Here is a 57,671-nt window from a genome sequence, read left to right on the forward strand (position 1 = left end):
TGACGTGCCGCCACGCACAGTGGCTAATAGTGATAAAGAGAAAATCCGACTCTCGCAGGCCGCTAAGGCCGAAAGCAGCAACCCGGCATTGACCCCCGACCGCTACGGCCGAAAGCACCAACCCGGCATAGACCCCAACCGCTAACCCTGGAACCTAGCCCCCCGACGCCCAAACCCCCCCAACCTCCTACGCCGTAGCCGCTCCCCCAACCCCGCGCCCTGTGCGCACATACAACGCGATGGTGAGCGCCACCCCCGCCGCCGATGCAACCGCAGCAAACAGATACACGGAGCTGAACCCAAACTCCCCGGCGATATACCCGGCCAGCGGCCCCGTCACGCCCAGCGACAAATCCAAAAACACCGAATACGCCGACAATGCCGCGCCACGACTAGCCGGCGGCACGAGCCCGACCGCCTCAACCCCGAGCGCAGGAAAGATCAACGCAAAACCAAATCCGGTCAGCGCGGCACCCGCAAGCGCAAAGGCGGGATCGGCCGCAAGCCAGAGCATCAGCAAGCCGACACATTCGAACGCAAACGACACAATAGCCACGCGAAAGCCGCCAAAAACCTTGATGGTGTTGGCAAACAACAGCCGCGAGCCGACGAACATCGTGCCGAACACGGTCAGCGAAAGCGCTGCGTCCGGCCAGTTATGCGCGGCATAAAAGAGCGTAATGAACGTGGCGATCGACCCAAATCCCGCCGATCCCAGCGCGAGACCCATGCCGTGCGGCAGCACGCGAAAGAACACGCTGCGATACGACATGCGCTCGCCATGCACGATCGGAACAGCCGCCATGCGCGTGGCAAGCCAATAGCCGAGGCCGCCCAGCGCAATCACCAGCGCGCCCAGCGACGCAAATCCGATCGAGCGCTCCATCGCCACGCCAAGCGGGGCGCCAACGGCCAGCGCGCCATACGTGGCAATGCCGTTCCACGAGATCACGCGCCCGCTGCCGGCGGCGCCAACCCGTCCGATACCCCACGTGATCGCACCGGTTCCGACCCAGCTTTCGCCAAAGCCAAGCACAAGACGGCCGATAATTAACAGCCCCAGGCTCACCGAATGCCATTGCGACGCGAGCGCCGCGCTGAGCAGCAGCACGCCGCTGATCGCGCAGGCGGTCAGCCCGTACAGCACGGTCTGCTTCGGCCCGATGGTGTCCGCCGTGCGCCCGGCGAGCGGCCGCGAGGCGAGGGTTGCGAAGTACTGGACGCTGATTGCCACGCCTGCCATCACCGATCCATAGCCGAGATCCGTATGCACGAAACCAGGCAGCACCGCGAGCGGGATGCCAATGGTCAAATAACAAATGAACGTGAACGTGACGACCGAGACGATTCGCCCGGTAATGGCTAGATCGGCGCGTCGGGACAGCGGGGCTTCGGTGGACATTGGGGTAATTGCGGGGTTGATATCGCTGAAGAGGCGTGATTCTCCCATAGCTTAGGCGCAAACGTGGCCCGCCAGATGCTTTTTCAGGATACGCAGAATAGCGAAAAGCCTTGTCGGGGAAGAGTTTGCAGAATTTTCGTTGCGGACGAAGAATTTGCATCTGGCCCGTGACCGGCCGTGGAGTGGGAAGGTCTTACCGGTTTTCCAGGCCTGCGGACTGCCCGGTCAACTCCCTGGAGACATCGGCCATCAGCGCCTGCAACCAGGCCAGGTCGGTGGGGCGGCTGACCTCGGGCAAGGACATCAGATAACTTTCGATAGGCGGAAACTCGATCGGCGACTCCATGACCACCAGCGGCAACAGCGCGGCGTAATGCAGCGCGAAGCGTCGCGTAGCGGTGAAGATCAGGTCGGATTGCAGCAGCACTTGCGGCACGAGCCCGAAGTACGGAATGGTCGTGACAATGCGTCGACGGATGCCTGCGCCCGCCAGGCCTATATCGATAGGATGACGCTTCACACCGCTATACGTGGTCGGCGCGAGATGCGCCGCGAGCGCATAGCGAGCCGTTGTCAGCGGTTCGCGTGCGAGCGGATGGCCGCGGCGCATGAGGCACACGAAGCTGTCGGTGAAGAGATCGCGGCGGGCAAAACGCGGCTCGGGATTCTCCCAGTTACCGACGACCAGGTCGAGATCGCCGTCATCGAGCGCACGTTCGTGATCAAGCGTCGGCGTCAGCGATTCGATCTCCAGCCGCGCATTCGGCGCCGCCACGCGGAATGCGCGAATCATCGTCGGCATGAAAAAGTCGTTCAGGTAATCCGGCGCGGCGACCCGGAAGGTGCGCCGTGACGTGCTGGGATCGAAGGCGCCATGCGGCGTGGCGACAAACTCGACCTCGCGCAACGTGCGCTGCACAGCCGGCAGCAGCGACGCGCCGTACTCGGTCGGCACCATGCCCTGCTTGCCGCGCACGAGAATGGGGTCGCGCAGCAGTTCGCGCAGCCGCCGCAGCGCCGTGCTGATGGCGGGTTGCGTCTGCCCCAGGCGCAGCGCGGCCTGCGTGACGCTGCGCTCGGTCAGCAGTGTTTGCAGCACGCGGATCAGCCAGATGTCGAGGGAATCGGCGGCGGAGCTGGCGTAATCGGCGGGATCAATGGGATCAGTCATAGAGCGCGGTCTTCGGGCGGACCCTTGGGGCTGGGTGTTGCGTAGCAATTCATGGCGGGACAATCAGGCGTAATGCGCGCCCGATCGAGCGTGCACTACGTTAAGCCCGACCGAACGCGCACGCCATAGCGTGCATGCTATGGATGGAATAGGGGCCGACCGCTAACCCGCGCGGGCCGAACCTGCGGAACCCGCCGAACCTGACGATTCTCATCCCCCGCCGCTTCACACTTCCGAAAAGGGGCCGACCGTCAACCAGCGCGGGCCGAACGTGACGATCCTCATACCGCGCCGCGTCACACTTCCGGCGCCGTCCTCGGCAAATTGCTGATTCGCCGTACTTCCTTGCCATCGAGCCAGTTCGGTGAACGCGCGACGTAAAGCACCATCGGCAGCGTGTCTTCGCCCCAGAACAATTGCTGGTTCACCACGAACGTCGGCACACCGAACACGCCGAGTTCCACCGCGCGCTCGACATTCGCCCGCAATGTCGCCTTGACGTCCTCGAGCTCGATCATTTTCGCGCCGTCGGGCAGGCCCACGTGGCGGCACAGATCGTCGAATCCCTGCTCGCTCGACGGATCGCGGCCATCCTTCCAGATGAACCGGAAAATCTCGCGGATACATCCAATTTCCCCGCCCGATGCCACGGCAAGGCGCAGCGCCTTGCTGGAATCGAAGGGATGCGACGGCGGCATTTTGAACGGAATACCCAGTTGTTCGGCGCGAAAGAGCGCGTATCGATACATAAACACGCGCTTTGACGGGATGTTGCCCGGCATCGGCTGGCCCCAGTGCTTGAGGAGCTTCAAATAGTCGATGGGCAACACTTCGAACGGCATGTTCGGCCACTTTTCATGCTGTTCGAGCAGCAGATACGAAAAGGGAGAGTTGAAATCGAAAAAAAAGTACGGCTGATGCGGATCGATGGAAGCCGAGGCGCTCATATGAATCTCCCTGGTGCGTTGCTCGTCGCGGTAGCCGTCACGCCGGTTACCGTCGTTTCTTCTTTCGATATTACGTGGTGTGCTGAACGCTGTCTCCCTGCGCGTCAAGTGCGGCGGCCTGCGCCATGGTCAGCCGCTGCCGCACGAAGCCGATATGCTCGCGCAGCACGTAGAACTGGTCCGCGTAGGCGAGCGGCATTTTCATCTGGTTGACCGCGTTCTCGATGCCGTCCACCCGTTCGATCAGCGCCTCGCGCTGAGCTGGTTCGGGGTCGCTCATGGCCTCGCGTTCAATGCCGATCAGCGCGCCGTAGATCTTGTAGATCCGAGATTTGATCCGCCATCTGTACAGTCCCGGCACGAGCCGAAAACCCGGAATCAGCACCACGATAATCGGCACCAGCAGCACGATCACGCGATCGGCAAGACTCGCGATCCAGAACGGCAGCGTCCGGTACAGGAAGCTTTTACCCGACTTGTAGTAACGCTCGGCGTCGTCGCTGATCCGAAATTCGTGTTGCAGCGGCGCGGGGAATTCGTTGGCCGTCTGCAACAGGTTCGCGCGTCCGTGCACCTCTTTCGCGGCTTCGATCAGCAAATCGGACAGCGCCGGATGCAGTCCGTCGCGGGCGATCAGCTCGGCTGTCGGCGCAATCAGATGGAAAGGTTGCGGCGGCACGTTCTTCGCCAGATCGAAGGCGCCCATCGGCAGGACGATCACCTTCAGATACGGAAAGCGCCGCGCGTAGGCGTCGGCCTGGGTGAAGTCGAGGAAACGAACGCCGGGCGTGCGAAACAGCTTGCCCATGGTCGGCGGCTGCGCGGAGTCCCCGGTGAGAAACGCGGCGTCGATACTCCCGTCCGTCAGTGCGCTGGCCGCGGCGTCGCCGCTCAGCGGCAGCAATTCGGTGTTGCCGCCCGGCTCGATGCCATTCGCCTTCAGCACCGCCAGCGCGAGCGCACGCGTGCCGCTGCCTTCGGTGCTGATGGCGAGCCGCTTCCCCTTCAATTCTGAAAGCCGCGTCAGCAGCGGTCCCCGATAAAACACCGCCAGCGGCACATACGCCACGCTGCCGAGTGAGACCAGATTTTCATGCTTATCCGGCGTGCCGGGCGCCGACATGCCGCCCTGAACGAAACCGACATCGACGTTCACCTTCGGATCTTCGAGCTTTTGCAGGTTATCGAGCGAACCCTGCGACTCCAGTACGTTCAGCGTGACACCGTTGCGCGCGAGGATCCTTTTGTACTGCTGCGCGTCGTTCCAGAACGAACTGCCCTGTGGTCCCGCCGACATCGTCAGCGTATTGGGCGGCGCGGGCTGGATCAGGCGCACGGCGAGATAGATCGCGGCGGCGCTGATCAGCAGGATTGGTCCGAACGATATCGCGAGGTCGCGCCAGGAAATTGCGACGAAACGTGCCATTGTCGGCGCCATGCGCCGGGTGCGGGTTTTCTTCGGGGTTTCCTGAGCGGGAGGTTCTTGGCCGGGAGTTTGAGTCATTGTCGGGTTCGGTGGGGCGGGGACCTGCGTTGACGCAAAACCGCAAAGCCATTAAAGCAGCGAATTTTATAAACGGGATCGAAAGAAGAAAGGGAAAGGGAAAACCCTCGCACCTGCTTATTCAACAAACAAATCTGGGATGGTTAAAAATACCTCTCCTTGTCCGCATTAAGCCTTTTCATTCAATCCCGGCAGTAAAACATGCCTGTGCCAATATGTTGAAACGTCTGTTGTTACATTCATTGCCCATGCGCTGTCGCAATTTTCGCCGATGGTACATGAACGCCCGTGCTGTTGGATCACAGGCAGGCCCTAAGCCGGTATGACAATAACCACAACTACGGTCGAGTGCGCACTTCATCGTGTTAAATGCTTTGCGCTTCTCGCGAGGCTGGATTAAATTGACGTTCGCCGCCGTAGAACCAGCATCCGCGCCGCCTAACCGGCATTCGGAGAAATGCTCCGAGCAGAACCGGCAGCGTCGCATGATGTGCAGCAGCTTATGTCCTTGAGCCAACGGTCATGACGCCCTTACAAGAAAGGCCGGACATTTGTTTTTTCGCCAGTCTCTCGCAACACCGTGTCGCCAGCATCGCCGGTCTGTTTGTGTCGTATGCGCGTCGATCGTCGGGTCGCCGTTCGTACAGTCAGGCCGCAAGATGTCGTAGCCAAGCCGCTGGGTTGATGCGGTCCAAAGAAGTACAAGAGCAACACTTTGCGAAGTCCAAAGCGAAACAAAAGGAGAAGTCATGAAAGTAGTCGATATGTTGAAGGCGCTGAGCGTCGTGGTGTGCGTCGCAGTGGCGTCGAGCGCCTATGCTCAATCAAGTGATGCCACGGCCACGACGGCACCGTCGGCCAAGACCACCAAGAAGGTCAACCGCAAGCTCGGCCTCGATGTGCGGCGTGCATTGAGTAAGGCACAGGGCATCGACGTGTCGAACATCTTCGTGCGCGCACGCGGCGGTGCAGTCGTGCTGACGGGTACGGTGCCGGACGGCGCGCAAATCCCGAAGGCTGAAGAAGTGGCGAAGGGCGTGAGCGGTGTGACTTCCGTCTCGAACAAGCTCACGCTGGCTGAACCGAACGGTGGAGGCTGATGCTTTCCTGAGCCTTGGACTGCGGTGCGTCGTTGCAGCGTTTTTGCAGCGTGTGACGCGGTTTCGTCCAGTGGTTTGAATAACGGGTTCCGGTGCTTTGCGCCGGAACCCGTTATGCGTTATGGGACCAGGCTATGGGCGCACGCTTCCTGGTTGAAAGCAGGAGCCAGGTTCGCGACGCGCATCGAAAGAAGTACGCCGGATAAAAACAACATGGTGGAGAGCGACGATGAAGCGATTCCCGGGAGTCACGGCGCTTGCCCTGGCAATGGTGGCGTTCGGCCTCGCGGCCTGTCACGGCAACGATGACGGCAATGGCAGTGGCAATGGTTCGCAGAACAATGCGCTGCCGAACTTCATCGCCGGCAGCGTGCGCACGCAAACCTATGACGGCACGACCGATGACCTGCTGACAGCGGGGCCTGGGCAAGGACGGGCTGGCATCGGCAACGCCGCCGGCCATTGCCAACGCGGCCGCGCCGAGCGCCGCTGAATTGCGCCGTCTCGCGATCTACTCGAACTATCGCGCGCTCGTCGATATGTCCACCAATGGCGGCTACGGGCGCTTCTGGGGGCCGAACGTCGACCTGAACGGCAACGACACGCTCGGCGAGGGGATGATCGCCGGCAAGGAATATCTGGCTTTCGCCGACGACGGCAGCGGTACGCTCAACGTGAGTTTGCTCGTGCAGATCCCGGCGAGTTTCAACCCCGACCAGCCGTGCATTGTCACGGCCACTTCGTCCGGGTCGCGCGGCGTGTACGGGGCGATATCGGCGGCGGGGGAATGGGGTTTGAAACGCGGCTGCGCGGTCGCTTACACCGATAAAGGCAGCGGCAACGGCGCGCACGAACTGGCGTCGAACACGATTACGCTTATCGACGGCACGTTGTTGAACGCCGCGGCTGCCGGCAAGACCAGCGTGTTCACGGCGAACCTCGGGAGCACTAATCTTGCCACGTTCAACGGGCAATTCCCGAATCGCTACGCGTTCAAACACGCGCACTCGCAGCAGAATCCGGAGAAAAGCTGGGGCACGAATACGCTGCAGGCAATCCAGTTCGCGTACTGGGCGCTCAACGATACCTACGGCCCGCTCGACGGCACCACGCGCAAGACCCGCTATAACCGCGGGGATGTGACGACCATCGCGGCGTCGGTGAGCAATGGCGGCGGCGCGTCGCTCGCGGCCGCCGAGCAGGACACGCAGGGATGGATCACGGCGGTGGTCGTGGGTGAGCCGCAGATCAACCTGAACGTTCCGTCGCAGGTTTCGGTGAGGCAGGGCGGCGTGCCGGTGGCGTCGTTCGGCCGGCCGCTCGCCGACTACATGACGCTCGCGAACCTGCTGCAGCCGTGCGCGGCACTGGCGCCGGCCGCAGCGGGCGCGCCTTATCTCACGGCGTTGCCCGTGGCCACGACCGCGTCGATCCGGGCGGCGCGCTGCGCGTCGCTGGCAGTGAACGGCGTGATTACCGGCGGCGATGTGATCAGCCAAGCCACCAATGCCCTTGCCCAACTGCATCAGGCCGGTTATCAGACAGACTCCGACTTCCTGCAGGCGCCGATGTGGGATTCGCAGGCCGTGCCGGCGGTTGCCGTGACGTATGCCAACGCATACACGCAGTCGAGCGTCGCCGATAACCTGTGCAACTTCAGTTTCGGCACGACCAATGCCGTGACGGGGGCGGCTGGAGTCAGCCAGCTCGTATCGCCGATGTCTACCGTGTTCGGCAACGGCAATGGCGTGCCGCCGACCAACGGTATCAATCTCGTCTACAACGCGGGAAATTCGGGCGCGGCGGACCATCGATTCGCTAGCGCCGACGCAAGTTTCGCCGGCGCGTTTTGTCTGCGCGGCTTGTGGACGAACGGCGACGCGCGGATGACGGCGAATGTCAATGCGATCCGGGTGAATGCGAATCTGCACGGGAAGCCGGCGATCATCGTGCAGGGGCGCTCGGATACGCTTGTGCCGATCAACCACGCGTCGCGCCCGTACGCGGCGATGAACAAGCTGGCCGAGGGCAATTCAAGCAATTTGTCGTTTTACGAGGTGACGAACGGCCAGCATTTCGATGCGTTCCTGAGCGTCGCGGGCTTCGATACGCGCTTCGTGCCGCTGCAGTACTACAACCTTCAGGCGCTGAACCTGATGTGGGCGCATTTGAAGAACGGGGCGCCTTTGCCGCCGTCGCAGGTTGTGCATACGGTGCCGCGAGGCGGTACGGCGGGAGCGGCGCCGGCTTTATCGGTGAGCAATTTACCGGCGATTTCCGCCTCGCCCGGGTCGAACGCAATCACGTTCGGCGGTGGCGGGGTGAATGTGCCGAATTGAAGCTGGGGCTTCATCTCGCCGGTCAATGGCTGGCCGGCGACGGTATCTGATGGGGACGGGGCGCAATTTGCGATTTGTCGAAGCGCGGCCGCAGAAACTGGCGGCGGTTGGCGTGTTGCCGACAGCAAGTATTGGATAAGCCGCTATCTTCGATTGATTACGTGGCGACTATCGGTGCGTAAATTGGCTGCAGCGGGAAGGCCCTGGCGGCAACTGCGTTCGAGCGCTTAAGGCGTGGTCGCCGATGCGGAAACCGGCGCCGAAGCCGGGGCAGCTACCGTCACCGCCGTAGCGCTGGCGCTGGCGGCTGAAACCGCACTCGCCGTTGGCGCAGGGCTAGCCGCACTGGCGTTCAACTCCGCGCGAGCGGCCGCACTCGCGGCTGGCGTCTGCACGACGATGGGTGTTGGCGTGAGGTCCGGCGAATTCAGGATCAGCGATGGCGCAAGCGCCTGACTGCTGACATTCTCGCCAGGAATCGGCGAACTGCGTGGCACGGTCTTCAAATAGTGCTCGACCAGACTAAAAAAGCGATCGTAGAACTTGCCTGCCGGCACGGTTTCGCTGGAGATTTTCACCATCGAGTCGCTGTTCGAGCGGATCGGCAGCGAGAGCGAACCGAGCACGCTCAAACCCACACTGGCCGAGGTATCGCTTTTCTTCAGCGTATAACCGTCCTGCACGGCATTCACATACGCGATGCTCGTATTGCTCGCGTTCTCGCCCGCCGTGCAGACCACATGAAACGACACCACCACGTGCGTGTCCGCCGCGGGCTGGAAGTTCTTGGTGGCATCGACGGTATCAGGCTGCGGCATGGTCGTCACGTAACCCTGGCTCAACAACGCGCGGCGCGAGGCTTCGCAGGTTTCCTGACTGGTGGCGTCGTAGTTGCGGGTGAACGGACTCGCGCCCGTCAAGAACATTTCGGCCTGATAGCTGGGTGTGGGCGCGGCCTTGCCGCCACAAGCGGCGAGGGCGAGCAGGGGCAGGGCGAGCGAAAGTCGGGAAAGCGGGTTTTGCATGACGGCGGCTGGATGAAACGAAGGACTTCGGCGGCCTAGATTGTAGTGCGCCGCGCGGTTGGACGTAAAAAGCGAGAAATTTAGGGGGAGCTTCGATTCACGGTTCCGGCTTTTCGAGCGGCGTCTTTCGGTGCCTGCGCGTCTCCCGAAGCGCTCTAACACCTTCAGCGTCATGGGCTGAGCTCTCGATTTGACTTGCCCGACACGTTTCAGCATACGCATAGAATCCAACGCGTACTTCCCGTTTTTCCGGAGGCTTTTCATGCGTACCGTATTCATTTTCAAGGACGAGGCAAGCCAGGCCGTCGAGATTCCTAAGGACATGCAGTTCGAGGGAGTGGCTGAGTTAGAGATTCAGCGCGAAGGGGACACCATCCTGCTGCGCCCGGTGCGGCCAAACTGGATTTCGTTCGGGCACGAGCCGGCCGCCGGTGCAGATTTTCTCGCGGAGCGTCCTGGCGTTGTCCAGACGGGCTGCTTCGATCTTTCCGGCACCGACGAAAGCTCGGGAAAGCCAGGCCAATGACGCAACTCTATTTGCTCCACTCGAACATCTGCTCCTTCATCATGCGCGAGCGCCCAACTGAAGTCCTGGAGAAATTGCAGGCTTGCGTCGATGCCCAGCAGCGCATTGTCATTTCAGCCATCACCTACGCGGAAATGCGTTTCGGGTCGATCGACAAAAAGGCATCGCCCAAACATGCTGGACTTGTATCGACCTTTGTCGCGCGGCTGGACGGCATCCTGCCTTGGGACACTGCGGCCGTAGACGAGACGACACGCGTGCGAATCGCGCTGGCAAGCTATGGAACGCCCATCGGCGATAACGATGCCGCTATCGCCGGCCACGCTCTGGCCGCCGGCACAGTGCTGGTGACGAACAACGTTCGCGAGTTCAAACGAGTGCCCGGCTTGCGCATCGAAGACTGGGCTACGCCCGCGACCTGACAAAGAATTTGCCATCCCTTGGCAACCGGTGACTACATAAGTCGTAAGCTATTGTTTCATTGAGCTTTTTTCCACTTAAAACCAATTTGCTCGACACGAACGAACGGAAGCTGGAGAGACCCAACCTCTCATTCAGATCTGCTTCGACATCTATTTCTCGTCCCTTGCCGATATCCCTTCTTGAAATTACCGATCGGTGTGCCATATACTTGGCACTCACTGCACGAGAGTGCTAACAGTTTTCCGCCCGGTGGCTTTGTAGGTCGTCGGACGGGTTTCCCGCGTTTTTATAGTCTCAGTTAGAGAGGAGTGTGTATGAACCTTCGTCCTTTGCACGATCGCGTCATCGTCAAACGTCTGGATCAGGAAACCAAGACTGCCTCGGGCCTCATCATCCCCGACGCTGCAGCTGAAAAGCCGGATCAAGGCGAAATCCTGGCCGTCGGCCCGGGCAAGCGCGATGACAAGGGTACGCAAAACGCCCTCGACGTCAAAGTGGGCGACCGCGTGCTGTTCGGTAAATACGCTGGTCAGACCGTCAAGGTCGACGGCAATGAACTGCTCGTGATGCGCGAAGAAGACATCATGGCCGTTCTGGTCAAGTAATCACCTTCAAGCCCATTTGGCTTTCCGGCCGGACGATCGAACCGCTCAAGCGATTCTCGTCCGCCCTGATCGAAAGCCAGAAAACTGAAACGAATCAAGGAGTTTGAATATGGCAGCTAAAGAAGTCGTATTTGGCGATATCGCCCGTGCAAAGATGGTTGAAGGCGTGAACATCCTGGCCAACGCGGTCAAGGTCACGCTGGGCCCGAAGGGTCGTAACGTGGTTCTGGAACGCAGCTTCGGCGGCCCGACGGTCACGAAAGACGGTGTTTCGGTCGCTAAAGAAATCGAACTGAAAGACCGCCTGCAGAACATGGGCGCGCAAATGGTGAAGGAAGTTGCTTCCCGCACCAGCGACAACGCAGGCGACGGCACGACCACGGCTACGGTCCTGGCTCAGTCGATCGTTCGCGAAGGCATGAAGTACGTTGCATCGGGCATGAACCCGATGGACCTGAAGCGCGGTATCGACAAGGCAGTTTCGGCTGCTATCGAAGAACTGCGCAAGATCAGCAAGCCTTGCACGACGAACAAGGAAATCGCTCAGGTTGGCGCGATTTCGGCTAACAGCGACACGTCGATTGGTGACCGTATTGCTGAAGCAATGGACAAGGTCGGCAAGGAAGGCGTGATCACGGTTGAAGACGGCAAGTCGCTGGAAGACGAGCTGGACGTGGTTGAAGGTATGCAATTCGACCGCGGTTACCTGTCGCCGTATTTCATCAACACGCCGGAAAAGCAAGTCGCGATCCTCGAAAACCCGTTCGTGCTGCTGCACGACAAGAAGGTGTCGAACATTCGTGACCTGCTCCCGATCCTGGAACAAGTTGCGAAGGCTGGCCGTCCGCTGCTGATCATCGCTGAAGATGTCGAAGGCGAAGCGCTGGCTACGCTGGTTGTGAACAACATCCGCGGCATCTTGAAGACCGTTGCTGTGAAGGCTCCGGGCTTTGGCGATCGTCGTAAGGCCATGCTGGAAGACATCGCGATCCTGACCGGTGGTCAAGTGATTGCTGAAGAAACCGGCCTGACGCTGGAAAAGGCTACGCTGGCTGAGCTGGGTTCGGCAAAGCGCATCGAAGTGGCGAAGGAAAACACCACGATCATCGACGGCGCTGGCGAAGCTGCAAACATCGAAGCGCGCGTGAAGCAAGTTCGCACGCAAATCGAAGAAGCGACGTCGGACTACGACCGTGAAAAGCTGCAAGAACGTGTCGCCAAGCTGGCTGGCGGCGTTGCAGTGATCAAGGTTGGCGCTGCTACCGAAGTCGAAATGAAGGAAAAGAAGGCACGCGTTGAAGACGCACTGCACGCAACGCGCGCAGCTGTGGAAGAAGGCATCGTGGCTGGCGGCGGCGTTGCGCTGATCCGCGCTCGTCTGGCACTGAAGGACCTGAAGGGCGACAACGCTGATCAGGACGCCGGCATCAAGATCGTGCTGCGCGCGATGGAAGAGCCGCTTCGCCAGATCGTCACGAACGGTGGCGAAGAAGCCAGCGTCGTGGTGGCAGCAGTTGCAGCCGGTACGGGCAACTTCGGCTACAACGCGCAAACGGGCGAGTACGTCGACCTGGTGGAAGCCGGTGTTGTGGACCCGACCAAGGTGACGCGTACGGCATTGCAAAACGCGGCATCGGTGGCAGGTCTGCTGCTGACGACCGACTGCGCTGTGTCGGAACTGCCGAAGGAAGATGCTCCGATGGGCGGCGGTATGCCCGGCGGTATGGGCGGTATGGGCATGGACATGTAATTTCGGGCCTGGCCTGAATTACAGGGCAGCGCGGGTTTCTTCGGGAGCCCGGGTTGCCAAAGAAAAAACCCGCATCGGCAACGATGCGGGTTTTTTTATCGGCTCAAGAAACTGCCGGCTACTTGTTGTTCTCTGCTCGCATCTGTTCGGCGGCCGCCTTGTAGTCGTAGGTCGGATAGAACTCGGTCCGGTAACCACCCCACGCGGTATTTTCGATTGCGCGATTCACGTCACGCAATTTATCGGCGGGGACACGCAGCGTGACCACCTGACCGATGCCCATCATCACGTACCACGAAACCACCTGAACGCCCGGCGGCGGAAACGCCTTGAAAAAGCCTTGCTCCTTCAATTGTTCGTTGATCTTCGGCAGCGTCTTCGACTCATCATGCTTCAGGAAAATGGTCAGCAGAAAGGTGCCATCGCCGACGGGCGTAGCGTTCGAATTCGTGTTTTCAGCAGGAGCCGGAGCCGGAGCCGTCTGCGCGAACGCCGCAGCGGAACTGACGGCCACCAGCGCCCCGGCAATCACCCGTGCAACCAGCCATTTTCTGCACTCAAGCATCAGCTTTCTCCCTGACGGCAACCCGTTTCGGACGCGCGTTCAATGCCTTGCGGCTTTTCACACGCAGCGCGTTGAACTGGGCGTGGCCGGCGGCGGTGTTGTCGAAGATGCACCAAACCTCGTGCGCTTTTTTCGCCCGATCATGGAGCGTGAGCGCGAGGGAATCGAGGTAGGGATATTCGTACGATGACTGGTACATCTCCGGCGAGCCATGTAGCCGGAAATACACCAGCGACGTATCCGCCCGATGCGCGATGAAACAGTCATCGGGTTGTGGATCGGCATCGACGTAGGCAATCTGTTTCGACTTGAGCAACGTGGCCGCGTCTTTCGCGAACCAGCTCTCGTGCCGTGCTTCCAGCGCGATCGGAATGTCCGTGCGTTCACGCATCGATGTAAAAAACGACTTGGCCACGTCGGGGTCGAACGCGAGGCTGGGCGGTAGTTGCACAAGCCAGCAACCGAGCGTACTGCCCAGTTCAGTCGCGGCTTCGAGGAAGGTGTCGAGCAGCGTTTCGCAACTCACGAGACGCGCGTCGTGCGTAATGGCCTTCGGGATTTTCACGGAAAAGCGAAACGTACTGGGCACGCTATCGCGCCAGCGTGCATACGTTTCCGCCCGATGCGGCCGATAAAAGCTGGAGTTGATTTCAACGCAGGTCAGCACCTGCGAATAACGGGCGAGGTGAGTACCGTCGCCGGGGAAGTGTTCCGCGACTGCGTCCGTGATGCCCCAGCCAGCGCAGCCGACCCGCACGAGGCCGGGACTGTGCTTGAGTGGGTGGAGCGATGTTTTGCGCAGCGGCATGTGTCAGTTTCGCTCCAGGAAAGTGTCAGTGGCGGGCTTCGCCCGGTGTAACGGGTGGTGCATCGGGTTGTGCATCTATAACCACGGGCGGTGTCTCGTCGTCATCGTTCGAACGCGCCCAGAAAAACCGGTCCGGCAAATAAGCGCCCATGCCGGGCCTGAACGCAGCGCGGGTCGCCTGGAACACATATTCCTGTGCTTCGCGCGCGGCTTCCGCGGGTTCCTGCCCGTTAGCGAGCAACGCGGCGATGGCAGACCCGAGCGTGTCGGTAATGCCCATCATGCGGTGCTCGGTACGGTCCCACGTGTCCTGCCTGATCTGGCCTTCCTCACTGTAAAGCGTGTTCACATGCCGATGCGTGCCCGTTTCCGTCGCCAGGATGTACTCGCAGCCCTGCGACAGCAAATGCGAGATCGCGGCGTCGAGCGTGGGCGCTTCGGCGTCGCCATCGGGCTGCGCGAGCTGCAGGAGCGTGGCGTGATCGGCCACGAGCATGGTGGTTTGCGGCACCAGCAAATCCGCTATCGATTCGCGCAATTCGTCCGCCGCCAGCACGTGTTCGTCGTCGAGCGTGAAGTCGGGTGCGAGGATCAGCGGCACGTCGTCGTAGTCGGCGACCACTTCTGCAATTGCGCTGACCACTTCCGCGCGCGTCGCCGCGCCGATCTTGAAGGCCGCCACAGGCATATCTTCCAGCAACATGCGGGCCTGAGTGCCGACGGTGTCGGGGTCGAGCCCGGTGACTTCGTCGCAGGTCGCCGAGTCGCGCACGGTGTAGCCGGTCAGGACAGTGAGTCCGTGACAGCCCATGCTGGCGAGTGTCAGCAGGTCTGCCTGCAGGCCGGAGCCGCCCGTGGGATCGGACAGGCCAAAGGTTAGAACAATAGGAGGGGTGTCGCTGGGCATCGGATTATTCGTTTGTTCAAATCTATCGGCTATTCAAGCGGCCGGACAAGGAGCCGGCGCAAACGGCACGATTATGCGGCCTAAAGTCACGTGGACACATGAGATGGGCTTTTTTTCGTACCAAAGCCGGATGAATCATTGTGCGGGAACCGGTGCAACGAAGGACCGATACTTGCTGGAAGGGCGTCGCGCGCTGTGTAACGGCCGCGTGGCGGTGCCGGGAGGGATTCAATGAAACCCCACAACGAAACCCGAAAGCCGTCCGAATCCCGGCCGATCGGCCAGCGCTGCCGCATTGCTAGGCATCGCGCCGCCAAACCGGTACCATCATGCACTCATTTAACCGATTGCCCGACGCGACATAAGTATGGAATACAGAAGCTGGATGTGCCTGATTTGTGGCTGGATTTATGACGAAGAAGCGGGACTGCCCGAGGAAGGAATTGCGCCGGGTACTCGCTGGGAAGACGTTCCAATTAACTGGACGTGTCCCGAATGCGGCGCACGCAAGGAAGACTTCGAAATGGTCCAGATCTGAGCAAAGGCTCGGATGTCGCAAGGAAAAACCGCGCCGCATGGATGGGATGCCTTCATGCGGCGCGTCTTGTTTACGTGTGGGCAATAAGCGTGAGGTGCGCTTGGTGGTTCGGGGCCCGCATGATGGTCAGGTTAGACCACAGTTAGACCAGTGAGCAGGAACGCTCGGCCAGCGAGTTGGCTCGACCCGACTCGACTCTTCCGGCGTGTGTCCGGGTTTTATCGCCAGAGGGGATGCGGCGGCATGCATCGGCGAAAATGCGCCCGGGTTCGATCAAGATCCATCCGATGCATGGCGTAGCGCCGTGCATCGGCTCGTGAGCGTTCCATGACAACTCAATCCGGCTTGAGCAACACGTTCCAGGCATTGCCCAATCCGCGCGGGGGCGCCGTGCGGATTGCGGAGATGGCGCTGACTGACGCGCTGCACGCATTCGTGCGCGACGGCGACACGCTCGGCGTCCTGCGCCGCGGGATTGGCGCGTTGCACTCGGCGGGCTGGCTGCCGGCGCAACGGTTCGGCGAGACCTTGGTGATGGTGTCGCCGCTGGCCGGCCTGAGTGAAAAAAATCGCAACCAGTTCGCTGAAGCGTTGCGTGATTTCAGCGCGGCGGTGGAGCGCCGCAATCTGCGCGAGCTCGCCTGTTCCACGCTGCTGTTCGAGCATTATCGCGGGCTGCATGCGCTGATGGCCGCGCATACCCGCGCCGCGCCCGTTTCCTTCGATGACCTCGCGCTCGCCGGCCGTGCCATTGCGCCGGCCACGCTGCGCTCCATTTCCTCCGAACGCCTCGCTCGCGTGCGGGCGCACTATGAACGGGCGTTGCTGATGCTGCTGCGTTCGAAGGCCGGCGAGCTGAAGGGCGAGGCCGAAATTGTTTCTATCCTCGACGCCTGTTTAGCCGATCTCGCCGGTCCGGATCCCTACGATTTCTGGCGTCTGGCGGGCGCGGTTATCGAAGCGTTGCGTTTGCAGCCCGATCCCGACACGGCCGCCGACGCGCGTCGCCTGTACGCTCGCTTCAACCTCGTTCTGGCCGATCAGGCGCACGGTTTGTCGCATGCGCCCAAGTCGCTGGTGCGCGCCGCGCTGGCGCTGTTGTGGCGCGATTACGCGTTATATGGCGCGTCGGCGGAGGATTCCGTCCAGGTCGATGTGTTGCGCGATTACGGCTTGACCGTGGACTGGCACGTCGCGGCGTCGCAGGCGTCCGAGGACGCGTGGGAGCGCAATGCGGAGCAGGCGCGTGACGCGTCCACTCGCGATCTGGGCGTATTGCGCGTGAACGCCCTTGCGTACGAAGACTTTCTGACAAGTGCCGAGCCGGCGATCGGCGCGTTGATCGAGCACGGGATGTCGGCGCGGGAGGCTGGCCGCATCGCCGTACCGGCTGCGCTCAAGGCAGCCGACGCGGCGTATCGGCTGGGTGCGGCGGCGTGTGCGTTGGGGTTGGGTCATGTCGCGTTGCTTGCCGACACGCTCGGGCTCGCGTGGCGGCGGATTGCGTACGAGGCACAGACGACGCCGGAGGGCTCGCCGCTCGATGCCGCGATTCCCGAGCGCGCGGCCCAGGCGCTTGGCGCGATGTTGCATCAGGCTGCGGCGGGAATTGCACCGTCGGAGGGCGGCGCGTCTGTTGCAGCGCTGACCGCGATGATTGAACGGGGCATGGCCGTCACGCGATAGGGTTTGTTCAAGAGCGCCTTAGCCACAGAACCCATGCGTAAATTGCGCTACTTGACCGTGGCGTACCGCGCCAGTGTGATTTTGCGCGCCGTATCGTGATTGATGACCGGCATGGGGTATTCAGCGCCCAGCGAAATCTTCGCGACCTTCAACGCATCCGGTTTCGCTTTCCACGGCGCGTGGATGTCTTTATCCGACAACGCGGCAAGTTCCGGCACGTAATGACGAATGAACTTGCCGTGGGTATCGAATTTCTCCGACTGCGTGACCGGATTGAAAATGCGGAAATACGGCTGCGCGTCGCAACCGCTCGACGATGCCCACTGCCACCCGCCATTATTCGATGACAGCTCGAAGTCGTTTAGCATCGACTCGAAATACCGCTCCCCGCGCCGCCAGTCAAGCCCGAGGTCTTTTGTGAGAAAACTCGCCACGACCATCCGCAGCCGGTTATGCATATAACCCGACTGATTCATCTGGCGCATGGCGGCATCGACTAGCGGATAACCCGTCCGGCCTTCGCACCACGCGGCGAAATTGGCATCGGCGGTGTCTCCCGTTTCCCACTCGATACGGTCGTATTCCGGCCTGAACGCCTTGTGGTCGCCCGGGACGCCAACATGCGGAAAATGGTGCAGCACTGAAAAATAAAAGTCGCGCCAGATCAATTCTGACAGCCACGTTTGCGCGCCCTGATTGCCGTGACGCTGAGCGTCGTGCGCGGTACGGGCCAACGCGCGAATCGAGATGGTGCCGTGTCGCGCATGCACGCTGAGATAGCTCGGACCTTTGACCGAAGGAAAGTCGCGGGTCCGGTCGTAATCGACCATGCGGTCGCGGAAGTCATCGAAGAGCTGGTACGCGCCGCTCGATCCGGCCGGCAACGCGGGCGCGTGCGCGGCGCTGAAACCGAGCGATTCCAGCGACGGAATCCCGTGCTTCACGCCAGCCGGCGGCCGCGCCAAAGCAGCGAGGTTTTCTTCCGACGCATACGGCTTCAACGCATCGGGCGTCAGTGACGCGAGCCAGTTGCGCTTATAGGGCGTAAACACGGTGTAGGGCTTGCCCGCACCCGTGAGCACGTCATTCTCATGAAAGATAACCTGGTCCTTGAACGTGAAAAACGCCACGTCCGCGCTGGCCAGTTTCCCCCCGATATCCTCGTCCCGCGCCTTCGCAGACGGCTCGTAGTCGCGATTCGTGAACACCGCGTCAACGCCGCAGTCGCGGGCGAGCGCGGGAATCTCGTGCGACGGCAGACCGTGCCGCACCATCAGTGCGCCGCCCGCGTCGCGCAGGGTTTTATCGAGTTCGATCAGGCTGGCATGAATAAACGGCACGCGACGATCGTTTTGAGGCAAAGGAGAGAGAATTTCGCTGTCGAAAACGAAGGCGCACAGCACCCGGCGACAGCGTGTTAGTGCGTGATAGAGTGCAGCATGGTCTGCTACGCGCAGGTCTCGTCGAAACCAGACTAGCCCCAGATCAAAGTCGGCCATCAAGCAGCGCCTTTGCTAAAATTCGAATTATGTCCAACACTTCCGATCGCATCAATTTGACCAATCAGTTCCTGATCGCCATGCCCAACATGGCCGATCCCACGTTCTCGGGGACTGTAGTCTACCTTTGCGATCACAGCGAGCGCGGTGCGCTCGGCCTGGTGATCAACCGGCCGACCGACATCGACCTCCAATCGCTTTTCAATCGCATCGACCTGAAACTCGAGATCGAGCCGCTCGTGCATCTGCCCGTTTATTTCGGCGGACCGGTGCAGACCGAGCGCGGCTTCGTGCTGCACGATCCGGCCGACGGCGACGTCTATACCTCGTCCATGAGCGTCCCTGGCGGTCTCGCCATGACCACGTCGAAAGACGTGCTCGAAGCGGTCGCGAGCGGCAAGGGGCCTGCACGTTTCCTGCTCACGCTCGGCCATGCCGGCTGGGGCGCGGGGCAACTGGAAGAAGAAATCGCCAAGAACGGCTGGCTGACGGTGGAAGCCGATCCGCGCATCGTCTTCGACGTACCCGCCGAGGACAAGCTGCAAGCGGCGTTGTCGTTGCTCGGCGTATCGCTTTCCATGCTGTCGGGCGAAGCGGGCCACGCATGACGGGTGACACCCGCACTGACGCGCGCACCGAAGCCACGCTGCTTGCCTTCGATTACGGCGAGAAACGCATTGGCGTCGCGGTCGGCAATACGTTGACCGGGCACGCCCGGGCGCTGACGGTGTTTGAAAACCGCAGCCGCGAATATCGTTTCGAAGTAGCCGGTCAATTAATTGCGGAATGGAAACCCATGACCGTGATAGTCGGCCTGCCAATGCACCCCGACGGCACGCCGCACGAAATGACGCAATTGGCCACGCGTTTCGGCAATCAGCTGAATGGCCGTTTCAGCGTGCCGGTGAGTTGGGTGGACGAGCGGTATTCATCGGTGGAAGCGAAGGCCGAAATGAAACGCAACGGCGTGAAGATGAATGCGAAGGGCCGTTACGACGATATCGACGCCGAAGCCGCGCGGATCATCCTCCAACAGTATCTAGACGGACTTCACGACCCATCATGAGTTCCCAGCATGACTTCTATTAATGCCGAGGCGCTGTATCGCGAGTTGCTTGGGCAGATCCGCGCGGCTTATGGTGAATCGCTGACGCAAGCTGGCGCTCCGGTGCTCGCGGGTATTTACAGCGGCGGCGTGTGGCTCGTCGAACGCCTCGCCAAAGATCTGAACGTGGCCGGATTCGGCGTGGTGAACGTGTCGTTGCATCGCGACGATTACGCAAAGAAGGGCCTGCACAGCCAGGCCAGCCCGACGTCGCTGCCATTCGAAGTCGACAATCAACAAATCCTGCTGGTCGACGACGTGCTCTCGACGGGCCGGACCGTGCGCGCCGCCGTCAACGAGCTTTATGATTTCGGCCGTCCGGCTTCCGTGGAACTCGCCGTGCTGGCCGATCGCGGTGGCCGCGAGTTGCCCGTGGCAGCGCGTTTCACCGGCGGCGTAGTCGATGTACCCGCGAACGCCAATCTCGTGCTCACGCAGCGCGACGACGGCACGCTGGCGTTCACGACTGAAGCTCGCACGGACTAAAAACGCGCTCGTGTACGAATAGCAGCGACCAGCGGGCCCCCTTTCCCCAGACAAGAAACAACGCACCACCAGGATCGACATGAACACGGCCACCCAGGGTTCTGCCGAAAGCCGCGAGCCGGACAGAAAACCGGCGTCTTCGCGCTACGGTTTTCTCAAAGGCAATCCGCAGCTCACGAAGAACGGCGAACTCAAGCATCTGCTCACCATAGAAGGACTTCCGCGCGCGATCGTCACGCATATTCTCGATACCGCCGAACAGTTCGTCAGTGTGACGGATCGCGAGATCAAGAAAGTACCGCTGCTGCGCGGCAAGTCAGTTTTCAACCTGTTCTTCGAGAACTCCACGCGCACCCGGACCACGTTCGAGATCGCTGCGAAGCGACTCTCGGCGGACGTGCTGAATTTGAATATCAATGCGTCGTCCACGAGCAAGGGTGAGTCGCTGCTCGACACCATCAACAACCTCTCGGCCATGCACGCGGACATGTTTGTCGTGCGTCATGCGTCGAGCGGTGCGCCGTATCTGATTGCCGAGCACTGCGCGCCGCACGTGCACGTGATCAATGCCGGCGATGGACGTCATGCACACCCGACGCAGGGTTTGCTCGACATGTACACCATCCGCCATTACAAGAAAGATTTCAGGAATCTGCGTGTGGCGATTGTGGGTGACATTTTGCATTCGCGCGTCGCCCGTTCTGATATTCACGCGCTCACCACGCTCGGTGTGCCGGAAGTGCGCGCAATCGGTCCGCGAACCTTGCTGCCGAGCAATCTCAACGAGATGGGCGTGCACGTGTATCACAACCTCGACGAAGGTTTGAAGGAGGTCGATGTAATCATCATGCTGCGCTTGCAGAACGAACGCATGAGCGGCGCGTTGCTGCCGTCGGCGCAAGAGTATTTCAAGTCCTGGGGACTCACGCCGGAACGTCTCGCGCTGGCTGCGCCCGACGCTATCGTGATGCATCCCGGACCGATGAATCGCGGCGTGGAAATCGATTCGCAAGTGGCCGACGGTCCGCAATCGGTGATCCTTAACCAGGTCACATTCGGAATTGCCGTGCGGATGGCGGTAATGGGCATCGTTGCGGGAAATAACGACTAACACCATGAAGATCCATATTCAGGGCGGCACGCTCATTGACCCGGCTGCGGGCACCGAAACCCAGGCCGATGTGTTTATCGAAGCGGGAAAGATCGTGGCCATTGGCGACGCTCCCACCGATTTCCACGCGACCCGGGTGATCGATGCAACAGGATTGGCCCTTTCGCCGGGTTTTGTCGACTTGAGCGCGCGATTGCGCGAGCCGGGTTTTGAACACAAGGCCACGCTCGAGTCCGAAATGGCGGCTGCAGCCGCAGGTGGCGTGACGAGTCTCGTCTGTCCGCCCGATACCGATCCCGTTCTCGATGAACCGGGTCTTGTCGAAATGCTCAAGTTCCGCGCGCAGAAGCTGCATCAGGCGCATGTGTATCCGCTCGGCGCGTTGACCGTGGGACTGAAGGGCGAGGCGATCACTGAAATGGTCGAGTTGACCGAGTCGGGCTGCATCGGCTTCTCGCAAGCGGATACACCGATTGTCAATACACGCACGCTCCTGCGCGCGCTGCAATATGCGACCACGTACGGGTACGCCGTGTGGCTGCGCCCGCAAGACTCCTATATGGCGAGTGGCGGCGTGGCGGCGAGTGGCGCGGTGGCGTCGCGCCTCGGCTTGTCGGGCGTGCCGGTGTCGGCAGAAACCATCGCATTGCATACTATTTTCGAATTGGTGCGGGTGTCGGGCGCGCGGGTGCATTTGTCGCATTTGTCGTCGGCGGCGGGTGTCGCGCTCGTGCGCGAGGCGAAGGCCGAGGGCTTGCCCGTGACCTGCGACGTGACCATCAACCACGTGCATCTGACCGATATGGATATCGGTTATTTCAACTCGCAATTCCGTCTCGATCCGCCGTTGCGCTCGCAGCGTGACCGCGACGCGATTCGCGCGGGGCTGGCGGATGGCACTATCGATGCAATCTGCTCCGATCACACCCCGCTCGACGACGATGAAAAGCTGCTGCCCTTCGCCGAGGCTACGCCGGGCGCGACCGGGCTGGAACTGCTGTTGTCGCTGACGGTGAAATGGGCGCGTGAGGCGCGCGTGCCGCTGGCGAAGGCGCTCACGCGTATCACGTCTGCGCCGGCTGGCGTGCTCAAGCTGAACGCGGGGCGTATTGTCGTGGGCGAATCAGCCGATCTCTGTCTCTTCGATCCCGCCGCCGAATGGCTCGTCGAGCCCGCCAACCTCAAGAGCCAGGGGCACAACTCACCGTTCCTCGGTTATGAATTGCCGGCGCGTGTATTGATGACGCTGGTGTCGGGGCATATTGCCTATGAAGCGCGCTGACCGGTCCTGACCATGTTCGCTTTCCGCAAAGCACGGATTTTTGGGCATCTGCTTCATGGCATGTGGACGGTGGCCACGCGTTTCCCGAACGCGACGCCGCAAGTGTGCATGGAGCTGAATCGCCTCTGGTCGGTTGAAATGTTGTGTCGATGCGGGATGAAGCTTGTCGTGCACAACGATCACGCGCGGCTCGATAGCGGCGCGCTCGTGGTCGGCAACCACGTGTCCTGGATCGATATCTACGTGGTCAACGCGTGGCGGCCGACGCCGTTTGTATCGAAGGCGGAGGTTCGCCAATGGCCGCTGGTCGGCTGGCTTGCGCAGCAGCTCGACACGATCTTCCTTCAACGCGAAAAACGTAGCGATGCGAAACGCATCATGCATGAGCTGTCGGAACGGCTCGCGCGGGGCGAACTGATGTGCGTGTTTCCGGAAGGGACGACGTCGTCTGGCACGGACTTGCTGCCGTTTCACTCCAACTTGTTTCAGGCGGCTGTGTCGGCGTCTCGTCCGGTGCAACCGATCTGCCTGATGTATGAAGATGCGAACGGACGGCAGTCGGCGGCGCCGGCTTATATCGACGACCTGACGCTGGCGTTCACGCTGAACGCGATGCTCCGCGATACGCCGCTGACAGCGCATCTTTATGTCTGCGATGCGATCCAGCCGGGTGCCGACCGGCGCGTGCTGGCGAAAGAGGCGCAGGCGGCGGTGGAGGCGGCGTTGCGGCGGATGCAGGCGGGGCTGGGGGCGCCGGTCGCGGTTGTTAGCGACGACGCGGGGGCGGTTGCCGAGTTCGAAGCGGTGACGCCGCGGCATTGAGCGTTTCGGCGGAGCAAACGCGCAAGCGCGTCAGCGTTGCATCGCTTCGGTTTTAACGACAGGTGCACGTCGCGTTGGAGCGATGCGCCGACTGACGTGCCAGGAATCACGAAGCGATCCAGTCTGCCTTTTGGCCGAAAAGCACGTGAGTGGCAGGTGGACATTGGGGGGGGCGCCTGTGATATCTTCGTGATGGCTTAAGGCAGCTTGCTGAATGTCCTAGTGCGCATGCGTTTCTCCGACCTACGTTTCGATGTTTGGGGTGATAGAACCTGCCAATCAACTTTTTCGCGCAGAAATTACATGATTCTAGTGACTGGCGGTGCGGGTTTTATCGGTGCTAACTTCGTGCTTGATTGGCTGCATGCATCCAAAGAAGCGGTGCTGAACGTCGACGCGCTGACGTACGCAGGCAATCTCGGTACGCTCAAGTCGCAACAAGACAACGCCCGGCATGTATTCGTCCGCGCAAACATTTGCGATCGCTCCGCAATGGACGCGTTGATCGCCGAACACAAGCCACGCGCTATCCTGCACTTTGCGGCTGAGAGCCACGTCGATCGTTCGATCCATGGGCCGGCGGATTTCGTGCAGACCAATGTGGTGGGGACGTTCACGCTGCTGGAAGCAACTCGCGCTTATTGGACATCTTTGCCCGAAGCGGAAAAGACCGCGTTCCGCTTTCTGCATGTTTCGACGGATGAAGTGTTCGGATCGCTCTCTGCAACTGATCCCCAGTTCTCCGAGACCACGCCTTACGCGCCGAACAGCCCTTATTCCGCCACGAAGGCGGCTTCGGATCATCTGGTCCGCGCCTATCACCACACGTATGGTCTGCCGGTCCTCACGACCAACTGCTCGAATAACTACGGGCCGTATCAATTCCCGGAAAAACTCATTCCCCTGATGATCGCCAACGCGACAGCCGGCAAGCCGCTGCCTGTGTATGGGGACGGTCAGAATGTGCGCGACTGGCTCTACGTTGGCGACCATTGCAGCGCGATTCGCGAAGTGCTTGCACGCGGAAAACCGGGAGAGACCTACAACGTCGGCGGTTGGAACGAGAAGAAGAACCTTGAAGTGGTGCACACGCTCTGCGACTTGCTCGACCGCTTCAAGCCGAAATTGAACGGCTCTTACCGTGATCAGATCACCTATGTGACAGACCGGCCAGGGCATGACCGGCGTTATGCGATCGACGCGCGCAAGCTTGAACGCGAGCTTGGATGGAAGCCGGCGGAGACTTTCGAAACAGGCTTGGAAAAGACTGTCCGGTGGTATCTCGACAATCAGGAATGGTCCGACGAAGTAGCTTCCGGCGAGTACCTGAAGTGGGTCGAAACGAACTACGCGCAGCGTGCGCATAACTGACAGGAATCGACCATGGCACGTAAGGGCATCATTCTCGCCGGCGGTTCCGGAACACGGCTTTATCCGATCACGCATGTCGTCTCAAAGCAACTGTTGCCTGTGTACGACAAGCCGATGATCTATTACCCGCTATCCACGCTGATGATCGGGGGTATTCGTGACGTGTTGATCATCTCCACGCCGCAAGACACGCCGCGATTCGAGACGATGCTCGGTGACGGAACCCAGTGGGGCATGAATATTCGCTACGAAGTGCAGCCATCGCCCGATGGATTGGCGCAGGCGTTCATTATCGGCAAGGAATTCATCGGCAACGATCCGTCGGCACTGATCCTTGGCGACAACATCTTTTATGGCCACGATCTCGTGAAGCAACTCGAGCGCGCCGATGCTCGTAGCGATTGCGCGACCGTATTTGCCTATCACGTCCAGGATCCCGAGCGTTATGGCGTAGTGGAGTTCGACAAGCAGTTCCGTGCGTTATCGATAGAAGAGAAGCCCTTGAAGCCGCGTTCGAACTACGCGGTTACCGGACTCTATTTCTACGACAACCAGGTCTGCGACATCGCTGCCGATATCAAGCCGTCGCTGCGCGGCGAACTCGAAATCACCGACGTGAATTCCCGCTATCTTGAGCAGGAGAAACTGACCGTCGAGATCATGGGACGTGGTTTTGCATGGCTCGATACCGGGACGCACGATTCGCTCATTGAAGCGGCCACGTTCATAGCGACGCTACAAAAACGGCAGGGCTTGGTGGTAGCGTGCCCGGAGGAAATTGCCTATCGTCGAGCATGGATTGATGACGAGCAGTTGCTCAGGCTCGCCAGGCCGCTCGCGAAGAACGCATACGGGCAGTACCTTCTCAACCTATCAAACGCTCAAGTCGCATGGCCATCCACGTAAGCGCCACCGCGCTGCCCGAAGTCAGGATCATCGAACCGAAAGTGTTCGGCGATGCCCGGGGCTACTTCTACGAAAGCTTTAACGGCCGCGAGTTCTCGGACCAGGTAGGAGTGGACGTTCAGTTCGTGCAGGACAACCATTCCCGCTCGGCCAAGGGCGTGTTGCGTGGCTTGCATTATCAGATCGAGCACGCACAGGGCAAACTCGTGCGCGTGGTGGAAGGCGAAGTATTCGATGTGGCCGTCGATATCCGCAAGAGCTCGCCGAATTTTGGCAAGTGGGTGGGCGTGCATTTGTCGGAGGAGAACCATCGGCAATTGTGGGTGCCACCGGGTTTTGCGCATGGGTTTGTAGTGTTATCGGAGTCGGCGCAGTTTCTCTACAAGACGACGGACTACTGGTACCCGGCGCACGAACGCAGCATCATCTGGAACGATCCGGAAATTGGGATTGAGTGGCCGATCGATTTCGAACCGTTGCTGGCGGCGAAAGATGCGGCGGCCGTGCGGCTGGTCGATGCGCAGCACTTTACGTGAGAGCCTGTAGATGACCACCGGACACGAGCGGCAACTGATTTTGCTGACTGGCGCCAACGGCCAGGTTGGTTTCGAACTGGCGCGCAGTCTGCAGGGTTTGGGGCAAGTGGTGGCGTTGGATCATAACGGCCTTGATCTTGCGGACTCCGAACAGATTCGACTGATCGTGCGCGACCTGTCGCCTGCGTTGATCGTCAACGCGGCAGCTTATACGGCCGTGGATGCAGCCGAAGGCGATGCGGCTGCCGCGATGCGTCTCAATGCCGAAGCACCGGATATTCTGGCTCAGGAGGCAAAGCGGCTGGGCGCGTTGCTCGTTCACTACTCGACTGACTACGTCTTCGATGGCACGAAGGACGGTCCGTACGAGGAAGATGACGCCGTGAATCCGCTGAACGTCTATGGCAAGAGCAAGACGGCGGGCGAGCAGGCGATTGCGGCGTCGGGTTGCGCGCATCTGATCTTGCGGACCAGCTGGGTATATGGCTCGCGGGGAAAGAACTTTCTCCGGACGATGTTGCGGCTTGGTGCGCAACGGGAGGAGTTGAGCGTGGTGGACGACCAGATAGGCGCGCCGACATGGTCCAGGACCATTGCAGCGATGACGTCCAATGCGTTGTCCCAGCTTCTTGTCCAGGATCGAGACGAGTGGCTGCGACGCTCGGGCGTTTACCACCTGACGGCTTCTGGTGCGACCTCGTGGTGTGGCTTCGCTCAGGCCATCTTCGACACATCGACGCTTGCGAACAAGCCGGTGGTCAAGGCAATCTCCACGGCTGCCTACCCGGGTTCTACGACCGCTGCGGTCCGGCCGAAGAACTCCCGGCTATCGAACCACAAGCTGTTCGCGACTTTCGGACTGACGGCGCCTGACTGGCGCCAGGCGCTGGAGCTCTGCATGGCGGATTTGTTGTAAATCCCCCGTGCAGGACATTTAGTCGATAACCGCGCGGCAGTTCGAGCATTCCACCTGGGTCACCGTGCGTTCGGCCGGGTCGCTTGCCAATCGCACTGCCGTCAGCTCTTCGCCCCACACGCAGCCTGAATCGAGGCCGATGACGTTATCGCGGATGATGAGGCCGAGCGCAGCCCAATGGCCGAACACGACGGTCACGTCCGCTGTTCCGCGCGACGGCACGTCGAACCAGGGCATGAAGCCCGGGGGCGCGGAGTCCACGCCCCCGCTGGACGAGAAGTCCATGTCGCCTTCGGCGGAGCAGAAGCGCAGGCGCGTCAGCGCGTTGCAGACCACGCGCAGCCGGTCGCTGCCCTTGAGCTTGGGCTTCCAGCGGGTCGGCTCGTTGCCGTAGAGGCTCGCGAGCGTTTCCTTCCAGTTGGGCGCGCGTAGAGCGCGCTGGAATTCATCGGCGAGTTCGAGTGTCAGCGCCACGTCCCATTGTGGCAGGACGCCCGCATGAACCATCAGCATGCCGTGATCGAAATGCGCGATCGGGCGATGCCGGACCCAGTCGAGGAGATCCGCGGCGTCGGGGGCAGCCAGGATTTCGTCGATGGTGTCGCCTTTTTTCGACTTCCGGATCCCCGCCGATACAGACAGCAGGTGCAGGTCATGATTGCCGAGGACGGCGACGGCGCGGTCGCCGAGGGCGATCAGGTCACGCAGCGTGGCGAGCGATTCGGGGCCGCGATTGATGATGTCGCCGGCGAACCACAGCGGCGTGGCGGCGCTCGGCGCGGCTTTGGCCAGGAGGCGCTGGAATGCTTCGTGGCAACCCTGGATGTCGCCGAAAGCGAGGGGAACGGGGCGTTGCGGGAATAGAGATGCCATGTGGGAACGGTGCGAAGAATGGAATCTATTGCCGGCACGGGCGCGGCGCGTGAACGAACCAATGGGCAGGGCGCTTTGCTTACTTTACTTTAAGTAACGTGCTGCCTTGCGAGGGCCGTCTGGAGATGCTCTGCCGGGCTTCGGCGGGTTTGCGTGGGCTTGGACGATGGCCGCTCAAGCCGGTCAAGTTAACTTGACATCATAACCGAGGTGGTCCGAGGCGTGCTTGGGGTTTAAGGCGCCACCATAATGTGTTTGCGAGGTGGAAGAATGTACCCGATAGCGTTGTTTTATTTGCGGGGACGTCGGCTTGGCGCGGCGTTGGCTGACTTTGATGTATCACGGCCCCGGGTGATGCGGCTAGTAGCGCGCCCAAATTACTGACTTTACTCAGCGCACACCGGGATATTTTACTTTCTCACGTTTTGTATCAGGATGTCATCGCGCTTTGGACATGCGTTGCACGCATTTATAATCACGCGCCAACGCCCCTTTATCAACGCACAGTGCAGGTCGTTCGCGCCTTACCCCGGCTACGAGGGGAGTGCTTACGATGCGAGCGCCACTGTTGCGTCATTTGTCACGAAACCCAGGCTGCGATTGCCTTTTGTTAGAAATATGGCTGACAATGGCGGGTTCCGGGTGATCCGCAGAATCCCCGCGATAGGGCGGGGCGAGCGGCCTCGCGGCCCGTCAAACATTCAACGCTGAGGACATGATTTGAGCGCATTGTTAGGTGCCCTGATCCGGTACCGCGGTTTTATTTTTAGTAGTGTCAAGCGCGAATTCCAGGTGCGCTACCGTACCAGCATGCTTGGTGCGCTGTGGCTGGTTCTGCAGCCTCTCGCCATGATCCTTGTATACACCGTGATTTTCGCGGAGGTCATGAAATCGAGGATGCCGGGCGTCAGTAGTACATTCGGCTTCAGCATCTACTTGTGCGCGGGGGTGCTGACGTGGGGTCTCTTCGCGGAAATCGTGTCGCGAGCACAGAGTGTTTTCATTGAAAACGCAAACGTGCTTAAAAAGCTAAGCTTTCCGCGGATTGCCCTGCCAGTCATCGTTGCATTATCGGCAATGATGAATTTTTTGATCATATTTTCTCTGTTTACAATCTTCCTCGTGGTTAGCGGCAACTTTCCGGGCGTGACTTTTCTCGCTCTGATTCCGCTGCTGCTTGTGCAAATCGTTTTTAGTGTCGGTCTCGGGATAACAGTAGGCGTGCTCAACGTCTTTTTTCGCGACGTCGGACAGTTTATGACAATTCTTCTGCAGTTCTGGTTTTGGTTCACACCGATCGTCTATCCGTGGCACGTATTACCGAACAGCATCAAGCCATACATCAAACTCAATCCAATGGCTGATCTGATACTCGGCTATCAGGCGGTTCTGGTGTACGGGCAATGGCCTGACTGGACGCTGGTTTGGCCGGTGTTGATCGTGGGCTTGTTGTTATGTGTACTGGGGCTCTATTTATTTCGCCGCCACGCGGCGGACATGGTCGACGAGCTGTGATTTCCGGCTCCAGAACGCATTCACGCCTCAAGCTTGGCGGGAGTCCCCAAGCTTAAATCCCGGGCTAGCAATAGCTTTGGAAGCAGCCTTTTTTGGCGGATGGCCGATTTTGTCCCTCGGATATAATTGGGGCCATTCCGTAGATTTTTTTCCATTTTTCGCGGCACTTTTCGCGATGGATGGGTCTTCCTAAAGGAGATGGAATTGACGAGCGCAGTAGTTACTGGCATCACGGGGCAGGACGGGGCATATCTGACGCAATTGCTGCTGGACCGTGGCTACGAAGTTCATGGCACCTATCGGCGTACGAGTTCTGTCAACTTCTGGCGCATGGACGAGCTGGGTATTCTCAACCACCCAAATCTGCACCTCATTGAACACGATCTGACGGACCTCGGTGCAACGATTCGCCTGCTGGAAGCTGCGCAGCCGCGTGAGGTTTATAACCTCGCGGCGCAAAGTTTTGTCGGCGTGTCGTTCAATCAGCCAGCGACTACCGCCGAAATTACCGGCGTGGGCGCATTGAACGTTCTCGAAGCTATCCGGATCGTGGATCGTTCGATCCGGTTCTATCAGGCGTCGACTTCGGAAATGTTCGGCAAGGTCCAGGCGATTCCACAAAAGGAAGACACGCCTTTTTACCCGCGCAGCCCGTATGGAGTCGCAAAACTCTACGCGCACTGGATTACGATCAACTATCGCGAGTCTTACGGTATTTTTGGTTCAAGTGGGATCCTGTTCAATCATGAATCGCCGTTGCGCGGCCGCGAATTTGTTACCCGCAAGATTACGGATTCCGTCGCGAAGATTTCGCTCGGCAAGCTCGATGTTCTCGAACTCGGCAACATGGACGCGAAGCGCGACTGGGGTTTTGCGAAAGAATATGTGGAAGGGATGTTCCGCATGCTTCAAGCGGACGAGCCTGACACTTTCGTGCTTGCAACAAACCGTACGGAAACCGTGCGCGACTTCGTAGCAATGGCGTTCAAGGCCACGGGTGTTGAAGTGGCGTGGCGTGGCGAAGGCGAGAAGGAAGAGGGCGTGGACGCGTCAAACGGCAAGTTGCTGGTCAAGGTGAACCCCAAGTTCCACCGCCCGGCGGAAGTTGAGTTGCTGATCGGTGATCCGGCGAAGGCCAAGGCGGTGCTCGGCTGGGAGCCCAAGACGACGCTCGAACAACTCTGCAAGATGATGGTCGAGGAAGACCTGCGGCGTAACAAGACCGGGTTTTCGTTCTGAGCGACAGCCGTAGGCCCCACGGTACATTGCCGGCTTTGCGCGGTCTTCCGGGAAGCGCGCAAAGCTGTTGACCGTGGGTGCTACAGGCTGCGGCGCTGCGTGCGGGTTCCGTTTCGGCAAGGATCCCTCACGTGTCCACGCGCGATACGGGCGGCCAGATGCCGCAGTTTCATGCGAATGTATGGGTTTTGGTTTTGTGAGGCCGTTGCGCGTTCGGTACCCTGCGACAGTCTATGGCTGCGGGTTGGCGTACCCTCACGGTTCAAACCGTAAAAGTGGATCGGAACATGGGCAGTATCTCGGTACAGAATGTCGGTAAGGCATACAAGCAATATCCGTCCCGTTTCGGACGACTACTAGAATGGCTGTCGCCCGTACGGATCGTCCGACACGACCTTAAGTGGGTGCTGCAAGATATCGATTTCGTCATCAAGCAGGGCGAATCGTTGGGTATCGTCGGCATCAACGGCGCGGGCAAAAGCACGCTGCTGAAGATGATTACCGGCACAACGCAGCCTACCAAAGGCCGCATCACAATGACGGGGCGCGTTGCCGCCATGCTTGAGCTCGGCATGGGTTTTCATCCTGACTTCACCGGTCGTCAGAACGTCATCATGGCGGGGCAGCTGCTCGGTTATTCAGCCGACGAAGTTTCGCAGAACATGAGCAGGATCGAGGAGTTCGCCGAAATCGGCGATGCAATCGATCAACCTGTGCGGGTCTATTCGAGCGGCATGCAAATGCGCCTCGCCTTCAGCGTCGCGACTTTCCACCGGCCGGATATCCTGATCATCGACGAAGCGCTTTCAGTCGGCGATGCATACTTCCAGCACAAGAGCTTCGACCGGATCCGCACCTTCCGTGAGCAAGGGACTACGCTGCTGATCGTGTCGCACGACAAGACCGCCATCCAGGCGATATGTGATCGCGCGATCCTGCTGAATGCCGGACGACTTGAGCTGGAAGGCTCGCCGGAGGCCATTTTCGACTACTACAACGCGTTGCTTGCCGACAAGGAAGCGGCCAATGTTGTTCAAACGAAAAGTGAAGATGGCAAGACCCAGACCAAATCGGGCTCGGGCGAGGCGGTCATCGAGAATATCCGGCTGCTCGGTGCAGATGGCAAGGTGTGCGAACTCATCGATGTAGGGAGCGAGCTGACGCTGGAGGTGGACGTCGCGGTGAAAGCGGACATTGCCGAGCTGGTTCTGGGTTACATGATCAAGGACCGTGTCGGTCAGCCGATATTCGGCACGAACACCTATCACCTGGAACGCTCGACCAAGGCACTGAAGGCGGGCGAACGGATGACCTACCGCTTCAGGTTCCCGGCGAACCTCGGCGAAGGCAGCTATTCGATTGCGTTGGCGCTGCATGCCGGTGACACGCACGTCGTGAAGAATTATGAGTGGCGCGATTTCGCCGTGGTGTTTCAGGTGCTGAACATGTCGAAGAAGAAGTTTGTGGGGTGCGCGTGGATCGAGCCTGAACTGAGCGTCGAAAATCACTAACGTATAACGAGGCGCAGCGCAGTCTATGGTATCGGACGATTTTTATCGAGCCCTTGAGGATCGCTTTCGGGGCAGTCGTGAGTTGATCAAGTCTCGACAGAGCGTGTATTTGCCGCTCGTCGAAGAGCTGGCTAACCGGGTGCAGAAGAAGGTGCTGGACGTGGGGTGCGGCCGAGCGGAATGGCTCGAGTTGCTCGGCGAGCGCGGTGTTCCCGCAGAAGGTCTCGATCTCAACGAGGACTTCGTAGCGGAAGGACAGCGGGCCGGACTCAACGTATTCAGCGCCGATGCGATGCAATACCTTGGCGAGCAACCAGACCAGTCGTACGGATTGGTTAGCGCGTTCCATGTAGTCGAGCATCTTGGCTTCGAGAACCTGCTGTTGTTCTTGCGGGAGGCGTATCGCGTTGTCGACGACGGCGGTGCGATTTTGCTGGAGACACCGAATCCGGCGAACCTGCTGGTCGGTGCATGCAATTTTTATCTCGATCCGACTCATGAGCGACCCATTCCGTCAATTCTCCTTAGTTTTGCGGCGGAGTTTTCGGGTTTCGAGAAGGTCGTCATCGTGCCGGTCAATCGCGGCTTTCTGCAGAATAATCTCGAGCTGATGCCAACGGAGTTGTCGGGCGCGAGCGTTATCAACAAGGTGGTCTCATCGCTCGATCAGAACTTCATGCAGGCGCCGGATTACGCGATCATCGCGTTCAAGAAGGCAGGCAATGAATTGGTTGGGGTTGCCAACTCTCTGGTGAGCGACTCGCCATTGCCTATCTCGGCGAAGGAGACTGAAGACGTGAATGCATTGTTAGAGCGGGTTATTGACGCGGAAGCGGAACGCGCAGCGCTACGTGCAGATGCTACTAGCGTGCGTGCGCAGCTGCACGACAGCCTCGAGCGAATGGACGAGACACAGGTACGACTGGGCGAAGCGCACGGACGGCTTGAAGTCTTGCAAGCGCGCTTGCAAGACGCCCAAGCGCGTGCAACAGCCGCAGAGGAGGCTGCGAATAATTCGAAACAAGCGCAGCGGGCGCAGGAGCTCGAAGCGCAGCTTCAGGCCACGCATGCGCGCGCTGCCGCGGCGGAAGATCTGGCAAACCGGTCGCAGCAGCATGTGATCGAGTTGCTGAGCAGCAGCAGTTGGCGCTTGTCGTCGCCGGTTCGAGTGATCGGAAATACCTTGCGCAAAGTGGGAGGCACACCGGGAGCCATGAAACGGACGGCGAGGTTGGGGTTGCTGCATGCGGTCGCTTACGTGCGGTGCCGTCCTGTGCTCAAGCAGCGAATTGCAAATGTCCTGTCTCGGTTTCCGCGCGTGCGCGCGCGCCTCGTGCGCTACGCCGGCTTCGAGGCTGCGCAAAGTGTCGTTGCCGGGGCGCCGCTCCGCTCGGTTGAGTCCGTCGAAGGGCTCACGGCTCGTGGTCGTGCGATTTACAACGATCTGGCGAATGCCAAAAGCAGCAACACAAAATAAAATTTTTCCGGTACCACCATGCGCATTGTTTTGGATCTTCAGGGATGTCAGTCGGTCAGCCGTCTGCGCGGCATTGGCCGATATAGCCTCGCTTTAGCGAAAGCCATCATACGAAATGCTGGGAACCACGAGGTCTGGATCGTATTGAACGATCTGTTTCCCGACACCATCGACGGTATCCGGGCATCCTTCGAAGGCTTGCTGCCGGTCGAGCGAATTGCCGTCTTTGCTGTACCGAGCTTCTTGTTGTATCAGGGCGCGAATGACTGGCGCACTCGGGCGGCGCAACTCGTTCGTGAATATGCCGTGGCTGAGCTTGACCCAGATGTGGTGCATATCAGCAGCTTGTTCGAAGGGTATGTCGATGTGTCGGTGTCGAGTGTCAAGGAGCTTGGCACCAACACAATTACGGCCGTGACGTTGTACGACTTGATTCCATTCTTGAACCCGGACAAGTACCTGACCGACGCTGGTTTCAAGAAGCACTATTACGGCAAGATCGAAGCGCTCAAGCGCGCCGACGTATTGCTGGCTATTTCCGAGTATTGCGGAGAGGAAGCCGTTCGCGAACTGGATATTCCTCGCGAACGGATCACCAACATTTCGTCGGCCGTCTCGGAATCGTTTGCGTGCTCGATACTGTCCGACGAGGATGTGCGTGCGCTTCGCGGGCGCTTCGGCATTTCGCGGCCGTTCGTCATGACGACGGGCATTGTCGAGCCGCGGAAGAACCTTGAAGGGTTGATCGTCGCCTATTCAAAACTGCCGGCTGACCTTCGCAAGCAGTTTCAGCTTTTCATGGTGTGTCAGGCGACTGAGGCGAACTGCATCAAGCTCTTTGATCTGGCCGAGGCGCATGGCCTCGCTCGTGACGAACTGGTGCTGGCCGGCTATGTGTCCGACAAGGATCTGATCGAGCTGTACACGGCGTGCCATTTGTTCGTGTTTCCGTCGCTTCACGAAGGGTTTGGCCTGCCGGCACTCGAAGCAATGGCGTGTGGATCGGCGGTGATCGCATCAGCCGCGACTAGCATCCCCGAAGTGATCGGCCGCGACGATGCCTTGTTCAACCCGCTCGATGTCCAGCAAATGGCTGACATGATGCAGCGCGCGTTGAGCGACGGTGAATACTGGCAGTCGCTGCGGGACCACGCGGCTGTTCAGGTGCCGAAGTTCTCGTGGGACGCGACGGGAAAACGCGCGTTAAAGGCTTTCGAAGCCGCTTATAAAGCCCGTATGCAGGAGAAGGCTGTGGTCGCTGAAACGGCCGACGCGCGGTATCGGAAATTGATCGATGCGTTGACCAAGCTCGATCTCCCGGTCACCGATGCGGACTTCGCCGCTAGTGCCGATGCGATCGCCGCCAATCAGCGCGCAGGACGCACGCGACAGCTGTTTGTCGATGTATCTGCCATCTGCGTGCATGACGCAAAGTCCGGCATTCAACGTGTGACGCGCGCGATTGCCCGGCAATTGCTCGCCGCACCGCCTGCCGGATGGCAAGTGCGGCTTGTGCGGCTCGATCGGAGCGTAATGATCTATCGCTACGCGAACCGGTTCATGCATTCGCTGGACGTGGGCACTCGAGGTGTCGACGACGAAGACGAATGGGTCGATAGCCAGCAAGGCGACATCTTTTTGGGTCTTGATCTGGTCGCCGATTGTGTGCCGCCGGCAGAAGGCTGGTTTGCGGCGCAGCGGCGTCGCGGAGTGAAGATCTACTTCGTCGTGTATGACTTGTTGCCGGTGTTCCGCCCGGAATGGTTTCCGGAAGCGATTGCTACCGTGTTTCCGCCGTGGCTCAAGACAATCGGGACAGTTGCTGACGGCTTGATTGGTATTTCTCGCGCGGTCGCCGACGATTTGAAGATCTGGCTGGATGCTTCGTCGGTGGAGCGCGTGCGCGAGTTGAAGCTGGGATATTTTCATCTGGGCGCGGATATCGAAAGCAGCCAACCGTCGACCGGTATGCCAGACGACGCCGCAAGCATTCTGTCCGCCATGCGCGAACGTCCGACGTTCCTGATGGTTGGTACTGTGGAGCCGCGCAAGGGGCATGTTCAGGCGTTTGCTGCGTTCGAGCGGCTGTGGGCGGCGCATGCGAACGTTAATCTTGTCGTGGTCGGCAAAGCCGGCTGGGGAGTGGACGGGTTGCCGGAATTGCTTGCGCAGCATCCCGAAAACGGCAATCGTTTTTTCTGGCTGCAAGGGATTAGCGACCAATTTCTCGCGAAAGTTTACGAGTCGTCGACTTGCTTGCTTGCGCCTTCACTAGGTGAAGGGTTCGGACTACCGCTGATCGAGGCGGCTCAAAAAGGCTTGCCAATTCTGGCGCGTGAATTGCCGGTGTTCCGGGAGGTCGCAGGTGACCATGCGTTCTATTTCAAAGGCGATAACCCCGAGGATCTCGCTGCGGCAGTAGAAGCGTGGATCATGCTGCAGAAGGAAGGGAAGGTGCCGCAGTCGACGAGGATGGAGTGGCTGACGTGGAAACAGAGCGCCGAAGAGATTGGGCGGGTGGTGCTGGAGGATGCTTGGTACGAAGGATGGATGAAAGCCGCATCGAGTAGTGGGAAGGCTTGTGCATGAACGGGTAATACAAAAGGGGACGGTTGCGTATCATTGCGTGTTATGCCGTCGTACGTGACTGGATTATTGGCAATCCCTTATCTCTCCCGTATCGGCTGAAATATTTAACCGTTATTTTTGTAAGGAACGTGTGCTCATAACCACCTCGATAACCTCAGCGTACGTTCGTTAACCTGCCGTTGCATTTCAGCCTTGAAACCTCCATGCCAAAAGTTCTATATTGGGCCGGCCTTACGGCCTCTCAGCCTTTCAATACCGGCGTTCAGCGCGTCACTCGGTGCTTGGGCAAAGGCCTGCAAGAACTCGCTATCGAACTCGTTCCAATCAAATGGAACGATCAAGAGAGGCGGGTGACTTCACTTAATGAGTCCGAGTGCGAGCACTTGGCGAAATGGGGCGGCCCAAAGTGCGCTCCGGTCGAACAGCTTCCTAGATCCCGGTGGCTCATCCTCCCAGAGATTACCTATCCGCTCGTACCGCCCGGTTCCAATGTGGCAGCCTGGGCAAAGTCTCACGGCATCAAGACCGCTGCTGTGTTCTACGACATGATCCCCCTAAGAACGAAAGAGCTATATGACGCTGAGACCCTGGACGGCCTGTCCGTCTATTGGCGCTCGTTTGCAGAGACCGATCTGGCGCTGCCAATATCGCAGACCGTTGCTCCCGATCTCGCGGATTGGCTCACTTCCCAACGGCTTCGCGTGCCTTCGTCGGTACCGATCCTCCTTTCCGGTGAAGTCCCCGACATTGCGCGTGAAACGAAGATTAATATGCCCTCAGGCCAAGGCTTTCGCCTTTTGGCAATCGGCACCTGGGAGCCCCGCAAGAACTATCCCTGCATCCTGCGCGCCATCGGTAAGGCTAGGCAAGAGAGTGGGATGGACATCCAAATCACCATCGCGGGACGCCACGCGCGAAAGGAATTTCCAGAGCTTCACGACGAGATCGAGAGGCTAGCGCGTGACCTCGGTCAACATGTGGTCTCTTTGCGCTCGCAGGTCAGCGACTCGGAAATGTCGGAGCTCACCCGCGAGAGCCATGCGACCATTTTCGGTTCGTGGCTCGAAGGCTTTGGCCTGCCGGTTCTAGAAAGCCTCTGGCAAGGCAAGCCTTGCATCTGTCACGATGGTTCAGCGTTGGCTGAAATCGCACCCGGCGGCGGAACAATCATGGTGGACATGCAATCGGAAGACAGCGTCGCTGGCGCTATCGCCAGAGTCGCTTCCGACCGCGCTGAACTTCAACGCCTATACCGAGAAGCAAGTGAGCGTCCATTGCGCACTTGGGCCGATTATGCCCGGGACGTATACACGGCAGTCAGAAACCATGCGCCACTATCCGCCCCGCTAGATTTCCTCAGACAGCGTAGATTAGTGGAGGAGCCACATCCTATCGCTCGAATGACACGCATCGAAATGGATGCCAACGCGCTGTCCCGATTCACGCAGGTCGGTGAATTCACGGGGTCGTCACTCAGAACGGATGGCCGGAGCGGCTACCTCGTATTCGGCCCCTACGCAGATCTGGCGGCGGGTTCATATAGCGTGACAATTTCCGGATTCTTCCGCCACGCCTTGCAAGCTGTAGTTGATGTTGCCGGTTCCTCCGGTACTCATCAATATTTCGTTGCCGATCTGTCAACTCTAGTTTCGGGAACCGCGGCTCGGTTCCGGTTTACGCTAGCACATGATGTAGCCAAGGTTGAGCTTCGCATTGCTGTCGGTCAAGCGACTGATATCGAGATCAGCGGGTACCAATTCGAACGCGAGTGAGCCACCTTTGGGCGGCACAATCGCGAGTACAACAAACCCGAGCTTTATCTTCTGCTTAATTATCTCGGCTTCACCGTCGATGAAATATTCAGCGCCGACGTTCACGAAAATATGACCAATCTCTTCCTTGACTCGAACAAGTTCGGGCATCTGATGGAGTTTCGAAAAGGCGGCAGGCGACCATGCGTTCTATTTCACGGGCGATACCCCTGAGGATCGCGCTGCGGCCGTAGAAGCGTGGCTCGTGTTGGAGAACGAAGGGAAGGTGCCGCAGTCCATGGGGATGGAGTGGCTGACGTGGAAACAAAGCGCCCAAGAGATTGGACGCATGATGCTATGGGATGCTTGGTATGGAAGGGTGCGTCGAGTAGTGTGCGGGCTTCAAAGCACGGGCGCAATGCGGCGGGACCGCAGTTGTTCTCGCCGCGATTCTACGTACGCGTCCTGGCAATCGAGATATTTCTGCCGAGGAAGATTTTTCGAGTGGAGTTACCGGAGTAATATAATTTTTTCTAAAAATTACTTGAGAGACATGCCGATAACCGACCTCACTCCGTTCCGCCAAATGGTACGCGCGTATTCGGCGCTATTGAACATCAACGACACAATATCGAAGTTGCCCGTGCAGCATCGCGACGCCATGCGAGACGCGATGGGGACTTCGATGCGGGGGACGGAGAAAGAGTTAGCCGGGATACGGGATGCGCTAGCAGTTCCTTCGCCCAGGATTGAAAATGTGGTGGCTGCGTTGCAAGAGCGGGTCGAAACGCTTGAGCGTTCGTTCGATCAACGAGTCGCCGAAGCGCTGCGTGAACACATATATTTGCCAACGACCTCTCATTGGTCCGTTGATAAGCCCTTTCTGCCTTTCTCGACGTGTAGTGCCGCGGATTTCATCCACCCACGGTATGCTGAACTGTGCGCCGCACTTTCTCACCCCGTCCAATTTCATCGCAAACTGTGGGAATGGGTGTTCGTTCTGCATCATCTCGACCAACTCGGCGTTCTGAAGGAAGGATCACGAGGCGTCGGGTTTGGCATCGGCACTGAGCGACTGCCTTCTGTATTTGCCAACCGCGGAGCAACCGTTGTGGCAACTGATGCTCCTCCTGAGATCGGTGTTTCGTCCGGATGGACCGCCACGGGACAGCACAGTGACAGCCTGGCCGAATTGTTCTATCCGCAATTGATTGCGAAAGAAGCGTTTGCTGAACGGGTTTCGCATCGTTTCTGCGATATGAACGCCATCGACCCGAGCTTAACCGGGTTTGATTTCACTTGGTCATGCTGCTGCTTCGAGCATCTCGGATCGCTGGAGGCTGGCATCCAGTTCGTGATCAACAGCGTCGAGCAGACATTGAAGCCGGGCGGCGTCGCAGTTCATACTACCGAGTTCAATCTCTCGTCAAATGACGACACTATCGAAAGTGGTCCTACCGTGCTGTATCGTCGATGCGACATGGAATCGCTTGTCCAGAGATTGCGTGACCTGGGCCATGACGCTCAGCCTTTCGTTATTGCGCCCGATTCCCACTTCCTCGACTTCCATGTCGATCTGCCGCCTTATTCTAATCAGCCCCACCTGAAATTAAAATTGGGGAACTACGTCACAACGTCGGTCGGCGTAGTGATCCGAAAACGATTGTCTCGTGATGTGCCTTACGAAGGCGAGACGCTCTAGCTGTCAATCTAAACCTCGCAGGCCGGACGTGATTGTGTCCCGGAGAGTCCGCGAAAGCCTGAACCGACTACAGGCGCGCGGACAACGCAGCAAGTATTCTGTTGGGAATGCGCCAATGTCCGACGTTCCTGATGGTCGGTAACATAGAGCCGTGCAAAGGGCTGTACAAGAGTTTGCTGCGTTCGAAAACCTGTGGGCAGCGTACGTCTACGTTAATCTTGTCCGTGATCGGCAAGGCCAGCTAAAGAGTGGACGGGCCGCCGGCAATGCCTAAGCGGCATCCGGAAAACTCCGCCACTTCTTTTTGCTGCAAAGAATTAACGAACAATTTCCTGAGAAGGATTATTTGTTATTGCATCGGTTTCATGGAAAATTCGATACTTTCAAGGATAAGTGTTACATCGGATTCGCAAAAAAACCGAACTTCGACATTTCGAACGGGGCGGGCCAAATCGAATTCGATTTCAATGCCGCCGCTCTGAACTTTCCTAAGATCGATTCCTTTCGATGCAACGATCTGAGTCCCAGCATTAGTGCAAACATCAAGGATTCCTCTTCCAGAGATGGTGGACCCGTGAGAGAAGTTGGCCCGAGCGGTCCATTTTCCACTAGGCAGTGTCGAATAGGGACCGTGGAACGCATAACCAGACGACGCATGGTCGATGACGATGGCATTGCTGTTCCTTACGCCGACTGTGTGGCCTATCCGAGAGTCCGATGCGGCTATCTTGACGGCGGAAGAAAGCTTACTGGCTTCCCAAACATTGGCCGAGAAGTGATCTCCTGAAGCGTGCTTGACGACGTCCCAACCCGTTGCTAGCAATGCATCCCTGAAATACTGTTCAGTGAACCCTAGTTCAAGCCAGCCTTGCTTGCGGATCGCCCATAAGGATTCACCGTCGAGTCTCAAGCCCCATGGAACAGGGAAAGCGTCGGTGACCGGCTCGGCGCCAAAGTAGATTTTCCCTTCTGGCTTCACTGCAGACTGCAGCGCTCGAAGTAATCTCATGTGATCGGCGCAGTGATGAAAACACTCGAAGAAGACCACGGCGTCATAGGGCTCCGTCACACCTTCTGCCCACATGAAATCGCTATTCACAACCTCGATATCCACGTGATTGTGCTGCGCGCGCTTTCCTATTAGCTCGCAGAAATCAGGCTCGATGTCCACGGCCGTTACATTGAAACCAGCCATCGCCATGGCGAGGGTCGTATTGCCCCAGCCAGGTCCGAACTCGAGGATTCTCGCCCCGGTTGGCACCTTGATTTGCCGCAGCAGAGCACCGATCGAGAGCAGTTGATTGCCTACAACTTCGGCGCTATTCGTGTTGTACGGAAAGGGGCGACGTGCAAGCGCATCGGTATCAAATTTCGTTTTCTCGTTGCTGACGTCGTAGGACTTACCGGAGATGCCGCGGTAAAGATCCATTTGCGCAGCCAGATATGCATCACTGAACGGATCTATGCCGACCACCTGAGGTGCCATGCAAAATGAACCGAATATCTCGCGCAGCCGGGCGTCTGATCCCGATGCGTCGCATTCTGCGATCTTCGCGTCTAACTGCTCAAGCGTTGTAAGAGTTTGCACGCTTCAATCTACCCCTCAAGGCTTTGATGTAAGGACAAGACGAAATGTCTCGCGACACCCGACCGGCGACATTTCTAATGGTAATGCACCATCGGGTTGACGGGCGAGGGCTTCTTAATGATTGGCAATACCGTTCTGAAAGTCGGCGCAACGCTAATCCAGGCCGTCGGATTGATCAGGGGCATGTCCACGCGCTCTCTCCTGATAATTCATTCGTTAATATTACCTCAAGTCCGCCGCGTGCCAACTTGCGCGGTAGTCGTGGCCGTGTTTCGTACGGGCACCCAGCTTCAGACCCTTCCCTTGGCTGAGGGCGCTCGGCGTCACCTACGATCGCCGGCAACTTTTCAGCAACGTCCTGATGTTCGCCGTCACTACGGCGATCTTCATGCAAATTCGCGGATCCGGTCCACCTCCGAGAGTTGCCCTGGCTACCTGGTCGAGTTTGGAGAAGCGAACGAAAACTTGATGGTGGTTCTACGCCGAGCTACCGTTTAGACCTCTTGATATCGGCGAGAGGCCGCTTGCCCAGCGGCTTTTTTTTGTGGCTGAACCACTTTGCGATAAACTCCGGCCCAACAATTCCAGGTGACCCGTGAAAACAAAGACGAGTCGCAAACCGTGGCTGGCTTTGCTAGTTATGCTGGCCATCGTTGTGATTATGGGCGGCCCGTGCCGGCCGGTCTGGGCACCCTCAAGGCTGTTCGAATAGGATTCATAAAATGATAGCTAAAGACGGGCATCGATCAAGCCCGGTTTTACTCGCGATCTGCGTTCTCGCGCTCTTGGTCTTCTGGTTCGGTCGATATATCCAGACAAGCAGTTACGATCTGGTGCAGCATTTTCTGCTGGTCGATGAACTCATGAAGCATGCGGGAATTCGTCCGGACGCCTTTCAGCGGATCGGCGCGATGGCGTTATACCCGCCGGCAGCGCACTGGATGGCCGCCGTGATCGGATGGATTGGGGGCTCGGGATTGGTCGGTATCACGATCGTTCTCATTGCTTCCGTTTACCTTTGCTATCTACTTATCGCTTATCTCGTTGGCGCCAGCGCGCCGGCAAACGTGCTGCTATTTTCGCTTGCCTTCTTGCTCTTGAGATTCACCCACGCGCAAGTCGGTTGGGAGATCGTCGCCAACTTTTTCTATCCACAGATTGTCGCCGATGTCGTGTATTTCGGCGTGCTCTTGTGGGTTTCGCGAACTCGCCAAGGTTGGAAGCAGTCGTTCGCTTTCCTACTAGCCGGCGCGATCACGATGTGGATTCAACCCCTGGTCGCAGTCCATATCCTGGCGGTAGGCTGCGTCTTGATGGCGTTCCAGTTTTGGGACGAATGGAGAAAAAAAACGGTCCATCGAACGACGAATGCGGTCTACGTCATAGTGCTGGTCGCCGGTTCTATCGCAATTGTCCTGACCAACCCTGCATTCAAAGTAATGCGGGAGATCTCCGCCAACGACGGGTATCTGGTCTTCGGTTACAGCCATATCATGCTGGTAGCACTTTTGTGCGGCGCTTTCGGTGTCTTCAACTTGCGCCGTCATCTGATCGGCCGTGCTGAATACGTCGATGCGGTTCTAGGGTCCGCTGTCGTAGCAGCAGTCTGTCTCACGTTCCTCCAGTTCGCTTTGCTGAAACTGCATGGTGATGGGTCGGCCTACGCAGTCAAAAAACACATGTTCATTGTTGGGACTTTGGGGGTAATGAACGCAGTGCGCGCGATCGCGGCTTATTTACCGGTTTGCAAGAAGCAACTGACCCCCGGCCTGGTTGCGCCCCTTCTCGCCGGGTTTGCAACCCTCTTTATCTTGAAGGGATACGATACGCCGGTCGCACCGATAGTCCGCGCCATGGCCTATGCGAATCATGCCGTCGATTATGAATTCGCCGGCTTCGTCCCAGGAAACACGGTTTCCTACGATAGTTCGCTTCCGCCTATGGGCAACGTAATGATTTCGCTGACGGCGTTTCAGCATACTTTTGATGATCGGGCCATTTCGTGGCAACGTGGGGCTTCTATCAAGGATGGTTCGCCATACGCAATGATTCGTCGGACGCCAGCTATTAACAAGAAATGCGGCCAACGTTTTGCCGAGACTGAAAATTACCTCATCGTCGATCCAACGTGCCTGCGCGTTTATCTTCTCAACGAGCGATTGAGTTTCAACACCGGCGGCAACGGTTGGAACTATGCGTCGACAGGTTGGAGTGGGGGGGGGGAGTCATGGGGGTCCTGGACATTAGCTGATGGTGGCGTACTTGCTCTTTCCCTTGCTGAACCAATCAAAGGGCCTCTCGAGCTTTCTGTTGACGGAATGGTCTTCGTGACGGCGAAGCACCCGATCCAACGCATTGATGTACTAGTTAATGACGTGAATATAGGAACTTGGACCTATACGCGTGAAGCACCAACTGGTGAACGGTCCATCGAGATTCCTGAAAGTGTCGCGCACTCAGGAAACCTTCGGATTGTCTTCAAGGGGATAGACGCCGTATCGCCGCAGCAGCTTGGTGAATCGGCTGATCCCCGAGTTTTAGGGCTCGGGATCAGGTCCGTGACTATAAGCAGTGCAGTGCATTGATTCTCATAGCAAGTTGCGCTTACGTATCCGGCGATCGTAAGCGCGCTCGTGAGAACACTGCACTCGCAGGCCAACAGACGGGTGTCGTTGCCGCCAGCTTTAACAGTATCTTCGCCGACAGGATTGGCACTGAAAAACCGGCAGCGGCACCGGTTTAGATCGTCGTAAACGTGACCTGCACCGAGTGTCGATGACGGGGCACCGTGAGCTTGCCCCTGAATTCTGTATCCCTTAGCAGCTCATGCTGCGTACTTTTCCTCACGGCATGCGCCAATCGCTTTCGAAGTGCATCGGGCTCGTGTAGCCTAGTGTCGAACGAGGCGACCATGGTTATAAAAGTCTAACCAATCAATCGCTTGTCCATTTCCTCTCGGCGCGTTTCAAGCGACATGCCGTGTAGCCGGACAACCTTTTATTGGAGGAGCGGCGCCGCAATTTGAACGGTAGGTGGGGATCGGCTTTTTCAGGTGAACGTTTTGCGATCTACCGTAAGATGTTAAAAAGGCCAAAGGAAGCATAGAAGACATGAAACAGAAATTTACGGCGGTCGTTCCGTTCGTAGTTTATTTAGCGCTTTCAATTGTTCTCTATGGCCGCGATTATTTTTCCGGACAATTCTTCCAGCCCAATGTTGATTCGTATATTTATATCTGGTGTCTAAACTGGTGGCCGTTCGCAGTCACCCATGGGTTCAATCCGTCCATCTCGACCTTCATCTGGAGTCCGACTGGGTACCCGATGTGGTGGGCCAATTCGATCCCGTCGCTAGCAGTGATTCTTGCACCGATCACTTTGACTTGGGGCGCCACTAGAAGCTGGAATTTCATCGCGCTTGTCACGCCAGGGCTTAATGCTTACGCGTGCTTCTTGCTGATCCGGTATATCACTAAAAAATCCGTGCAGGCATTTGTGGGCGCCATTTTCTTTGGGTTTGCGTCCTACGTTACCTCTGCGGAACTCGGCCATCTCAGTCTTAGTCTTGTTCCGTTTGTACCACTATCGGTGCTGCTGATTCTGAAGCGCGCTTCGAGGGATCTTGGGCGTTGGCCGTACGTCGCCATGATGTCGGTGTTGGCTATTTTCCAGTTCGGCTTGTCCACCGAAGTGCTTGCCAGTTCCGTATTCTTTGGCTTGATCGCGTTTCTTCTCTTTATCCGCAGGTATCGAGAGTCGTACGACATGAGCGGAGTTGCGAAAGACACGCTTATCGCTGTTGCCGTTTCAATGCTCGTGCTGTCCCCCGCACTCTACTATATGGTTGTGGGCTCTAAGGAGTTGCCGACCGTTATCAACAGCCCCCAGGTATTTTCGGCAGACCTGGTTAATGTGTTGATTCCCAATCCGACAATATGGATTGGCGGCGAGGCCTTCAAATGGATCGGTTCGAAGTTCACAGGAAACTACTCGGAACAGGGCGCATACATAGGGATGGGTTTGTGCGTAATCCTGGTTTTTGCGATTCTGAAAAATTTTCGTCAGCGGTGGTCCCAGCCGCTCCTCGTGATGCTGGCCCTGACGTCGATCTTTAGTTTGGGGCCGGTACTTTGGATAGCAGGTCACAACACCGGGATCCCACTACCTTGGACGATCTTCACGAAAGCACCTATCATCAGGCACGCTTTGCCGACTCGGTTCACGGTGTATTCGTCGCTAATAATCGCGATCTACGTAGGTATGTGGCTATCGAGTGCCGCCGGCAGGAAGGAGGCCAATATCCGATATTTAGCCGTCGCGGTCTCGTTTCTGCTTTTGCTTCCTAATCCGGATTGGTTCAAATTTGGGGATGTAGCGACGCCAAAGGTTTTCTCGGATACGGAAGCGCAACGCGCCTTTGGAAAAAACGCGAATATCGTCGTGCTCCCCTACGGTCACCTTGGCAATTCGTTGCTATGGCAATTTGAATCGGGTATGGCATTCAGAATGGCAGGCGGCTATGTCGGCTTTGCACCGCAGTCTCAGTTGACATACGACGCAGTAACGTATTTCTACGACGCGGAAGCGCCGTCACAGGACGCTTTCAACAAGGCAGTGTCGGTGTTTTGCCGAGCTAATGAGGTGAATGCGATCGCTGTCGCCCCCGGAACTTCGACGAGATTGGCGACGGCGGTATTAAATTTGCCGTGGAAGAGAGAGGTTTATGGCGACACCATCGTTGTGAGAGTCCCCGCTGATTGAGCGCTCGATCAACTACCGTAGGGTACCGTACGTGTGTTAGAGCACTCCGGAGGAACAACCTGTACGCTCTGTTAACAATTAAGCAGCGGGCGAGACCGAGTCGGTGTCAGTAATAGCAGAATGAATAACGGGCGCAGCCCCACCCCCCACAATCCTCTCCCGTTCCACCACCAAAGGCCTCTTCTGCGCATACGTCAAAATTGCGCCTACGTACTCTCCGAGCAGCCCGATGAAAAACAACTGAACCGATGAAAAGAAAAAGAGCCCAATCAACAGCGGGGCGCTACCCATCACAAAGCTGTTCCAGTACAGCAGCTTCAAAATCATGTAGACCACGGAAACGCACAAACTCACGCCCGACAGGAAAAACCCTGCGATGGTCGCCAGCCGCAGTGGTACTTTCGAATGCGATGTAATGCCCAGCATCGCAATGTCGTACAGCGTATAGAAGTTATTCTTCGATATCCCACGTTTACGTCGCGGCTGCACGTAAGGGATTTGAATCGCATCAAACCCGATCTCGCAGATCAAGCCACGGAAGTAGGGATACGGATCGTCGATCTGCCGGATGATCTCGATCACCTTGCGGTCATACAGTCCGAAGCCCGTGAAATTCTGAATCAGCTTGACGTTAGCAATTCGCGTGACCGTCCGGTAATACGCCCGGCGAATGGCAAAGAACAATGCGGATTCCTTGGCTTCAGGTTTCACGCCCACAACAATCGGAGCACCTTCCAGCCAGTTGCGGACAAAGTCGCGCATCAACTCGGGCGGGTCCTGAAGATCGGCCACCAGCAAGATCACGGCGTCACCTTTGGCTTGCAACAATCCATACACCGGCGATTTGATATGCCCAAAGTTGCGGGCATTCACGATCACGCTGACATTCGGATCGGTAGCCGCAATACCGCGAAGAATGCTGACGGTTTTATCGTAAGAAGCATTGTCGATGAATAAGTGGTCGTACGTGACCTCCGGAATGGTCGCGAAAATCCGCTTCGTCTCGGTGTACACCGCCTCGACATTTTCTTCTTCATTGAAACAGGGAGTAACGACCGTTATGTGCTTCATGGCAGATTGAAAACAAACCGACGATTAAGGATGAAAGCGAGGCCGGCAAGAGGAATCAGCATGATGCCGTTCGCCACGTACACGTTTAGGCCAAAGCTCAACAACAGCTTCACACCACTAAGGTTGATCAGGTAGATCAGGCAATACACACCAACGAACCGCCAGAAGCGCGAACGGGGCGCGCCACCAAACACAAGGCGCCCGACGCTCTGGAAATTGAACAGCACGCCACCGATGGTCGCCAGCGCAATGGCGAGCGGATACCCCATTCCGAACCACGTGAAGACGGCGAACAGCGCATAACCAAAGACGGTGTTGATCCCGCCGACCACCAGGAAGCGCAGCAACTGATACCACGTGTTCACGCGTGGCGCGGGAGCCGCGGCAAGCGCGATAGGATCGTCTGCGATCGGCTGTCCGTTGACCGCCTCTTCAGTCCTGGAGTTGGACACTGGCATTCAATGCCTCCCTGATCTGGCGTTCCACGGCCTCGGACGACAAGCCGTGACTTTCCATCAGGAAAGAATAATTGCCGCAGAGCGAGCTGAACTGATCCTGGATCCCGACGCGCACGAAGGTGCCGAGGTACTGACCCATCAGTGTCTCCGCCACCACGCCGCCCAGGCCGCCATAAATGGAATGCTCCTCGAACGTAACGATCGCTTCGCGTCCTTTCGCCAGTGCACGCAGCGAATTTTCAGGAAACGGCTTGAGGCAGGGCGCTGAAACAACGTCGGCATTGCCTAACGCATCGGCAGCTTTTTGCGCCATCTTCAAGCCCGAACCCGTGCCGATGAAGAGATACGGCGCACCGGTGTTCGTCACCGGAATCAGGTCGCCGTGACTCCAGCCTTCAATAGGACCACGATGCACATCGCCCAGATCGGCCTTGCCCATGCGCATGTATGCCGGTCCCGGATTCCGCACGATATGCTCGGCGCACGCCGTCAGTTCGAAGCGGTCGCCGGGGGAGTAGATGGAGATTTGCGGCACGCCACGCAGCGCCGCGATGTCTTCGGTACTTTGGTGGCTCGTGCCCAGTTGGGCATACACCACGCCGGCGCCGTCACCAATCAAGGTGACCGGCAGGTTTTCATAACACACATCGATCTTGATCTGCTCGAGCACACGAATTGGCACGAAGGCCGCGAGTCCGTACACGACCGGCCTGAAGCCGGCCTTCGCTAGCCCGGCCGCAACGCCCACCATGTTCTGCTCGGCAATGCCGCAATTGATGTACTGGTCCGGGCAGGATTTCCGGAACGCATCGAAGAGGGCGTAGCCGTGATCTCCCGTCAGCAACAGCACCTTCGGGTCATTCTTCGCGGCGGCAACCAGCGCGTTTGAAAATGCGTCTCTCATGCGCGCTCTCCCAGTTCCGTAATAGCGGCTTCGTAGGTCTGCGGATTAAGCCGCGTGTAGTGCCAGATGTTGTCGTGTTCCATGAACGACACGCCCTTGCCCTTGACCGTCTTGGCGATCAGTGCCTTCGGCTTGCCATTCTTGCTGGCCTTGAAATCCCGATACGCGCGATCGATGGCCGCTTCATCATGACCATCGATACTCACGGCCTCGAAATCGAACGCCCTGAACTTGGCTTCGATGTCGCCGAGGCTGATCACTTCATCGGTTGTGCCCATCGCCTGGAAGCCGTTCACGTCCACGATGACCACCAGGTTATCGAGCTTGAATTGCGCAGCGAACAGCGAGGCTTCCCAGATCGTGCCTTCGTTCAGTTCGCCGTCGCCCACCAGCGCGTAGCACATTTGCTCCGTCTTGTTCATCTTGGCGCCGAGCGCAAGACCAACACCGACCGACAGGCCATGACCAAGCGAGCCGGCGGTGACTTCCACGCCGGGCACGTGCGCATCGGCCAAGCCTTTCAGGCGCGTGCCGTTGCCGAAGTAGTTACTCATCTCTTCGTCGCTCAGCCAGCCGATCTCGTGCAGGCAGGCATATTGCGCCATGACGCCATGGCCCTTGCTCAGCACCATGTAGTCACGGTGCGCCGCATGCGGGTCCTTGGCGTCGAAGTTGAGGTGATTGCGATAAAGCACTGCCAGCAGTTCCACGATCGAAAATGCACAGCCGATGTGAACTGTCGACCCGGCGAACGCCATGTCGAGAATGGTCTTGCGAACGCGGACTGCGTCGAATTTTTTCATGCCGTGACCGCTGAGCGGTTCCAGTTGATCGTCTTGGACAGAGCCAGTTCCAAAGGAGTGAATTCGTCGACATCAAGCGCAAGTCGCGCCTTCGACGTATCCGGTATGTAACGCAGGGCAGGGCCACTTCCGGGCGGCACTGCCGGCGCCGCGGGTAGCGTCGAGCCGCATTGGTCTTCCACCATCCGCGCGAGATCGATGATCGAAATTTCGCGTTCGGAGCCTACGTTATACGCCGCACCGCTTTCGCCGCGAACCAGCATGCGCAGAAGCCAGATGCACGCGTCCGCCATGTACAGGTAGCTGCGAAGGGGCCGCCCGTCGCCGTTGATGCCAATTCGTTTTCCCGCCAGCGCATCGCGGATGAAATTGCCGGCTGCGAACGGCCCGTCCAGCGGAATGGCCGGTCCAAGCAATGCATAGATCCGCGCGATGCCCACATGCATGCCGCTATGCTGCTGCGCATAGGCAGATGCCAGCCATTCGGCGGCACGCTTGCTCTCGCCATAGGCGCTTGCCATCTTCAACGGGTCGGGTGCGCCCGAGAACGTCTCAGGCGTTCGCGCAAGCGCGGCCGGCTGTACGCCATAGATCGCACCACTCGATGTCAGCAGGAACTTCGACGCGCCATTCGCCTGCGCAAAATCCAGCACACGACGCGTGCCGGTCACGCCGGTATCGAACACGCGCAACGCATCGCCTGCACGGGCAAGGTCGGCAACGTCGGTTGCAGCATGAATACAGGCGTCGATAGGCTGACGCGCTGCTTCGAAATTGGCGACATCGCCTTGAATGAGCTTCATGCCGGGCGCCGCGAACAGATGCGGCGCGTAATCGATAGCTTTTTGCGGATCACGGCTCAGCGCAAGCGTTTCGATCTTGCTGCCAGTCACGCGATTAGCATGCTGCACGACTTCGAGCAGCCACGAGCCAACAAAGCCTGTACCGCCGGAGACGAACAGCCGCGCCCCGTGAAGGGCGGACCAGACATCGGCAGTACGCTCGACGACAAAATCCAGGTCGTCCTGAGGCAGCGGCTTGCGCATAAATCCCGCTTTAGAAGTTCACGCCGAGGAAGGTCTCGATCTTCTCGACAACGAAGTCGAGCATCTCGCGGGACAGGCCCGGATACACGCCGACCCAGAACGTCTGGTTCATGATGATGTCGGTGTTCGTCAGTTCGCCACTCACGCGATAGTTACGTCCGATCATGTACGGCTGACGGGTCAGGTTACCTGCGAACAGCAGGCGCGTACCGATCTTGTTCTGATCCAGGTACGCAAGCAGGTCCACACGACGGAAATCAGCTTCAGGCTTGAGTGTGACCGGGAAACCAAACCACGACGGGTTCGAATTCGGCGTCGCGTGCGGCAGGATCAAAAATTCCTTGCAGCTTTGAAGCTTGTCATGCAGGTATGCGAAGTTGTCGCGACGCGCTTGCACGAAGCCTTCCACTCGATCCATCTGCGCGAGTCCGCAGGCTGCCTGCATGTCAGTGATCTTCAGGTTGTAGCCGAGGTGCGAATACGTGTACTTGTGATCGTAGCCTTCGGGCAGGTTGCCGAGCTTCCAGCAGAAACGCTTGCCGCACGTGTTGTCCTTGCCCGGCGCGCAATAGCAATCGCGGCCCCAGTCGCGAAACGATTCTGCAATCAGCTTCAGTTCTGGATTGTTCGTAAAGACCGCGCCGCCTTCGCCCATCGTGATGTGGTGCGCAGGATAGAAACTGATCGTACCGATATCGCCAAAGGTGCCAACAAGCTTGCCGTCGTAAGTTGCGCCCAATGCGTCGCAGCAATCTTCGATCAACCACAGGTTGTACTTCTTGCACAACGCGACGATCGTCTCGAGGTTGTACGGATTGCCAAGCGTATGCGCGAGCATGATCGCTTTCGTCTTCGGCGAGATGGCCGCTTCAATCTGGGTCGCGTCGATGTTGTACGTGCCAAGCTCCACATCGACGAAAACCGGAACCGCGCCAAATTGCAGGATCGGGTTGACGGTGGTCGGGAAACCGGCGGCCACGCCGATCACTTCGTCGCCGGGACGGATGGCGCGGTCGCCGAGTCGCGGCGAGGTCAGCGTGGAGAACGCGACCAGGTTTGCCGACGAACCAGAGTTCACCGTAATCAGATACCGCACGCCGATGAACGCGGCGAGCTTCTTCTCGAATTCGTCGTTGAAACGACCGGTCGTGAGCCATGCATCCAGGGACGCGTGAACCATCGCTTCCATCTCGGGTGCACCGACTACCTTGCCTGCAGGCGGCACGACGGATTTGCCAGGTTCAAAGGCAACGGGCTGGGAAGCGATCTCGCCATACTGCCGGACGAGCTGGATGATTTGTTCGCGAATCTGATCTTTAGTTGTCATGGTGGGGTTCATCAAATTTGGGTGTATTTGTCGATCTGGGCGAGCGTAACGGCCTTCACGTCTTCGTCGCGGGCCGCTGCCTTGTACCAGGCCACGATCGAGTCGAGGGTATGGTTCAGGTCCCAGCGCGGCCGCCAGCCCAGTCGTGCGCGCGCCTTCGAGCAATCCAGCTTGAGGAACGTGGCCTCGTGCGGATGCTCGCCGCCATCGAGACTCCAGCGGGCACCGTCGCCCCATTGGGACGTCAGCCGTTCCACGATCGCCTGCACCGGCTGCGCGTCCGAGTCGTTGGGACCGAAGTTCCACGCGTCGGCGAAACGCGGACCATCGGTGTAGAGCCTTTCCGCCAGAATCAGATAGCCGCTGAGCGGTTCAAGCACGTGCTGCCACGGGCGAATGGCGTGCGGATTGCGGATATTCACTGTCTCGCCGCGCGAGATCGCACGCATGATGTCCGGAATCAACCGATCAGCCGCCCAGTCGCCACCGCCAATCACGTTGCCGGCCCGACCGCTTGCCACGGCAACGCCGTGCTTCGCGTAAGTCGCAGGGTTGAAGAACGAGTTCCGGTAAGCGGAGGTCACGAGTTCAGCGCAACCCTTGCTGCTGCTGTACGGGTCGTATCCGCCCATTGCCTCGTTCTCGCGATATCCCCATTCCCACTCACGATTTTCGTAGCACTTGTCCGTCGTGACGATGACCACTGACCGCACGCCCGGCACCTGCCGGATCGCGTCGAGCACGTGCACCGTACCCATGACGTTTGTTTCGTAGGTTTCCACGGGGGTCACATACGACTCGCGCACGAGCGGTTGCGCCGCCATGTGGATCACGATGTCGGGGCTGGCGGCCTTCATGGCCCCCGCCAGCAAGGTACGATCCCGGATATCGCCGATGATCGATTCAATGCCGTCGCCCACACGCCCAAGCGTGAACAGGTTGGGCGTGGTGTCCGGTGCGAGGGCGAAGCCCGTGACGCGGGCGCCAAGCGCCTGTAACCACAGTGTCAACCAACTGCCCTTGAAACCCGTATGGCCGGTAAGAAAGACCTTCTTGCCGTGCCAGAACGCTTGGTCGATCATTACCACACCTTCCACGGCGCACGGCCGGTTTGCCAGAGTTCTTCCAGGTGCGTCTTGTCGCGCAGTGTGTCCATGGGTTGCCAGAAGCCTTCGTGTTCGAAGGCTGAAAGCTGGCCGCCTTCCGCAAGTTTCTCGAGCGGTTCGCGTTCCCAGATGCAGTCGTCGTCCGGAATCAGGTCGATTACCTTCGGCGACAGCACGAAGAAGCCGCCGTTGATCATGCCGCCGTCGCCTTTCGGCTTTTCCTTGAACGAGAGTACTTTGTTGTCGTGCAGGTCCAACGCGCCGAAGCGTCCAGGCGGGAAGGTGGCGGAGAGGGTGGCGAGCGTGCCTTGCTGCTTGTGGAACTCGATCAGCGACGCAATGTTGATATTGCTCACGCCGTCGCCGTAGGTGAAGCAGAACGCTTCCTCGTCTTTCACGAAATCCTTGACGCGGCGCAGCCGTCCGCCGGTCATCGTGGACTCGCCCGTGTCCACCAGGGTTACCTTCCATGGCTCGGCGTATTGCTGATGCACCTGCATCTCGTTCGTACGCATATCGAACGTTACGTCAGACGTGTGAAGGAAGTAGTTGGCGAAATATTCCTTGATCACGTAGCCCTTGTAGCCGCAGCAGATCACGAAGTCGTTCACGCCGTAGGCCGAATAGATCTTCATGATGTGCCAGAGAATCGGCTTTCCACCAACTTCGATCATTGGCTTCGGACGATTGACGGTGTCCTCGGAAATCCGGGTTCCAAGTCCACCTGCAAGAATTACAGCTTTCATTGAAATCCTGTTGAGTGCAGTGATTAATTAGCAACGATCAGTCAGGCCGCCGCGGGTATTGGGGAACGTCGCGCCCTAGGCTTCCATGTATTGGATTGGAAGCAATGGAACGCGCGTCTATGCGTCATCCACCGCATGGACGGATTCAGTAAGCTGTCAAAAGGAATTGGCGCATTATAGTGCACGGTTTTAGCGATGACGATGGCGCGGGCAATTTCCCGGGCCTGCGCGGCGCGCGCTCAGCGCCGCTGGCGAACGGATATCGAGCTGCTGGAGTCGACCAGCCGCCTGTATAAATCCACATAGGCATCGACCATCTTCCCGGCTGTGAACTTCTCTTCGAAGCGTCCCCGAGCCTTCAGGCCCAGTTCTGCTGCCAGAACGTCGTCCTCCCAGAGCTTGCCCATGGCCTCCCGGAGCGCCCCCGCATCACTCGCCGGCACCACCAACCCCGTCTCCCCATCCACGTTCACATACGACGTCCCGGTCCCAATCTCCGTCGATATCATCGCCTTCCCGAACATCGCCGCTTCCAGCAACGAGATCCCGAACGCCTCCGAGCGCAAATGCGACGGAAACGTCAGCGCGTGACACAGCGTGAGCAGGGCGATTTTATCGTCGTCACCCACCGGCCCGACGAAATCCACGTTGTTCAGCTTCAACCGCTCCGCCTGCGCCCGCAGTTCCCGCTCGACCGGCCCTGACCCGACGATCACGACCCGGAAATCCGTTCCCGGCAACGCATCGAGCAGCACGTGCAGACCCTTGTAATACCGCAGATTGCCGACGAACAGAAAAAACTTGGGCCCGGCGCGCTCACGCCAGTACCGCAACTTCTCGGCAGACGGCGCCGCATACGACGTCTCGTCCAGCCCGATCGGAATCACCTCGACCTTGTCGCGATATCGCTGCAATACGTCGCTCGTCGCCAGATAGTTAGGCGACGTCGCGACGATCTTGTCCACGCTCGCCAGGAACCTGTCCCGCAGCGGCTTGTAAAACTGCAGCAACACCTTCTGCCGCACGATGTCCGAGTGATACGTCACGATCGACGGCTTATGCACGCGCGAAGCGAAGTGGACGACATCGGCGAACGGCCAGGGGAAGTGGTAATGGATCACGTCGGCGTGTTCAGCCAGGTCGCGAAAACGCCGGAACGCCGCGAGCGAGAACGCCGACGAAGCAATCTCGACATCGAGCTTTGCGCGATGGTGCAGGTGATCACCGAAGTCGACGGTGCTTGTGTCCTTGGACACGGTCAACACTTCGCTCGTCACGCCGCGTTTCGCGGCGCCCGAGCAAATCTGGCCAATGAGTTCTTCGACGCCGCCCATCGAATCAGGCTTGTAGGTCTTATAGAAGTGTAAAACGCGCATAGATCCCGCTGAGGGGTGCCGGCGGTGTGTCCACCGGCGATAAAGCGAGCAAGGCGCCCGCCGCGCAAACAATCTTCATGAGGCGGCGGTGCTAAAGATGCTACAGATACAGACGAAGACGATCAGGCCGGCACGCGCCCATAAACGTCCTCGAAGCGGACGATATCGTCTTCACCCAGGTACTCGCCGCATTGCACCTCGATCAGGACGAGATCCATCACGCCCGGATTGATGAGCCGATGCTTGTGGCCAGCGGGAATATAGGTGGACTCGTTCGGCTGCAACGAGATGATCTGCTCGCCATTGACAATGTCGGCGCAACCGCTCACGACAATCCAATGTTCGCTGCGGTGATGGTGCATCTGCAACGAAAGCTGCGCGTTCGGCTTCACCACAATGCGCTTCATCTTGAAGCGATCGCCCTCTTCGAGCACGGTGTAAGTGCCCCACGGGCGATGCACCGTTCGGTGGAGCCTGTAGGCATCGTGATTGACCTTCTTGAGCTTGGCGACGATCTGCTTCACGTCCTGCGCCCGCTCACGCGATGCAATCAGCAGCGCGTCAGCGGTATCCACCACGATCAGGTCTTGCACGCCCACCGCACCAATCATGCGGCCGTCTTCGCTGCGGATAAAGCAGTTGTCGACTTCGTACAGCTCGGCCTCGCCATGAATGCGGTTGCCGCGTGCGTCGGGCGCGGTGAGTTCGCTGATGGACAGCCATGAGCCAATGTCGCTCCAGCCCATCTCGCACGGCACCACGTTGACGTTGTCCGAGCGTTCCATCACGGCATAGTCGATGGAAATGTCTTCCGCACGGGCGAATTGCGCGCCATCGAGCTCGACGGTGTAACCCTCCTTCGAGGTACTACGTTTCGCATCGCTAACAGCAGCAATAGCCGGTTCGAGTACCGTGGGCGCATGTTTCTCGAGTTCCGCGAGCATGGTCTCGGCGGTGAAGCAGAACATGCCAGCATTCCAGAGATGCCGGCCGTCGGCAACGAGTTCTTCGGCCACCGACAACTGCGGCTTTTCGACGAACCGCACGACCTTGTGCACGGCGTCCGCGCCTGGCAGTGGCTTGGCTTCGAATTCAATGTATCCATAGCCCGTTTCCGGCTTGGTCGGGCGGATGCCGAACGTGACAATCCGGCCTTCCTGCGCCGCGCGTGCCGCGTGCTGGACGGCGGCGCCGAACGCCACTTCGTCTTCCACGAGCTGGTCCGCGGGCATCACGAGCATGATCGCGTCCGCGCCATGCTGCTGGCGCACGACTTCCGCCGCCACGCCAATGGCCGCCGCCGTATTGCGCGCGGACGGTTCCAGGATGAAGCCAAGCTGGCTGACGTCCGAGTCGGCTTCAACGCACTCGTCTTTCGTCAGGAAATACGTCTCGCGATTCGTAACGATCACCACTTCATTGGCGCTCGCCACATGCGATGCACGCAGAAACGTCTTTTGCAGCAGGCTCTGCCCATCGGCCAGTTTCAACAGCGGCTTAGGGAAGGCTTCGCGGGACACCGGCCACAGGCGGGTGCCCGCGCCCCCACAAATAATGACGGGAATGATGTTCATTGAACGGCTCGAAAATAGCTGAATAGGGGCAGCGAAGGGGCGATTTTAGCGGATTTCGAGTGGCCGGTGCCCCGTTTCGGAACATCTCGTTACTGATGTTGCAGCAATTGAGCCCGCTTCGGCTCGCCTCGCGGCGAGGGTTTTGTTATCGTATGCGGGTGACTTCTATCGCTTGCTGCATAAGGTTCGCGAAGAGCCGGTGTGTTAAATTCCGAGGTTGCGTCCGGGGTACGAAAAGCACGCCTAGCCGCTGCGGAGACTGGGTCTCCGGCAGGAAAATCTGTCCAATCGATCAGGAAAATAGGATAGATGCTTCTATTACGTCCATGTCATCAGGACAGGCGTGGCGCCCGTTTGGTGGACATGAGCACAGCCATGAAGTGGGGGCTATTTGCGACCGTGCCCCAAACGGCTTTCATCCCGGCGGCAAGAGCTTGAACATTTCGCATGCAATGGTCGATGACGGGCTAAACCGCCATCGCAGACCTCCTTTTGCTTTTTTTGTTTGTTCACTACGCCAACTAAACGCTAACGCATGAAACTGCTTTTCGATCTCAACTCACTTCGTCCACCGAGGAGCGGCGTTGGCTATTACACGCAGCATCTACTGGAAGGATTGCGCGATGAGCCGGATGTGCAGGGGCTGGCGGGCTGGGTGGGCGCGGAGCGTTTCGAAGGCGAGCGCTTGCTTGCGCTGATCAATCAACGCGTGCCGTTGCGCAAGGGCGTGCAGTTCAGCGAGGGGTTGGCGGCGAAGGTGCTGCAGAAGGCGCGCAGCCTGCCCGGTTTGTATCGCGGAAGGACCGTCGTGCGGGCGATCAAGTCGCGTGAAGTGCGCGATGATTTTGCGCGGCGCGGCTATGTTTATCACGAGACCAACTTCGTGGCCTCGCGGTACAAAGGCCCGACGGTGGTGACCATTCAC

At 58.7% G+C, this 57,671-nt stretch carries 48 protein-coding genes and 1 pseudogene (1 of these 49 running past the window's edge); 28 read left to right on the forward strand and 21 right to left on the reverse strand.

What is annotated here, in order from left to right; all coding sequences use genetic code 11:
• Positions 1 to 187 precede the first annotated feature (187 nt).
• The 4 genes from HB376_RS28265 to HB376_RS28280 all read right to left on the reverse strand — a co-directional run bounded on the left by HB376_RS28265 (position 188) and on the right by HB376_RS28280 (position 4,946).
• Positions 188 to 1,402, reverse strand: a complete 1,215-nt coding sequence (locus HB376_RS28265) for an MFS transporter (RefSeq protein WP_213767021.1) — start codon at positions 1,400 to 1,402, stop codon at positions 188 to 190.
• A gap of 193 nt (positions 1,403 to 1,595) precedes the next feature.
• Positions 1,596 to 2,573: a LysR family transcriptional regulator gene (locus tag HB376_RS28270; protein WP_213767022.1), complete on the reverse strand. Its 978-nt coding sequence runs from the start codon at positions 2,571 to 2,573 to the stop codon at positions 1,596 to 1,598.
• A 296-nt stretch (positions 2,574 to 2,869) separates the two neighbouring features.
• The gene (locus tag HB376_RS28275) at positions 2,870 to 3,520 is read right to left on the reverse strand and encodes a 2-hydroxychromene-2-carboxylate isomerase (RefSeq protein WP_213767023.1); all 651 of its coding nucleotides are present in this window, start codon (positions 3,518 to 3,520) and stop codon (positions 2,870 to 2,872) included.
• 70 nt (positions 3,521 to 3,590) lie between these two features.
• Complete coding sequence (locus HB376_RS28280) at positions 3,591 to 4,946, reverse strand: TAXI family TRAP transporter solute-binding subunit (protein WP_255631619.1); 1,356 nt, start codon at positions 4,944 to 4,946, stop codon at positions 3,591 to 3,593.
• A gap of 827 nt (positions 4,947 to 5,773) precedes the next feature.
• On the opposite strand from HB376_RS28280, the gene HB376_RS28285 reads away from it, so the two are divergent.
• Both HB376_RS28285 and HB376_RS28290 read left to right on the forward strand, forming a co-directional pair.
• The gene (locus HB376_RS28285; protein WP_213767025.1) at positions 5,774 to 6,124 is read left to right on the forward strand and encodes a BON domain-containing protein; all 351 of its coding nucleotides are present in this window, start codon (positions 5,774 to 5,776) and stop codon (positions 6,122 to 6,124) included.
• Between the two features lie 229 nt (positions 6,125 to 6,353).
• Positions 6,354 to 8,463: pseudogene (locus HB376_RS28290) on the forward strand (D-(-)-3-hydroxybutyrate oligomer hydrolase).
• A gap of 227 nt (positions 8,464 to 8,690) precedes the next feature.
• Here the strand turns inward: HB376_RS28290 and HB376_RS28295 are convergent.
• Entirely contained in the window at positions 8,691 to 9,488 is a 798-nt protein-coding gene (locus tag HB376_RS28295) for a DUF2242 domain-containing protein (protein ID WP_213767026.1), read from the reverse strand.
• Positions 9,489 to 9,750: 262 nt separating this feature from the next.
• Here HB376_RS28295 and vapB point away from each other — a divergent pair, with 262 nt between their 5' ends.
• From vapB to groL, 4 genes are all read left to right on the forward strand, one after another.
• Positions 9,751 to 10,014 carry a type II toxin-antitoxin system VapB family antitoxin gene (vapB, locus tag HB376_RS28300; RefSeq protein ID WP_213767027.1) on the forward strand — a complete coding sequence of 88 codons (264 nt, stop codon included), beginning with the start codon at positions 9,751 to 9,753 and terminating at the stop codon, positions 10,012 to 10,014.
• A complete protein-coding gene (locus HB376_RS28305) occupies positions 10,011 to 10,436 on the forward strand; it encodes a type II toxin-antitoxin system VapC family toxin (RefSeq protein ID WP_213767028.1) in 426 nt (141 codons plus the stop codon). The genes vapB and HB376_RS28305 overlap by 4 nt, the downstream gene beginning before the upstream one ends.
• Positions 10,437 to 10,751: 315 nt before the next feature.
• Positions 10,752 to 11,042, forward strand: coding sequence for a co-chaperone GroES (locus HB376_RS28310; RefSeq protein WP_031362728.1), 291 nt, complete (start codon positions 10,752 to 10,754; stop codon positions 11,040 to 11,042).
• Positions 11,043 to 11,151: 109 nt separating this feature from the next.
• Complete coding sequence (gene groL / locus HB376_RS28315) at positions 11,152 to 12,792, forward strand: chaperonin GroEL (RefSeq protein ID WP_213767029.1); 1,641 nt, start codon at positions 11,152 to 11,154, stop codon at positions 12,790 to 12,792.
• Between the two features lie 118 nt (positions 12,793 to 12,910).
• On the opposite strand, the gene HB376_RS28320 is transcribed toward groL, so the two are convergent.
• From HB376_RS28320 to HB376_RS28330, 3 genes are read right to left on the reverse strand one after another with little or no spacing between them, the layout of a single operon-like run.
• Positions 12,911 to 13,357, reverse strand: coding sequence for a hypothetical protein (locus HB376_RS28320; protein ID WP_218627408.1), 447 nt, complete (start codon positions 13,355 to 13,357; stop codon positions 12,911 to 12,913).
• Positions 13,350 to 14,165 carry a DUF72 domain-containing protein gene (locus HB376_RS28325; RefSeq protein WP_213767030.1) on the reverse strand — a complete coding sequence of 272 codons (816 nt, stop codon included), beginning with the start codon at positions 14,163 to 14,165 and terminating at the stop codon, positions 13,350 to 13,352. Before HB376_RS28325 ends, HB376_RS28320 begins: the two co-directional genes overlap by 8 nt.
• Positions 14,166 to 14,190: 25 nt before the next feature.
• Positions 14,191 to 15,072 carry a hydroxymethylpyrimidine/phosphomethylpyrimidine kinase gene (locus HB376_RS28330; protein WP_213767031.1) on the reverse strand — a complete coding sequence of 294 codons (882 nt, stop codon included), beginning with the start codon at positions 15,070 to 15,072 and terminating at the stop codon, positions 14,191 to 14,193.
• 367 nt (positions 15,073 to 15,439) lie between these two features.
• On the opposite strand from HB376_RS28330, the gene HB376_RS28335 reads away from it, so the two are divergent.
• Positions 15,440 to 15,610 (forward strand): rubredoxin, encoded by a 171-nt coding sequence (locus HB376_RS28335; RefSeq protein ID WP_025527884.1) that lies wholly within the window; start codon positions 15,440 to 15,442, stop codon positions 15,608 to 15,610.
• A 327-nt stretch (positions 15,611 to 15,937) separates the two neighbouring features.
• On the forward strand, positions 15,938 to 17,296 hold the full coding sequence (locus HB376_RS28340; RefSeq protein ID WP_213767032.1) for a hypothetical protein: 1,359 nt from the start codon (positions 15,938 to 15,940) through the stop codon (positions 17,294 to 17,296).
• Between the two features lie 47 nt (positions 17,297 to 17,343).
• On the opposite strand, the gene HB376_RS28345 is transcribed toward HB376_RS28340, so the two are convergent.
• On the reverse strand, positions 17,344 to 18,795 hold the full coding sequence (locus tag HB376_RS28345) for a deoxyribodipyrimidine photo-lyase (protein WP_213767033.1): 1,452 nt from the start codon (positions 18,793 to 18,795) through the stop codon (positions 17,344 to 17,346).
• Positions 18,796 to 18,824: 29 nt separating this feature from the next.
• Between HB376_RS28345 and HB376_RS28350 the strand changes: the two genes are divergently transcribed.
• The 10 genes from HB376_RS28350 (at position 18,825) to rfbD (ending at position 27,330) form a co-directional block, all read left to right on the forward strand.
• Positions 18,825 to 19,403 carry a YqgE/AlgH family protein gene (locus HB376_RS28350; protein WP_213767034.1) on the forward strand — a complete coding sequence of 193 codons (579 nt, stop codon included), beginning with the start codon at positions 18,825 to 18,827 and terminating at the stop codon, positions 19,401 to 19,403.
• Positions 19,400 to 19,861, forward strand: a complete 462-nt coding sequence (gene ruvX, locus HB376_RS28355; RefSeq protein WP_213767035.1) for a Holliday junction resolvase RuvX — start codon at positions 19,400 to 19,402, stop codon at positions 19,859 to 19,861. Before HB376_RS28350 ends, ruvX begins: the two co-directional genes overlap by 4 nt.
• Before the next feature lie 9 nt (positions 19,862 to 19,870).
• Positions 19,871 to 20,386, forward strand: coding sequence for a bifunctional pyr operon transcriptional regulator/uracil phosphoribosyltransferase PyrR (pyrR, locus tag HB376_RS28360; protein WP_213767036.1), 516 nt, complete (start codon positions 19,871 to 19,873; stop codon positions 20,384 to 20,386).
• A gap of 79 nt (positions 20,387 to 20,465) precedes the next feature.
• Positions 20,466 to 21,497, forward strand: coding sequence for an aspartate carbamoyltransferase catalytic subunit (locus tag HB376_RS28365; RefSeq protein ID WP_213767037.1), 1,032 nt, complete (start codon positions 20,466 to 20,468; stop codon positions 21,495 to 21,497).
• A 4-nt stretch (positions 21,498 to 21,501) separates the two neighbouring features.
• Entirely contained in the window at positions 21,502 to 22,779 is a 1,278-nt protein-coding gene (locus HB376_RS28370) for a dihydroorotase (RefSeq protein ID WP_213767038.1), read from the forward strand.
• A gap of 12 nt (positions 22,780 to 22,791) precedes the next feature.
• Positions 22,792 to 23,601, forward strand: coding sequence for a lysophospholipid acyltransferase family protein (locus tag HB376_RS28375; RefSeq protein WP_213767039.1), 810 nt, complete (start codon positions 22,792 to 22,794; stop codon positions 23,599 to 23,601).
• 303 nt (positions 23,602 to 23,904) lie between these two features.
• Positions 23,905 to 24,972 carry a dTDP-glucose 4,6-dehydratase gene (gene rfbB, locus HB376_RS28380; RefSeq protein ID WP_213767040.1) on the forward strand — a complete coding sequence of 356 codons (1,068 nt, stop codon included), beginning with the start codon at positions 23,905 to 23,907 and terminating at the stop codon, positions 24,970 to 24,972.
• Positions 24,973 to 24,984: 12 nt separating this feature from the next.
• Positions 24,985 to 25,878 carry a glucose-1-phosphate thymidylyltransferase RfbA gene (rfbA, locus tag HB376_RS28385; RefSeq protein WP_213767041.1) on the forward strand — a complete coding sequence of 298 codons (894 nt, stop codon included), beginning with the start codon at positions 24,985 to 24,987 and terminating at the stop codon, positions 25,876 to 25,878.
• A complete protein-coding gene (gene rfbC, locus HB376_RS28390) occupies positions 25,863 to 26,414 on the forward strand; it encodes a dTDP-4-dehydrorhamnose 3,5-epimerase (protein ID WP_213767042.1) in 552 nt (183 codons plus the stop codon). The genes rfbA and rfbC overlap by 16 nt, the downstream gene beginning before the upstream one ends.
• Positions 26,415 to 26,424: 10 nt before the next feature.
• Positions 26,425 to 27,330 carry a dTDP-4-dehydrorhamnose reductase gene (gene rfbD, locus HB376_RS28395; RefSeq protein WP_213767043.1) on the forward strand — a complete coding sequence of 302 codons (906 nt, stop codon included), beginning with the start codon at positions 26,425 to 26,427 and terminating at the stop codon, positions 27,328 to 27,330.
• Positions 27,331 to 27,348: 18 nt separating this feature from the next.
• Here rfbD and HB376_RS28400 read toward each other — a convergent pair whose 3' ends face one another.
• Entirely contained in the window at positions 27,349 to 28,203 is an 855-nt protein-coding gene (locus HB376_RS28400) for a symmetrical bis(5'-nucleosyl)-tetraphosphatase (RefSeq protein WP_213767044.1), read from the reverse strand.
• 720 nt (positions 28,204 to 28,923) lie between these two features.
• Here HB376_RS28400 and HB376_RS28405 point away from each other — a divergent pair.
• The 7 genes from HB376_RS28405 to HB376_RS41275 all read left to right on the forward strand — a co-directional run bounded on the left by HB376_RS28405 (position 28,924) and on the right by HB376_RS41275 (position 39,987).
• Positions 28,924 to 29,718: an ABC transporter permease gene (locus HB376_RS28405; RefSeq protein WP_276572818.1), complete on the forward strand. Its 795-nt coding sequence runs from the start codon at positions 28,924 to 28,926 to the stop codon at positions 29,716 to 29,718.
• 198 nt (positions 29,719 to 29,916) lie between these two features.
• A complete protein-coding gene (gmd, locus tag HB376_RS28410; protein ID WP_213767045.1) occupies positions 29,917 to 30,957 on the forward strand; it encodes a GDP-mannose 4,6-dehydratase in 1,041 nt (346 codons plus the stop codon).
• A 287-nt stretch (positions 30,958 to 31,244) separates the two neighbouring features.
• Complete coding sequence (locus HB376_RS28415; RefSeq protein WP_213767046.1) at positions 31,245 to 32,468, forward strand: ABC transporter ATP-binding protein; 1,224 nt, start codon at positions 31,245 to 31,247, stop codon at positions 32,466 to 32,468.
• 82 nt (positions 32,469 to 32,550) lie between these two features.
• Positions 32,551 to 33,945 (forward strand): class I SAM-dependent methyltransferase, encoded by a 1,395-nt coding sequence (locus tag HB376_RS28420; protein WP_213767047.1) that lies wholly within the window; start codon positions 32,551 to 32,553, stop codon positions 33,943 to 33,945.
• Between the two features lie 18 nt (positions 33,946 to 33,963).
• Positions 33,964 to 36,534, forward strand: coding sequence for a glycosyltransferase family 1 protein (locus tag HB376_RS28425; protein WP_213767048.1), 2,571 nt, complete (start codon positions 33,964 to 33,966; stop codon positions 36,532 to 36,534).
• 203 nt (positions 36,535 to 36,737) lie between these two features.
• On the forward strand, positions 36,738 to 38,306 hold the full coding sequence (locus tag HB376_RS28430) for a glycosyltransferase (RefSeq protein ID WP_213767049.1): 1,569 nt from the start codon (positions 36,738 to 36,740) through the stop codon (positions 38,304 to 38,306).
• Between the two features lie 532 nt (positions 38,307 to 38,838).
• Positions 38,839 to 39,987, forward strand: coding sequence for a hypothetical protein (locus HB376_RS41275; RefSeq protein WP_255631620.1), 1,149 nt, complete (start codon positions 38,839 to 38,841; stop codon positions 39,985 to 39,987).
• 349 nt (positions 39,988 to 40,336) lie between these two features.
• Here HB376_RS41275 and HB376_RS28440 read toward each other — a convergent pair whose 3' ends face one another.
• Positions 40,337 to 41,575 carry a class I SAM-dependent methyltransferase gene (locus HB376_RS28440; RefSeq protein ID WP_213767050.1) on the reverse strand — a complete coding sequence of 413 codons (1,239 nt, stop codon included), beginning with the start codon at positions 41,573 to 41,575 and terminating at the stop codon, positions 40,337 to 40,339.
• 722 nt (positions 41,576 to 42,297) lie between these two features.
• On the opposite strand from HB376_RS28440, the gene HB376_RS28445 reads away from it, so the two are divergent.
• Both HB376_RS28445 and HB376_RS28450 read left to right on the forward strand, forming a co-directional pair.
• Positions 42,298 to 44,160 carry a hypothetical protein gene (locus HB376_RS28445; RefSeq protein ID WP_213767051.1) on the forward strand — a complete coding sequence of 621 codons (1,863 nt, stop codon included), beginning with the start codon at positions 42,298 to 42,300 and terminating at the stop codon, positions 44,158 to 44,160.
• A gap of 525 nt (positions 44,161 to 44,685) precedes the next feature.
• Positions 44,686 to 46,335, forward strand: coding sequence for a hypothetical protein (locus HB376_RS28450; protein WP_213767052.1), 1,650 nt, complete (start codon positions 44,686 to 44,688; stop codon positions 46,333 to 46,335).
• A 78-nt stretch (positions 46,336 to 46,413) separates the two neighbouring features.
• On the opposite strand, the gene HB376_RS28455 is transcribed toward HB376_RS28450, so the two are convergent.
• From HB376_RS28455 to HB376_RS28500, 10 genes are all read right to left on the reverse strand, one after another.
• Positions 46,414 to 47,406, reverse strand: coding sequence for a glycosyltransferase family 2 protein (locus tag HB376_RS28455; protein ID WP_213767053.1), 993 nt, complete (start codon positions 47,404 to 47,406; stop codon positions 46,414 to 46,416).
• Positions 47,403 to 47,864 (reverse strand): GtrA family protein, encoded by a 462-nt coding sequence (locus tag HB376_RS28460; RefSeq protein WP_213767054.1) that lies wholly within the window; start codon positions 47,862 to 47,864, stop codon positions 47,403 to 47,405. The genes HB376_RS28455 and HB376_RS28460 overlap by 4 nt, the downstream gene beginning before the upstream one ends.
• A complete protein-coding gene (locus tag HB376_RS28465) occupies positions 47,839 to 48,768 on the reverse strand; it encodes a transketolase C-terminal domain-containing protein (RefSeq protein ID WP_213767055.1) in 930 nt (309 codons plus the stop codon). Before HB376_RS28465 ends, HB376_RS28460 begins: the two co-directional genes overlap by 26 nt.
• On the reverse strand, positions 48,765 to 49,571 hold the full coding sequence (locus HB376_RS28470) for a transketolase (protein WP_213767056.1): 807 nt from the start codon (positions 49,569 to 49,571) through the stop codon (positions 48,765 to 48,767). The genes HB376_RS28465 and HB376_RS28470 overlap by 4 nt, the downstream gene beginning before the upstream one ends.
• Positions 49,568 to 50,617: an NAD-dependent epimerase/dehydratase family protein gene (locus tag HB376_RS28475; RefSeq protein ID WP_213767057.1), complete on the reverse strand. Its 1,050-nt coding sequence runs from the start codon at positions 50,615 to 50,617 to the stop codon at positions 49,568 to 49,570. The genes HB376_RS28470 and HB376_RS28475 overlap by 4 nt, the downstream gene beginning before the upstream one ends.
• Before the next feature lie 10 nt (positions 50,618 to 50,627).
• On the reverse strand, positions 50,628 to 51,944 hold the full coding sequence (rfbH, locus tag HB376_RS28480; RefSeq protein ID WP_213767058.1) for a lipopolysaccharide biosynthesis protein RfbH: 1,317 nt from the start codon (positions 51,942 to 51,944) through the stop codon (positions 50,628 to 50,630).
• Positions 51,945 to 51,955: 11 nt separating this feature from the next.
• The gene (gene rfbG / locus HB376_RS28485; RefSeq protein ID WP_213767059.1) at positions 51,956 to 53,026 is read right to left on the reverse strand and encodes a CDP-glucose 4,6-dehydratase; all 1,071 of its coding nucleotides are present in this window, start codon (positions 53,024 to 53,026) and stop codon (positions 51,956 to 51,958) included.
• Positions 53,026 to 53,796, reverse strand: a complete 771-nt coding sequence (gene rfbF, locus HB376_RS28490) for a glucose-1-phosphate cytidylyltransferase (protein ID WP_213767060.1) — start codon at positions 53,794 to 53,796, stop codon at positions 53,026 to 53,028. Before rfbF ends, rfbG begins: the two co-directional genes overlap by 1 nt.
• Before the next feature lie 239 nt (positions 53,797 to 54,035).
• A complete protein-coding gene (locus HB376_RS28495) occupies positions 54,036 to 55,172 on the reverse strand; it encodes a glycosyltransferase family 4 protein (RefSeq protein WP_213767061.1) in 1,137 nt (378 codons plus the stop codon).
• 122 nt (positions 55,173 to 55,294) lie between these two features.
• Positions 55,295 to 56,746 (reverse strand): mannose-1-phosphate guanylyltransferase/mannose-6-phosphate isomerase, encoded by a 1,452-nt coding sequence (locus tag HB376_RS28500; RefSeq protein ID WP_213767062.1) that lies wholly within the window; start codon positions 56,744 to 56,746, stop codon positions 55,295 to 55,297.
• Between the two features lie 535 nt (positions 56,747 to 57,281).
• On the opposite strand from HB376_RS28500, the gene HB376_RS28505 reads away from it, so the two are divergent.
• Positions 57,282 to 57,671, forward strand: partial view of a glycosyltransferase family 1 protein gene (locus HB376_RS28505; protein ID WP_213767063.1) — the beginning only. Its footprint extends 795 nt past the window's final position; the window shows 390 of its 1,185 coding nt (coding positions 1-390); it begins with the start codon at positions 57,282 to 57,284; its stop codon lies off the right edge, out of view.

This window comes from Caballeronia sp. dw_19, assembly GCF_018449515.1.
Taxonomy (GTDB): Bacteria; Pseudomonadota; Gammaproteobacteria; order Burkholderiales; family Burkholderiaceae; genus Caballeronia.

Coding starts and splice junctions, on each gene's coding strand:
- HB376_RS28265 (WP_213767021.1), bottom strand. CDS start 1,402: ATGTCCACCGAAGCCCCGCTGTCCCGACGCGCCGATCTAGCCATTACC.
- HB376_RS28270 (WP_213767022.1), bottom strand. CDS start 2,573: ATGACTGATCCCATTGATCCCGCCGATTACGCCAGCTCCGCCGCCGAT.
- HB376_RS28275 (WP_213767023.1), bottom strand. CDS start 3,520: ATGAGCGCCTCGGCTTCCATCGATCCGCATCAGCCGTACTTTTTTTTC.
- HB376_RS28280 (WP_255631619.1), bottom strand. CDS start 4,946: ATGGCACGTTTCGTCGCAATTTCCTGGCGCGACCTCGCGATATCGTTC.
- HB376_RS28285 (WP_213767025.1), top strand. CDS start 5,774: ATGAAAGTAGTCGATATGTTGAAGGCGCTGAGCGTCGTGGTGTGCGTC.
- HB376_RS28295 (WP_213767026.1), bottom strand. CDS start 9,488: ATGCAAAACCCGCTTTCCCGACTTTCGCTCGCCCTGCCCCTGCTCGCC.
- vapB (WP_213767027.1), top strand. CDS start 9,751: ATGCGTACCGTATTCATTTTCAAGGACGAGGCAAGCCAGGCCGTCGAG.
- HB376_RS28305 (WP_213767028.1), top strand. CDS start 10,011: ATGACGCAACTCTATTTGCTCCACTCGAACATCTGCTCCTTCATCATG.
- HB376_RS28310 (WP_031362728.1), top strand. CDS start 10,752: ATGAACCTTCGTCCTTTGCACGATCGCGTCATCGTCAAACGTCTGGAT.
- groL (WP_213767029.1), top strand. CDS start 11,152: ATGGCAGCTAAAGAAGTCGTATTTGGCGATATCGCCCGTGCAAAGATG.
- HB376_RS28320 (WP_218627408.1), bottom strand. CDS start 13,357: ATGCTTGAGTGCAGAAAATGGCTGGTTGCACGGGTGATTGCCGGGGCG.
- HB376_RS28325 (WP_213767030.1), bottom strand. CDS start 14,165: ATGCCGCTGCGCAAAACATCGCTCCACCCACTCAAGCACAGTCCCGGC.
- HB376_RS28330 (WP_213767031.1), bottom strand. CDS start 15,072: ATGCCCAGCGACACCCCTCCTATTGTTCTAACCTTTGGCCTGTCCGAT.
- HB376_RS28335 (WP_025527884.1), top strand. CDS start 15,440: ATGGAATACAGAAGCTGGATGTGCCTGATTTGTGGCTGGATTTATGAC.
- HB376_RS28340 (WP_213767032.1), top strand. CDS start 15,938: ATGACAACTCAATCCGGCTTGAGCAACACGTTCCAGGCATTGCCCAAT.
- HB376_RS28345 (WP_213767033.1), bottom strand. CDS start 18,795: ATGGCCGACTTTGATCTGGGGCTAGTCTGGTTTCGACGAGACCTGCGC.
- HB376_RS28350 (WP_213767034.1), top strand. CDS start 18,825: ATGTCCAACACTTCCGATCGCATCAATTTGACCAATCAGTTCCTGATC.
- ruvX (WP_213767035.1), top strand. CDS start 19,400: ATGACGGGTGACACCCGCACTGACGCGCGCACCGAAGCCACGCTGCTT.
- pyrR (WP_213767036.1), top strand. CDS start 19,871: ATGACTTCTATTAATGCCGAGGCGCTGTATCGCGAGTTGCTTGGGCAG.
- HB376_RS28365 (WP_213767037.1), top strand. CDS start 20,466: ATGAACACGGCCACCCAGGGTTCTGCCGAAAGCCGCGAGCCGGACAGA.
- HB376_RS28370 (WP_213767038.1), top strand. CDS start 21,502: ATGAAGATCCATATTCAGGGCGGCACGCTCATTGACCCGGCTGCGGGC.
- HB376_RS28375 (WP_213767039.1), top strand. CDS start 22,792: ATGTTCGCTTTCCGCAAAGCACGGATTTTTGGGCATCTGCTTCATGGC.
- rfbB (WP_213767040.1), top strand. CDS start 23,905: ATGATTCTAGTGACTGGCGGTGCGGGTTTTATCGGTGCTAACTTCGTG.
- rfbA (WP_213767041.1), top strand. CDS start 24,985: ATGGCACGTAAGGGCATCATTCTCGCCGGCGGTTCCGGAACACGGCTT.
- rfbC (WP_213767042.1), top strand. CDS start 25,863: ATGGCCATCCACGTAAGCGCCACCGCGCTGCCCGAAGTCAGGATCATC.
- rfbD (WP_213767043.1), top strand. CDS start 26,425: ATGACCACCGGACACGAGCGGCAACTGATTTTGCTGACTGGCGCCAAC.
- HB376_RS28400 (WP_213767044.1), bottom strand. CDS start 28,203: ATGGCATCTCTATTCCCGCAACGCCCCGTTCCCCTCGCTTTCGGCGAC.
- gmd (WP_213767045.1), top strand. CDS start 29,917: ATGGAATTGACGAGCGCAGTAGTTACTGGCATCACGGGGCAGGACGGG.
- HB376_RS28415 (WP_213767046.1), top strand. CDS start 31,245: ATGGGCAGTATCTCGGTACAGAATGTCGGTAAGGCATACAAGCAATAT.
- HB376_RS28425 (WP_213767048.1), top strand. CDS start 33,964: ATGCGCATTGTTTTGGATCTTCAGGGATGTCAGTCGGTCAGCCGTCTG.
- HB376_RS28430 (WP_213767049.1), top strand. CDS start 36,738: ATGCCAAAAGTTCTATATTGGGCCGGCCTTACGGCCTCTCAGCCTTTC.
- HB376_RS41275 (WP_255631620.1), top strand. CDS start 38,839: ATGCCGATAACCGACCTCACTCCGTTCCGCCAAATGGTACGCGCGTAT.
- HB376_RS28445 (WP_213767051.1), top strand. CDS start 42,298: ATGATAGCTAAAGACGGGCATCGATCAAGCCCGGTTTTACTCGCGATC.
- HB376_RS28450 (WP_213767052.1), top strand. CDS start 44,686: ATGAAACAGAAATTTACGGCGGTCGTTCCGTTCGTAGTTTATTTAGCG.
- HB376_RS28455 (WP_213767053.1), bottom strand. CDS start 47,406: ATGAAGCACATAACGGTCGTTACTCCCTGTTTCAATGAAGAAGAAAAT.
- HB376_RS28460 (WP_213767054.1), bottom strand. CDS start 47,864: ATGCCAGTGTCCAACTCCAGGACTGAAGAGGCGGTCAACGGACAGCCG.
- HB376_RS28465 (WP_213767055.1), bottom strand. CDS start 48,768: ATGAGAGACGCATTTTCAAACGCGCTGGTTGCCGCCGCGAAGAATGAC.
- HB376_RS28470 (WP_213767056.1), bottom strand. CDS start 49,571: ATGAAAAAATTCGACGCAGTCCGCGTTCGCAAGACCATTCTCGACATG.
- HB376_RS28475 (WP_213767057.1), bottom strand. CDS start 50,617: ATGCGCAAGCCGCTGCCTCAGGACGACCTGGATTTTGTCGTCGAGCGT.
- rfbH (WP_213767058.1), bottom strand. CDS start 51,944: ATGACAACTAAAGATCAGATTCGCGAACAAATCATCCAGCTCGTCCGG.
- rfbG (WP_213767059.1), bottom strand. CDS start 53,026: ATGATCGACCAAGCGTTCTGGCACGGCAAGAAGGTCTTTCTTACCGGC.
- rfbF (WP_213767060.1), bottom strand. CDS start 53,796: ATGAAAGCTGTAATTCTTGCAGGTGGACTTGGAACCCGGATTTCCGAG.
- HB376_RS28495 (WP_213767061.1), bottom strand. CDS start 55,172: ATGCGCGTTTTACACTTCTATAAGACCTACAAGCCTGATTCGATGGGC.
- HB376_RS28500 (WP_213767062.1), bottom strand. CDS start 56,746: ATGAACATCATTCCCGTCATTATTTGTGGGGGCGCGGGCACCCGCCTG.